We start from the raw sequence: 57671 nt of genomic DNA, 5'->3' as shown, positions 1-57671 counted from the left end.
GGTGCAACGCTGTTGGGCGTTGTGATTATCAAATTGATGCTGGTAGACAGTGCGGGCGGCGGCGGTCTGGCGCGGGCCGTGGCCTTTATCGGTGTTGCGGTGCTGGTGTTGATTGTGGGCTATTTCTCGCCATTACCGCCAAAAGAGACAACAGGGTTCACTGAGGAAGAAAAACCATGAAATGGATGAAATATATTGCCGTTGGCGCACTCCTCAGCGTGGCATCCAGTGGATTCGCCCGCACAGAAGATGCGCCTGAAAGGCCTCAGGATTATGGCTGGGGGAAGGCGCTGGCGACGACCGAATCTTCTCCCTGGTACCGTGTAAACCTGCCTGATGAGGTATATAAACAAAGCGCATGGCCCGATCTTCGCGATGTGCGTGTGTTCAATCATCAGGGTGAGCGCGTTCCTTTCTCACTCGAAAAGCAAAAATCAGCTCCGGTGAGCGCGAAAACCACTGAACTGCGCATCTTCCCACTCACCACGTCCCCTGTTGAGTCTGTAAACAGTGACGAGGCAAGGGGCGAACGGGTCTGGTTACGTTCGCCAAAGGGTTATGAAATCAGCATGGAAGGCGAGGGTGTCGAGGGCATCGGCAAAAGTTATCTTCTGGCTTTACCCGACAATATCGATGAGACCCTCACCGTTTCACAGCTGCGGCTTGGCTGGGATAAACCGACGGTAAACTGGCAGGGAAAAGCCTCAGTTTACAGCAGCAGCAATATGCAAGAGTGGGTGATCATGAGGCGGGACGTCCCGCTGATGGACATCGCCAGCGGGGATGACCGTCTTGCGCTGGATAAAATCGGTCTTGACCTACACATGGGTAGCGACGGCCCGCGCTATTTGCTGGTGGTGTTTGATAAGCCTCAGCTTCCTATCACTCTGACGCGGGCATCGGTGGTTGAAGAACAGGTGCAGGAGACGCCAGCGCAGGTCAGTTTGTCGGGCTGGGCGACAAAGGTTTCGGCTGATGAGGTGCACTATCAATGGACACAGCCGCAGCCGCTGACGGCGCTTTCCGTCAGACTGGATTATGACGGTGTCCTACCCGTGGAGCTTGAATGGCGCGCCACGGCACAGGATAAGTGGCAGCCACTGACGAAAGAGGTGATTTTTCATCTTAACAATCAGGCTTCAGATGACATCGCTCTCTCCGGTCAACTGGTGCAGGGCGTTCGCCTGACGACAGTGAATGCGCATCTCCCGGGGGCACTGCCACGGGTGGGGGGGCTTCGCGAAAGTCAGAGTCTCATCTTCAATGCGCAGGGCAACGGCCCCTTTATTCTGGCATGGGGGAATAAAGCGGCAACGCCCGCCGCCCTCACGCTGGATAACCTGATTCCTACACGTCTGCGTCCCCAACATGACCCCGAAACCTTACCGGAGGCTGTGGCACACGAACCGGTCAAGCTGGGCGGCGAATCCCGACTGAGTGCGGTATCGCCTGCTGACAGAGAAAGTCAGTGGTACACCTTTTTAGTGTGGGGGGCGCTGGTGCTAGGGGTATTAGCGTTGGTCTGGATGGCGCTGAAAATATGGCGCGACATTCAGAAAGATAACGCCGCCTGAGTTATAGCGTCCGGGCTTTTGCTTGCGCCATCATGCGCGGGTAAAACTGCCAGAACTGTTGCTCCAGGGCGGCATAGTGTTGATCGAGATCCTGCCAGGAGTCGCGTAAAGCATCAAGCTTAGGGCGACGACTGGCCATTCCGTTCAGCACGCGCTGAATAAACGCCATCTCCCGGTAGCGTTCGAGCCAGCGCTCTGACCACAAATAGTCGTTGAGGTTAACGAAGGGGAGCGGGGCGTCCGGCAGGATGGCACTAATCTGCGTCTGTGCATATTCCACAAACTCTTCAAGCGGCGTTTGCGGCGCAATTTCAGCCCAGTGCCGGGAAAGAAAATGGTCCCACATCACATCAAGCGTAATGGGGGCTACGCGGCGGGTTTCCGGGCGGAACCACTGACGGGCTTCTTTCACTTCCGGCAGACTGTCGGTCAACACATCAATGCGCCGATGCATGTGAATGCCTGCAACCACATCAGCAGGGTAGAGGTCCGCTGGATTACCACGGACGAAATCGGCCAGTAAATTGCCGGATAGCGAACTATCCGCGAGATGAGCCAGGTGCAGGTGAGCCAGAAAATTCATATACACTTCATCCTTCAAACTGCCTCTTCGTTGGCTGCCTTTATTCACCCCAGTCACTCACTCATGTGAGCTCCCGGGGGCTCATTCAGTTGCCGCCTTGACGTATCTAGAATGATTTCGCGTATAGATTATGTCATTCATCCTGAGGGGTAAAGGTTGCAGGGAGAACGCCCCGGCACTAGACTACTCGCCTCTTAATTATGTCTCGAGTTAGTGTCATGCGCGTTGCCGATTTTTCCTTTGAGTTGCCTGAATCCCTGATTGCCCACTATCCACAACCTGAACGCAGCGGTTGCCGCTTGCTCTCGCTGGAGGGGCCGACGGGCGCGCTGTCGCACGACACTTTCACCGATTTACTCGACAAGCTCAACCCGGGCGATCTGCTGGTGTTCAACAATACCCGCGTGATTCCGGCGCGTCTGTTTGGGCGTAAAGCCAGCGGCGGCAAAGTTGAAGTGCTGGTTGAGCGTATGCTCGACGATAAACGTATTCTGGCACATATTCGCGCATCTAAAGCGCCGAAGCCGGGTGCGGAACTGTTGCTGGGTGATGACGAAAGCATTCAAGCCACCATGGTGGCGCGTCACGATGCGCTGTTTGAGGTGGAATTTAATGATGCCCGTCCGGTGCTTGATATCCTGAATGCCATCGGCCATATGCCGCTTCCGCCGTACATCGACCGCCCGGATGAAGACGCTGACCGTGAGCTTTATCAAACGGTTTACAGCCAGAAGCCGGGCGCAGTTGCAGCGCCGACCGCCGGTCTGCACTTTGATGAGCCGCTGTTAGCTCGCCTGCGTGAAAAAGGCATTGAGATGGCCTTCGTCACGCTGCACGTCGGCGCAGGGACCTTCCAGCCGGTTCGCGTGGATAGCATCGAAGATCACATCATGCACTCCGAATACGCCGAAGTGCCGCAAGAGGTCGTAGACGCCGTCCTGGCAGCGAAAGCGCGCGGTAACCGGGTGATTGCCGTCGGCACCACCTCAGTACGCTCGCTGGAGAGCGCCGCTCAGGCCGCAAAACAGGATCTCATTGAGCCCTTCTTTGGCGACACGCAAATCTTTATCTACCCCGGCTATCAGTACAAAGTGATTGATGCGCTGGTGACCAATTTCCACCTGCCGGAATCGACGCTGATCATGCTGGTTTCGGCCTTTGCGGGCTATAAGCACACCATGCACGCCTATCAGGAAGCGGTTGCGCACAAATATCGCTTTTTTAGTTACGGTGATGCGATGTTTATCACGTACAATCCGCAGGCTATTTTTGAGCGTGTCGGGGAATAAATCCGCGGCACTGATATAAACGTCAGACTGTTTTTCTGACGCGGGAGAAAAAATGAAATTTGAACTGGATACCACCGATGGACGCGCACGTCGCGGCCGCCTGGTGTTTGATCGTGGCGTAGTGGAAACGCCTGCTTTTATGCCTGTCGGCACCTACGGCACGGTAAAAGGGATGACGCCGGAAGAAGTCGAAGAGACGGGCGCGCAAATCATCCTCGGCAACACCTTCCATTTATGGCTGCGTCCTGGCCAGGAAATCATGAAATTGCACGGTGACCTGCATGACTTTATGCAGTGGAAGGGGCCTATCCTTACCGACTCCGGGGGGTTCCAGGTGTTCAGCCTGGGGGATATCCGCAAGATCACCGAAGCCGGCGTGCACTTCCGTAATCCGATCAATGGCGATCCTATTTTCCTTGATCCTGAAAAGTCGATGGAGATTCAGTACGATCTCGGTTCCGATATCGTCATGATCTTTGACGAATGTACGCCGTACCCGGCGGATTGGGATTATGCTAAGCGCTCGATGGAAATGTCACTGCGCTGGGCAAAACGCAGCCGCGACCGCTTTGACTTACTGGAAAACCCAAATGCGCTGTTCGGCATCATTCAGGGCAGTGTTTACGAAGATTTACGTGATATCTCCGTCAAAGGTCTGGTAGAGATTGGCTTTGATGGCTACGCTGTCGGCGGTTTGGCTGTCGGCGAGCCGAAAGCAGATATGCACCGTATTCTGGAACATGTTTGCCCGCAAATTCCGGCAGATAAACCACGTTACCTGATGGGCGTCGGCAAGCCAGAGGATCTGGTGGAAGGCGTGCGTCGCGGCATCGACATGTTCGACTGCGTCATGCCAACCCGTAATGCCCGTAACGGCCATCTGTTTGTGACCAATGGCGTGGTGAAAATCCGTAATGCGAAATATAAGAGCGACACTGGCCCACTTGATGCCGAGTGTGATTGCTATACCTGTCGCCATTATTCTCTCGCTTACCTGCATCACCTCGACCGTTGCAACGAGATATTGGGCGCGCGACTCAATACCATTCATAACCTGCGATATTATCAGCGTTTAATGGCTGGTTTACGCAAGGCTATTGAAGAGGGTAAATTAGAGAGCTTCGTGACCGATTTTTACCAACGTCAGGGACGGGAAGTTCCGGCTTTGAACGTTGATTAATATAAATAATGAGGGAATTTGAATGAGCTTTTTTATTTCTGATGCGGTAGCAGCAGGCGGCGCACCGGCGCAGGGTAGCCCGATGTCTCTGATTCTGATGTTGGCGGTGTTTGGTCTGATTTTCTATTTCATGATCCTGCGCCCTCAGCAGAAACGTACCAAAGAGCACAAGAATCTGATGAGCTCTATTGCTAAAGGCGATGAAGTATTGACCACTGGCGGTCTGGTAGGTCGCGTGACCAAAGTAGCAGACACTGGCTACCTGGCTATCGCCCTGAACGATACCACTGAAGTGGTTATCAAACGTGACTTCGTAGCTGCCGTTCTGCCGAAAGGCACGATGAAGGCGCTGTAATTTCTTGTTTTCCCAAAGGGAACTGCCGTGTTAAACCGTTATCCTTTGTGGAAGTACATCATGCTGGTCGTCGTGATTATCGTCGGCCTGCTGTACGCACTTCCCAACCTGTATGGTGAGGATCCGGCTGTTCAGGTCACTGGCGCGCGCGGTGCCGCCGCCAGTGAACAAACGCTGATCCAGGTCCAGAAAACTCTACAAGAAGAAAAAATCAACGCGAAGTCTGTGGCACTGGAAAACGGCGCTATTCTCGCTCGCTTTGACACCACCGATATTCAGTTGCGCGCCCGTGAAGCGCTGGTCAATGAACTCGGCGATCAGTTTGTCGTGGCGCTCAACCTTGCGCCGGCAACCCCATATTGGTTAACGACCATCCATGCCGAACCCATGAAACTGGGTCTCGACCTGCGTGGTGGTGTGCACTTCCTGATGGAAGTGGATATGGATACCGCCCTTGGCAAGCTTCAGGAACAAAACACTGACAGCCTGCGTAGCGACCTGCGTGAAAAGGGTATTCCTTACACCACCGTGCGTAAGGAAGAGAACTACGGTCTGAGCATTCAGTTCCGTGATTCTGCGGCACGTAATGAAGCGAATAACTATCTTGCTGCTCGCCATCGTGACATGGTGCTGACTAACCAGGGCGACAACGTGTTGCGTGCAGTGATGACCGACGCACGTCTGAGCGAAGCCCGTGAATATGCGGTTCAGCAGAACATCAACATTCTGCGCAACCGTGTAAACCAACTGGGCGTGGCTGAACCACTGGTACAACGTCAGGGTGCCGATCGTATCGTGGTCGAACTGCCGGGTATTCAGGACACCGCACGTGCTAAAGAAATTCTGGGCGCCACGGCGACGCTGGAATTCCGTCTGGTCAACAGCAATGTCGATCAGTCTGCCGCTGCATCAGGGCGCGTTCCGGGTGATTCTGAGGTCAAACAGACGCGTGAAGGTCAGCCGGTTGTGCTGTACAAGCGTGTGATTCTGACCGGTGACCATATTACCGATTCTACCTCCAGCCAGGATGAATACAATCAGCCGCAGGTGAACATCTCACTGGATAGCGCGGGCGGGAATATCATGTCTAACTTCACTAAGGACAATATCGGTAAGCCGATGGCGACCCTGTTTGTGGAGTACAAAGACAGCGGTAAGAAAGATGCTAACGGTCGCTCCATCCTGGTGAAAGAGGAAGAGGTGATTAACATCGCCAACATCCAGTCTCGCCTGGGTAACAGCTTCCGTATTACCGGTATCAATAACCCGAATGAAGCGCGACAGCTCTCTCTGCTGCTGCGTGCCGGTGCGCTGATTGCGCCGATTCAGATTGTTGAAGAGCGCACCATCGGTCCAACCCTTGGGATGCAAAACATCACGCAGGGTCTGGAAGCCTGTCTGGCGGGCCTCGTTGTTTCAATCATCTTTATGATCTTCTTCTATAAGAAGTTCGGCCTGATTGCGACCTCGGCGCTGATTGCGAACCTGATAATGATTGTCGGCATTATGTCACTGCTTCCAGGTGCGACGCTCACCATGCCAGGTATTGCGGGTATCGTGTTAACCCTTGCGGTTGCGGTCGACGCCAACGTACTGATAAACGAACGTATCAAAGAAGAATTGAGCAACGGACGTACAGTGCAGCAGGCGATCGACGAAGGTTACCGTGGCGCGTTCAGTTCCATTTTTGATGCGAACATCACGACGCTTATCAAGGTTCTTATCCTGTATGCGGTCGGTACCGGTGCTATCAAAGGGTTTGCCATTACAACCGGTATCGGTGTGGCGACCTCAATGTTTACCGCTATCGTCGGCACCCGTGCCATCGTGAACCTGCTGTACGGCGGCAAGCGCGTTAAAAAGCTGTCTATCTGAGGAGTGCGTTGTGGCACAGGAATACACTGTTGAACAATTGAACTACGGCCGTAAAGTCTGGGACTTTATGCGCTGGGATTACTGGGCTTTCGGTATCTCAGCTCTGCTGTTAATCGTATCCATCGTCATTATGGGTGTGCGCGGTTTTAACTGGGGCCTGGACTTTACCGGCGGTACGGTTATCGAAATCACGCTGGAAAAACCCGCGGATATGGACATGATGCGTGAAGCGCTGCAGAAGGCGGGTTTTGAAGACCCACTGCTGCAAAACTTCGGCAGCAGCCGCGATATCATGGTGCGTATGCCACCTGCCCAGGGCGCTACCGGTGGTCAGGAGCTCGGAAGTAAAGTTCTGGGCGTGATCAACGAAGCGACCAGCCAGAACGCAGCGGTAAAACGTATTGAGTTCGTGGGGCCGAGCGTGGGTGCCGATCTGGCGCAAACCGGTGCGATGGCGTTGATGGTGGCGCTGATCTCAATCCTGGTTTACGTCGGTTTCCGCTTTGAGTGGCGACTGGCGGCCGGGGTGGTTATCGCCCTTGCGCACGACGTGGTGATAACCATGGGTGTGCTATCGCTCTTCCACATCGAGATTGACCTGACGATTGTGGCGTCGCTGATGTCCGTCATCGGCTACTCGCTGAACGACAGTATTGTGGTATCAGACCGTATTCGTGAGAACTTCCGCAAGATTCGTCGCGGTACGCCTTACGAGATCTTTAACGTGTCTCTGACCCAGACGCTGCACCGAACGCTTATTACGTCCGGTACGACGTTAGTGGTGATCCTGATGCTGTATCTGTTTGGCGGCCCGATTCTGGCTGGCTTCTCGCTGACCATGTTGATCGGTGTTTCCATCGGTACTGCTTCGTCTATTTACGTGGCGTCCGCACTGGCGCTGAAGCTGGGTATGAAGCGCGAACACCTGATTCAGCAGAAAGTAGAGAAAGAAGGGGCGGATCAGCCGTCAATTCTGCCTTAATTTAGCGTCTGCTTGATAAAAACCGTGGCCTTCGTGCTGCGGTTTTTTTTATCATTGATAAAAATACAGGCGCGCATGAAACTGCCCCTCATCCGATATTGACGCAGGAACCAACACTCTTATGGCTATTATCCCTAAAAACTATACCCGGCTCGAAAGCGGTTATCGTGAAAAAGCATTGAAATTGTTTCCGTGGGTATGCGGGCGTTGTTCGCGGGAGTTTGTTTATTCGAACCTGCGTGAATTGACGGTTCACCACATGGACCATGATCATACCAATAATCCCGAAGACGGCAGTAACTGGGAATTGCTCTGCTTGTTCTGCCACGATCACGAGCATTCGAAATATACCGAAGCGGATCAGTACGGCTCTACCGTGGTGGCGGGGGAAGATGCGCAAAAAGATGTTGGCGAGGCGACCTATAATCCATTCGCCGATCTCAAGGCAATGTTAAATAAGAAGTAACCTCTCGCGGCATATGCAGCGTGGGTAGGATAAAAAAGCACCGTGCGAGGATCTCGCCGGTGCTTTTTTTCAGACCATGCTATCGCGATAGCAACTGGCTTGATTTAGAAGTTGTAACCCGCAACCAGGTATCCACCCCAACCGGTAGAACGGACGCTGAAGTCACCGTTGCCGAAGTTCAGGCTGGCATCATCGTTCCACTGGCCACCGTTGTGCCAGTAACGGGCAACAACAGAGTAATGCCAGTGATCGTAGCTCAGAGACAGGATGTGGCTGGACGCGATGGAGTCGTTGGTACGTGCGCGTTTGTTGTTCAGATCGTGGAAATCTTTGTCACCCAGTTCTGAACCCCAGTCGAAGTTGGTGAAGCCGATATAGCTCAGCTGGCCGCCCCACAAAGCGGTGATCGGAACAAAGTATTTCACTTTGAAACGGTAACCGTCCCACTCGTTTTCGTTCGCGGCTTTGTAGTTCTGCCACTGGTATTTCGCGTATACGTTCAGGGACAGGCTCATCGGCAGACCCGTGTCGATGTCGGTACCCAGACCCATGTACCAGGTGCTCTGACGACCGGATTCATTACGGCCCATGTCGTAGATGTAGTTGTTAGCGATGTACCACTCTTTGAACGGGCCGAAGCTCAGATCGGTACCGGTCAGCTTATCAATAGAGAAGCGCGGCTCAATTTCCATGAACAGCGGAGAGCCGTGGTTCCAGATACCTTTCGCATCGGTGTTACCGCCGAAGAATACCGGGGCGTCCAGGTAGCCATAGAAATCAAACCAGTCTTTCTTGGCAAAGGCTTCATATTCCAGGTAGGTATCGTTACGAATCTGAGGTCCGAAGCGGGTGTGGTAGCTACCAACGACGTTAACGCTCTGATGCCACCAGTCGGAAACATATTCCGGTTTATTGGTTTCTGCTGCACTTACGGAGAAGGACGTTGAAATCGCCAGCGCAGCGCCAGCTGCAAGTAATGTATTTTTCATAGTTATGCCACTGATAAGAGATCCCTTTCGGGAATGAAAGAATGCACGCATTGCGTTGCTAAATGTTTCATATTTCTGCGCCGTTATTATAAGTATCCGTGCTCACAAAAATATGTGTTGTTTCACATTACTGACGCATACGTAATCGATTGCGTTCACGTTTGCGTGTAATAAACAGCGGGGATTGTACTGGCGATTATCATTGTTGCCAATAAATGAAAGCCGCCTGATTAAGACCAGACGGCGGAGAAGGCGTTACAAAGTATGAAAAAGGGCGACAAATTTCCTGCGTTATTGCGGAGTAACCGGCTGGATGTCGTGAATACGTACGAATCCTAACTGCTCAGGCGTAATTCCGTTTAGCTGAAGCGCAACATCCACATCGCTCGGGGCAAGCGTGCTTGCCGGTGCGCTCATGAGCTGATTCTGAACATTAACTTCCTGGTAATTTTCGGTGGTTCCCTGAATCTGACCCCATTCCACCGTACCGTTGAATGCCGGTAAAGGATCGTTTGATTCGCCCTGAATACGTAACGTCACGCGCGTGCCACCCGCGTTAGGCGCGACATTCTTCAGTGACATACGTAGCATGCCGACCTGGCTGTTGAGACGGGCTGGCGTGTTCGATCCAGGGAGCAGATACACGCCGCTGGTGGATTTTGCATTCAACGCATTTTGCTGGGTGATCTTGACCGTTTCCTGGTTGAGCTTGGTCATCTCTTTATTTAGTGTGCTGACACTTTGATGCAGTTGTCGTACTTCGCTTTGCTGCGCGCAGGCGCTGAGGGCAAAAACGCTTCCCAGCAACAGGGATCTTAGGTAACGTCTTGTCATTGTGTCTGTTTCCTTGAAATTGAAGATATTCTTAATGGTAGCCAGCAACCGTCGCGTTGCCATCTATCCATTGTCTCAAAATCGGCCCGTCTTTGTTGTCACGCCAGTTCAGGGTAAAATAGATTTTAATCAACTCACACGTCAGGACGTCGTATGCATTGCCCATTCTGTTTCGCCGTGGATACCAAAGTAATCGATTCTCGCCTTGTGGGTGAAGGATCCTCTGTTCGTCGCCGTCGTCAGTGTCTGGTATGCAATGAACGTTTTACCACCTTTGAAGTGGCTGAGCTGGTGATGCCCAGAGTCATTAAAAGCAATGATGTTCGTGAACCGTTCAACGAAGATAAATTACGACGTGGCATACTGAAAGCGCTGGAGAAGCGCCCGGTGAGCGCGGATGACGTTGAAATGGCGCTCAATCATATCAAGTCACAATTGCGCGCAACCGGCGAGCGTGAGATTGCCAGTAAGATGATTGGCAATCTGGTCATGGAGCAATTGAAGAAACTCGACAAAGTGGCCTACATCCGCTTTGCCTCGGTATACCGTAGTTTCGAAGATATTCGTGAATTTGGCGAAGAGATCGCCCGCTTACAGGACTGACCATGCAGGATGAAAAGTACATGGCGCGAGCGCTAAAGCTGGCGCAACGCGGGCGTTTTACGACCCATCCGAACCCAAATGTCGGGTGCGTTATTGTTAACGATGGCGCGATTGTCGGCGAAGGGTTCCATTACCGTGCCGGCGAACCGCATGCTGAAGTGCACGCACTGCGGATGGCGGGTGAGAAAGCGAAAGGGGCAACGGCCTACGTCACGCTTGAGCCCTGTAGCCATCACGGCCGGACGCCGCCGTGCTGTGAAGCCTTGATCAATGCGGGCGTGTCCCGGGTTGTGGCAGCGATGCAGGATCCGAATCCTCAAGTGCAGGGGCGGGGACTTTACCGACTACAGCAGGAGGGCATCGACGTCAGCCATAGTCTGATGATGCCGGAAGCTGAAGCGCTGAATAAAGGCTTTCTCAAGCGCATGCGCACCGGCTTTCCGTATGTACAACTGAAGCTGGGCGCATCACTGGATGGGCGAACGGCGATGGCGAATGGCGAAAGCCAATGGATTACCTCCCCGCAGGCGCGCCGTGATGTTCAGCGGCTGCGTGCGCAAAGTCACGCCATCCTCACCAGTAGCGCGACTGTCCTGGCAGATAACCCTAAACTGACGGTGCGTTGGGATGAGCTAAGTTCTGATGTGCAGGCGCTTTATCCCAAAGAGAATCTGCGCCAGCCGCTGCGTATCGTGGTAGACAGCAAAAATCGCGTGACGCCAGAACATGCGCTGGTGCAACAGCCTGGTGAAACCTGGTTTGCACGCACCGCGCCAGATGCGCGAGTATGGCCCGCGTCGGTACGTGATATTTCCGTACCGGAATATAATGGCCGTGTCGATCTGGTGGCGATGATGATGCTGTTGGGCAAACAACAGATCAATAGCATCTGGGTTGAGGCGGGGGCGAGTCTTGCCGGTGCACTGTTGCAGGCGGGGCTGGTGGATGAACTGATTGTCTATCTTGCGCCAAAACTGCTGGGTACCGATGCCAGAGGGCTATGCATTCTGCCGGGCCTCAACGCGCTTGCGGATGCGCCCGGTTTCAAATTCAACGAGATACGTCAGGTCGGCCCCGATGTCTGCCTGCATCTCACCCACGCGTAGCGACTCCTGTAAAAGGGAAGCAGCGCGTCAAATATTATGATAAAATCCGCCCCCCTGCGGGGTCTGAACTGAACCTGTGAAGGAAAAGTATGAACATTATTGAAGCTAACGTTGCTGCCCCGGACGCTCGCGTCGCCATCACCATTGCGCGTTTCAACAACTTTATCAATGACAGCCTGCTTGAAGGTGCGGTTGACGCCCTGAAACGTATCGGCCAGGTTAACGATGACAATATTACCGTAGTATGGGTTCCAGGTGCATATGAGCTGCCACTGGCGGCGGGTGCACTGGCGAAAACCGGTAAATATGACGCGGTGATTGCGCTGGGCACGGTTATTCGTGGCGGCACGGCTCACTTTGAATATGTGGCCGGTGGTGCAAGCAATGGCCTGTTGCATGTTGCGCAGGACAGCGAAATCCCGGTTGCTTTTGGTGTGTTGACCACCGAAAGCATTGAACAAGCTATCGAACGTGCTGGCACTAAAGCTGGCAACAAAGGTGCGGAAGCTGCATTGACCGCGCTTGAAATGATTAATGTATTGAAAGCCATCAAGGCCTGATTTTTGTAAGGGGAAATCCGTGAAACCTGCTGCTCGTCGCCGCGCCCGTGAGTGTGCTGTCCAGGCACTCTACTCCTGGCAGTTGTCCCAAAACGACGTCGCTGATGTCGAATACCAGTTCCTGGCGGAACAGGACGTTAAAGACGTTGACGTCCCATACTTCCGTGAACTGTTAAGCGGGGTGGCGACTAACAGCGCGTATCTCGACGGCCTGATGAAGCCGTACCTGTCCCGTCTGCTTGAAGAACTGGGTCAGGTTGAGAGAGCGGTACTGCGAATCGCACTGTTCGAACTGTCTAAACGTTCTGACGTGCCGTACAAAGTCGCCATTAACGAAGCTATCGAACTGGCGAAAACTTTCGGTGCTGAAGATAGCCACAAGTTTGTTAACGGTGTGCTCGACAAAGCCGCGCCCGTGATTCGTCCCAACAAAAAATGATCCTCAAGCCGGAGTGGAGTGCGATGTCTGACCGCACTCTGTCCGGCTTTTTTCTTTTCTATGCTGAGGCATAACGTATGGCATGCGGCGAATTTTCCCTGATTGCCCGTTATTTTGACCGTGTAAAAAATGCGCGTCGTGATGTCGAAACCGGCATTGGCGACGACTGTGCACTGCTCAATGTTCCTGAAAAACAGACGCTGGCAATCAGCACTGACACTCTGGTGTCAGGCATTCATTTTCTTCCTGATATCGATCCTGCCGATCTGGCGTATAAAGCGCTGGCAGTAAACGTGAGCGATCTGGCGGCGATGGGCGCCGATCCTGCGTGGCTCACGCTGGCGCTGACCCTCCCGAACGTCGATGAAGTCTGGCTCAAGGCGTTTAGCGACAGCCTGTTCGAACAGCTTAACTACTACGATATGCAGCTTATTGGCGGCGATACCACGCGTGGTCCACTCTCCATGACGCTGGGTATTCACGGTTATGTGCCGGTTGGCCGGGCCATTAAGCGCTCAGGGGCCAGGCCTGGGGACTGGATCTATGTGACCGGCACCCCCGGTGACAGCGCAGCCGGACTGGCGATTTTACAGCACCGGTTGCAGGTCAGTGATGCCAATGATTCGAACTACCTGGTCCAGCGGCATTTACGCCCAACTCCGCGCGTCTTACACGGTCAGGCCATGCGTGGTCTGGCGAATGCCGCCATCGATCTTTCTGACGGGTTGATTTCCGATCTCGGTCATATCCTCAATGCGAGCGAATGCGGTGCGCGTATTGATCTGGACGCGCTGCCTTATTCGGAAGCAATGAAGCGTCATGTGGATGTGGAACAAGCCGTGCGCTGGGCGCTTTCAGGGGGGGAAGACTACGAACTCTGCTTTACCGTCCCTGAACTGAACCGTGGCGCGCTGGAAGTCGCGGTTGCCCATCTGGGCGCACCCATAACCTGTATTGGTCAGATGAGCGCGGATGTGGAAGGCATGCTTTTTACCCGTGATGACAAGGCCGTGACGCTCGACTGGAAAGGATACGACCATTTTGCCACTCTTTAAGAAAGATATTGCCAAAAGCCGTCTGAAAATGAGTAATCCATGGCACCTGCTGGCAACGGGATTTGGCAGCGGATTAAGCCCTGTCATGCCGGGTACCATGGGATCGCTGGCATCCATCCCGTTCTGGTATCTGTTGACGCTGCTCCCCTGGCAACTCTATTCGCTGATGGTGATGCTGGGCATCAGCATTGGCGTCTATCTCTGCCATCGTACGGCAAAAGACATGGGCGTGCATGACCATGGCAGCATTGTCTGGGATGAGTTTATCGGCATGTGGATAACCCTGATGGCGCTGCCGACGCACGACTGGCAGTGGATTGCCGCCGGATTTGTAATTTTCCGCATTTTCGATATGTGGAAACCCTGGCCGATTCGCTGGTTCGATCGCAATGTCCATGGCGGAATGGGCATTATGGTTGATGATATTATCGCGGGGGTTATCTCAGCGGGGATTCTGTACGTTGTTGGTCATCACTGGCCGCTGGGTATTGTATGATTTTCCCTCTCCGGAGGGAGAGGGAAGTGTCTGACCTGCTACTTAAAGCCGACCACCGGGTGCTGTTTATACGGTGTTTCCAGCTCGGCAACTTGCTCTGGTTTCAGCGTCAAATCTACCGCCTGGAGTAACTCCTCAAGCTGCTCTTCGCGCGACGCACCAATGATTGGCGCGGCGACACCCGGTTTGCTTAACAGCCACGCCAGCGCAACCTGGGCACGCGTGGCGCCGGTTTCTTCGGCAATGGCACCCAGGCGCTCGGCGATTTGCGCGTCGTTTTCATCATGTTCGTTATAGAGATTTTTCCCCACCTCATCCGACACCAGTCGGGCAGTGCTCTCTCCCCATGGTCGCGTCAGGCGACCTCGCGCCAGCGGGCTCCAGGGAATCACTGCCACCCCTTCCTGGTAGCAGAGCGGCAGCATGTCGCGCTCTTCTTCGCGGTAAATCAGGTTGTAGTGGTCCTGCATGGTGACAAACGGCGCCCAGCCGTGCTGTTTCTGTAACGCCAGCGCCTGAGCAAACTGGCTGGCGTGCATGGAAGAAGCGCCGATATAGCGCGCCTTCCCGGCTTTCACCACGTCGTTCAGCGCTTCCAGGGTCTCTTCAATGGGCGTGTTGTAATCCCAGCGGTGGATTTGCAGTAAATCGACATAATCCATGCCGAGGCGCGTGAGACTGTCATCAATGGAACGTAGAATCTGTTCGCGCGACAGGCCTTCACTCAGCGTACCGGACGGGTAGTAAACTTTGGTGGCGACCACCACCTCATCGCGACGGGCAAAATCACGCAACGCGCGTCCGACGATCTCTTCACTGCTGCCGTCAGAGTAGCTGTTTGCGGTATCAAAAAAGTTGATGCCGCCGTTTAGTGCGTGCTGGATAAGCAGACGGCTACTCTCTTCCGGCAGCGTCCAGGCGTGATTACCCCGGTCAGGTTCGCCGAACGTCATGCAGCCAAGACAAAGGCGCGAAACCTTGAGATCTGTTTTTCCTAACGTGTTGTATTGCATCGCTCCACTCCTGCTATTACTCGTCTTACTTCGAGTAAGATTAAAAAAACGTTACCGTTAAGCATAGCAGGAGCGGTAGAGGAGGTTATGCGAGCCAGCGCGTGATGTGAGATTCAATACCGGCGGCATCCAGGCCCACGTCGGCACGGGCTTCGTCCTGAGTTCCTTGCGGAATGAAGAAATCGGGCAACCCCAGATTCAGCACCGGCACCGGTTTACGGTGGGCCATCAGCACGTCGTTAACGCCACTGCCCGCGCCACCGATAATCGCGTTCTCTTCCAGCGTAATTAAGGCCTCATGGCGCGCAGCCATCTGCAAAATCAGCGCGGTATCCAGCGGTTTAACGAAACGCATATCGACCAATGTAGCGTTCAGCGCTTCTGCGGCTTTCTCCGCTGCAGGCAGCAACGTACCGAAATTGAGGATCGCAATTTTCTCGCCTTCACGTTTCACCACTCCTTTGCCCAGCGGCAGTTTCTGCAACGGTTCCAGCGTCACGCCCACGGCGTTGCCGCGAGGGTAACGCACGGCGCTCGGGCCTTCGTTGTAGTGATAGCCGGTGAACAGCATCTGGCGACATTCGTTTTCATCGCTCGGGGTCATAATGACCATCTCGGGGATGCAGCGCAGGAAAGAGATATCAAACGCGCCCTGATGCGTCTGGCCGTCAGCGCCTACAATCCCTGCACGATCGATGGCAAAGAGGACCGGTAATTTCTGAATTGCAACGTCGTGGATCACCTGATCGTAGGCACGTTGCAGGAAGGTGGAGTAGATAGCCACGATAGGCTTGTAGCCGCCAATGGCCAGGCCTGCCGCGAAGGTGACGGCGTGCTGTTCAGCGATCGCGACATCAAAGTATTGATCCGGGAATTTACGGGAAAACTCCACCATGCCGGAACCTTCGCGCATCGCAGGCGTCACCGCCATTAATTTGCTGTCTTTGCCCGCCATTTCGCACAGCCAGTCACCAAAGATTTTGGAGTAGCTGGGCATGCCGCCGCTGCTTTTCGGCAGCGTGCCGCTGGTCGGATCGAACTTCGGCACCGCGTGGAAAGTAATAGGATCTTTTTCGGCAGGCTCATAACCTCGGCCTTTCTTGGTCATGATATGCAGGAACTGCGGACCCTTCAGGCCGCGCATGTTTTTCAGGGTTTGCACCAGACCCAGCACATCGTGACCATCAACCGGGCCAATGTAGTTAAAGCCCAGCTCTTCAAACAACGTACCCGGCACGACCATGCCTTTGATATGTTCTTCAGTGCGTTTAATCAGCTCTTTAATCGGCGGAACGCCAGACAGCACTTTTTTGCCGCCTTCGCGCAGTGTGGAATAGAGCTTACCGGAGAGCAGTTGCGCCAGGTGATTGTTCAGCGCACCGACATTCTCAGAAATCGACATTTCGTTGTCGTTGAGAACCACCAGCATGTCCGGACGAATATCGCCCGCGTGGTTCATCGCTTCAAACGCCATGCCCGCGGTGATCGCCCCGTCGCCAATCACGCAGACCGTACGGCGTTGCTTACCCTCTTTTTCTGCGGCAACGGCAATGCCGATACCGGCGCTGATCGAGGTGGAGGAGTGCCCGACGCTTAATACGTCGTACTCGCTTTCACCACGCCAGGGGAAGGGGTGCAAGCCGTTTTTCTGGCGGATAGTGTCGATGCGATCGCGACGTCCGGTCAGAATTTTATGCGGATAAGCCTGATGGCCGACGTCCCAGATGAGCTGGTCGAAGGGGGTGTTATAGACGTAGTGCAATGCCACGGTTAATTCTACCGTGCCAAGCCCGGAGGCGAAGTGCCCGCTGGAGCGGCTCACGCTGTCGAGCAGGTAGCGACGCAACTCATCGCACAGTTTCGGCAGACTCTCTTTAGGCAGTGAACGCAATTCCGCAGTGGAATCGACCAGCGCCAGCGTCGGGTATTTGGCTATATCAAAACTCATCGGAGACTCATTGTGGTGTTGTCATTATTTATCACGCTGGATTATGTAATCAGCCAGTGCTTCCAGTGCCGTTGTATCCAGTGATTGCGCAGCCAGCAGATTTAACGACTGACGTGCCTCCGCAATCAGATCGCGGGCTTTTACCCGGGCTTGCTCAAGGCCCAGTAACGCAGGGTAGGTGCTTTTGCCAAGTTGCTGATCGGCGCCCTGGCGTTTCCCAAGGGTCGCAGTATCGCCGACAACATCGAGTATGTCATCCTGAACCTGGAACGCCAGGCCGATGCATTGCGCATAGTTATCCAGCACCGGCAGCCAAACGCGCCCCTTTTCTCCTGCGCTCAGCGCACCCATTTTCACCGCCGCACGAATCAGTGCGCCTGTTTTGTGACGATGAATCTGTTCAAGCGCCTGTAAATCTACGGATTTGCCTTCTGCGGCTAAATCCAGTGCCTGCCCGGCACACATGCCTGCCGCACCGCTGGCAAAGGCCAGTTCGCGTACCATGGCCAACCGATCCTCGGCGGCCACTTCTGGCATCGGGGCATCGCTAAGAATAGTAAATGCCAGCGTTTGCAGCGCGTCGCCGGCCAGAATCGCGTTGGCTTCGCCAAATTTGATGTGGCAGGTGGGCTGACCGCGGCGGAGATCGTCATCGTCCATCGCCGGGAGATCATCGTGAATCAGCGAATAGGCGTGGATGCATTCCACCGCCGCTGCGGGGGCATCCAGCGTTTCCCGGCTAACGCCGAACATCGTGCCCGTCGCATACACCAGGAAAGGACGCAGGCGTTTGCCACCTAATAGTGCGCCATACCCCATTGCCTCAACCAGAGGAGAGTTCTGAAAGGGCAGAGGCGCGATAAAACGCCGCAGGGCATCGTTGGCGTGCGTAACGCAGGTCTGGAGCTGTTGATTAAAGTCCATTTACTCGTTATCCGGGGTGAACGGCGTTAAGGGCGCTTCCTCATTATCGGAGAGCAGAATCTGCACACGCTGCTCCGCTTGCTGAAGTTTAACCTGCCCCTGACGGGCCAGCTGCACGCCGCGTTCAAATTCATTGAGGGCATCCTCCAGCGGAAGATCGCCACTTTCCAGGCGGGTAACAATCTGTTCGAGTTCGCCGAGCGCGGTTTCAAAGCTGGCGGGTGCGTCTTTTTTCTTTGGCATAATGACTGTCTGACTCTCATTGTTTACCGACTCTACTAGGGTAGCGAAGTCGCGAAGCTAAGCAAATAACGCGCAAGGGTCATGCAAAATACACAGGGACGCTGCGATGGTGGTATACTTCCGCGCCTGGATGCAGCCGCAGGTGTGGGCTGCTGTATTTTTTTCCGAGAAGCCCAACCGGGCTTGCCAACGAACCCTTGCCGCCATGAAGTTTATCATTAAATTGTTCCCGGAAATCACCATCAAAAGCCAATCTGTGCGTTTGCGCTTTATTAAGATCCTGACCGGGAATATTCGTAACGTTCTGAAGCAGTACGATGAGACCCTCGCGGTCGTTCGCCACTGGGATAACATTGAAGTCCGCGCAAAAGATGAAAACCAGCGCCTGGTTATCCGCGATGCGCTGACCCGTATTCCGGGCATTCACCATATTCTGGAAGTGGAAGATGTGCCTTTCACCTCCCTGCACGATATCTTCGAAAAAACGCTGGAAGCCTGGCGTGAGAAGCTGGAAGGAAAAACCTTCTGCGTGCGTGCAAAACGTCGTGGTAAACACGAATTTAGCTCTATCGAAGTGGAGCGCTATGTCGGCGGTGGGCTGAATCAGCATATCGAAACGGCCCGCGTGAAGCTGACGCACCCTGATATCACCGTCAATCTGGAAATCGAAGACGATCGTCTGCTGCTGGTAAAAGGCCGCTACGAAGGGATCGGCGGTTTCCCTATCGGTACGCAGGAAGATGTGTTGTCGCTGATTTCCGGTGGTTTTGACTCCGGCGTCTCCAGCTATATGCTGATGCGTCGCGGCTGCCGCGTGCATTACTGCTTCTTCAACCTTGGCGGCGCCGCCCATGAAATTGGCGTGCGTCAGGTTGCTCATTATTTGTGGAACCGCTTTGGCAGCTCCCACCGCGTCCGTTTTGTCGCCATCAACTTTGAACCGGTCGTGGGTGAAATCCTTGAGAAAGTCGACGATGGCCAGATGGGCGTTGTGCTCAAACGCATGATGGTACGTGCCGCTTCTCAGGTTGCGGAACGCTACGGCGTACAGGCGCTGGTGACTGGCGAAGCGCTGGGCCAGGTCTCCAGCCAGACCCTGACCAACCTGCGCCTGATTGATAACGTCTCCGACACGCTGATCCTGCGCCCGCTTATCTCTTACGATAAAGAGCACATTATCGATCTGGCGCGTGAAATCGGCACTGAAGACTTCGCGCGTACCATGCCCGAATATTGCGGTGTGATCTCGAAAAGCCCGACGGTGAAAGCGGTGAAGGCCAAAATCGAAGCCGAAGAGCAAAACTTCGATTTCGCTATTCTCGATAAAGTAGTGGCTGAAGCCTCTAATATCGATATTCGTGTGATTGCCGAGCAGACCAGTGAGGATGTCGTTGAAGTCGAAACCGTCAGCGGTTTTGGTCCAAATGACATGCTGCTGGATATCCGTTCGATTGATGAACAGGATGCCAAACCCTTAGAGGTCGAAGGCATCGAGGTGGTCTCACTGCCGTTCTACAAACTGAGCACCAAATTCGGCGATCTCGATCAGAGTAAAAACTGGCTGCTGTGGTGTGAGCGCGGTGTGATGAGCCGACTGCAGGCGCTCTATCTGCTGGAGCAGGGCTTTAAGAACGTGAAGGTGTATCGCCCGTAAACGCTGGGCCGGGTGGTGTGCATTTGCCACCCGGCACGATTCTGTTCAGGCTTCGTAGTAGTTATAAATCCCAGCCGGTATCACCAGCTGTTTTGCCACTTCATGGGCTTTCTCCCGCCCGACCAGCACATCAATAATCTTCAACGCAAAATCAATAGCCGTTCCCGGTCCCTGACTGGTAATAAGTTTCACCCTGGGATCCCAGACGACGCGCTTATCCTGCCACTGACCTTCAGGGATCTGCTCTTTCAATGCCGGGAAACCGGTCATATTGCCAATGGGGAACAGATCATGGGGCACCAGCACCGTGGCGGCTGCCGCGCAAATGGTAGCCACTACGCGACCGGAGAGATGAAACTGCCTGACGGTTTCCACCAGCAGCGGACTGTCGCGGAAATTTTCCGCGCCTTTGATGCCGCCGGGTAACACGATCACGTCAAAATCCCCATCCGCAACGGCCACCAGCGGCGCATCGGCAAGCAGTTTTACGCCGCGTGAGCAGGTGACAGCCAGGCTGCCGTCGCTGGCAACGCTGGCGGTCGTCACGCTGATGCCGCCGCGGACCAGCAGGTCGATGGTAGTAACCGCTTCGGTCTCTTCACTACCAGGGGCGAGACAGACCAGAGCTGACGCGCTCATACTCACTCTCCTTACGTTTGACTAAATCATACAGGCGGGCGTTTTCCGGCACGGGGATGCCATGTGCCCGGGCGCGACGCAGCAGATAACCGGTAATGTAATCGCATTCGGTATGCCGCATCGCACGAATATCCTGCAGCATTGAGGAGACATTGTCCGCCGTGTTTTCAATAATCTGATAGACGTAATCCAGCAATTCATCGGCAGAGATATGGTGGCCTTCTCGTTCGATCACGGCGGCAACCTCATGGGTCACTTTTCTGATTTCCTCCGGGAAATCGCGCAGTTCACCGTTTTTGCACTCCTGAAGCGCGGTAATGGGGTTGATGACGCAGTTCACGGCCAGTTTGCGCCACAATGCCGGGCGAATATTGTTATGCCAGGCGACGTCGGGGAGCACCTCTTGCAGCATCTCAGCCAGATAGCTGAAATCACCATCCTGCTGACGAGCAGGGCCAATGTGTGTGGTTCCACTGGCGACATGCACAATGACGTTACCGTCGCGGCGGGCCGCATGGGTGGTGGTGCCAATCAGCAACGGTTGTTCAAGACTTTTGAGTTCATCCACCGTGCCCATACCGTTATGGATAAGCACTATCGGCGTGCGCTTCGGCAAGGTATTAGCGAGGCCCTTAACGGCATCGGAGACTTGCCAGGCTTTAAGCGTCACGAGAAGCAAATCGCTGTGCGCCAAAAATTCCGGATCGTTTGCGGTCAGGGATTCATTAAATATGGAACCGTCTTCATCGACCACATTCACACTGCAAAAGGGCTGAGGTACGCGTAACCAGCCCTGTACTTCATGTCCATGCTTGTGCAGCGCGGTCAGCCATAACTGCCCTAACGCACCGCATCCAAGTACGGTAATTTTCATTTTTCCTCCTCACCTGCAACTGCGCCAGGTGTTACTGCTTTCAGTATAGCGCCGATGGTGCTGCTTCCGGCCATTACAAGTTGAGTTATGCTTTGTTGCGGGTATTATGCATCGCAACAAACACTGAGGGAGAAGAAAAGATGCCATCTTTCGATATTGTTTCTGAGGTTGAACTTCAGGAAGTCCGCAACGCGATCGAGAATGCGACTCGCGAACTTGAAACCCGTTTCGATTTTCGTAACGTTGAGGCCACAATCGAGCTGAACGAGAAGAATAAGACCATCAAAGTACTCAGTGAGTCTGATTTTCAGGTCAATCAGTTGCTGGATATTCTGCGCGCCAAGCTGCTTAAACGCGGCATTGAAGGGGCGTCGCTTGAGGTCCCGGACGAGTTCGTGCACAGCGGTAAAACCTGGTTTGTTGAAGCCAAACTCAAACAGGGTATTGAGAGCGATGTGGCGAAGAAAATCGTTAAGCTTATCAAAGAGAGCAAGCTGAAAGTGCAGACCCAGATTCAGGGTGAAGAACTGCGCGTCACCGGAAAAGCGCGTGATGATTTGCAGGCCGCTATGGCGCTGGTGCGCGGTGGCAACCTGGGGCAGCCGTTCCAGTTTAAAAACTTCCGCGATTAACGGAATAAGCGTCAAAAAAAGCGGGGATATCCCCGCTTTTTTTATGCACCTTTGATAGCTTGTTCGACCTCGAAACGATTGGTCACTTTGCTGTCGATTTTCACATAGGCGCTGCGCTCTTCGGCCACGACCAGCACATCACTGATTCCCGCCGTCTGCAGCAACCGCTGTTGCAGTGCATCGTCCAGCACCACACCTTCAGGAATTTCGATGCGCAAGCTGCTGACATACGGTGGCTCTTGCATCGTGCTGGCTACCAGCAACCAGACCATTGCCAGTAGCGCGCCAGCCAGGAAGACGGTCTGCGAATCAAACCAGCCATCGACCCAACCGCCTAATGCACCGCCAATCGCCACGCCGATAAACTGGCTGGTGGAGTAAATGCCCATTGCGGTGCCTTTATAACCGGCAGGCGCTTCTTTGCTGATAAGCGAGGGCAGTAGTGCTTCCATCAGATTGAAAGCAATAAAGAAAATCTGCACGCCCAGCACCTGCTCCCAGAAGTGTGGCCCCGCGCCCCAGAGCACGATCTCAGCAATCAGCAGTAACGCCACACAGAACAGGAAAACGCGCTTCATACGCCGCTTAACTTCAGCGTAAATGATAAACGGTACGACCGACACAAACGACACCAGCATGGTCACCAGATAAATTTTCCAGTGGTAAGCAGCGGCGAAACCGGCGGCTTCAAGCTGGCCGGGCAGAGCAACAAAGGTGGACATCAGCAGGATGTGCAAACACATGATGCCAAAATTGAGTTTCAGCAGTCTGGAGCTGGCAATAACCTGACTAAAGCAGCCTTTGACCATGCCGGATTCGCGATTAAGCACATGATTTTCGCTGTCGGGCACCACCCAAAGTGTTAACAAAATGCCGGCAGTTGCCAGGGCGGCAATCATCCAGAACAAGGCGTGCAGACCGAGCTGGTGGGTAATAATCGGCCCCAGCACCATGGCAATCGCAAAGGTAACGCCGAAGCTGACGCCAATAAAGGCCATCGCTTTGGTACGATTTTGTTCACGGGTTAAATCCGAGAGCAGCGCCATCACGGCGGCGGCAATCGCACCAGACCCTTGTAACGCACGGCCAAGAATAATGCCCCAGATGGAGTCAGACAGCGCTGCGATCACACTCCCCAGCACAAAGATAGCCAGCCCGCCAATAATCAGCGGCTTACGTCCAATACGATCGGAGAGTAAACCAAACGGAATTTGAAACACCGCCTGCGCCAGGCCATAAATACCGATGGCGAGACCGATTAAGGCTTCGCTGGCGCCTTGTAATGCCATACCGTACGTAGTCAGAACGGGCAGGACCATAAACATGCCAAGCATGCGCAATGAGAAAACAGTCCCTAAACCCCAGGTTGCGCGCAACTCGCCTGGCGTCATTTTATTATCGTTCATTACCACCTCAATTCGAAAGCAGGCCATAGTGTAGGCGGGGTGGTAAGCGGGGTAAACAGATGTTTGTTTAATAGTTATTACGAGGCTGTAAAGCTTATTGGGGGCAGCGCGAGAGGGGAGCCATGCGCGAACCGTCCTTAACAAGCTTGTATAAGGACGGTTCCGCGTTTCTCACGAGCCTGAGTGTCGCCAGACACGGCTCCTGACTTTTTCGACCGCCAGTTTGCCCGCAATAAAAGCATGATCGGAATTGTAATATTCCCACTCGCTGTAGCGCCCTGCGAGCGTAATATCATGCTGTAGCAGCCAGTGACGTACCGTCGCCACATTGTCTTTGCGGTGATGATCGTAGATGACGTAGGCACAAGGTATGTCTACCTGACTGGTGGTCACCACCCGATCGCTGGCGGAAAAAATACCCGCTTCAATACACTCCCTGATACACCTTTCGGTCAATGCGTCTCCCTCTTCAGGAAGGGGTTTATCTGCGGAATAGCTGATTTCGCAGGTCAGGCCGCAGCCGCCGGGAGGGCTACAGAAGGGACTGGCATTGCCCTGGACGAAGATTCGATGAAAGACCGTCTTACCGGCAAAATAGATCCAGTGCTTATTCGTCAGGTTTGCCCGATCGATACCTAAATTCACACAACGAACGGAGACGTGCCGCAACCCGAGCGCCGCCTTTCTGACTTCTGAGGGAACGGGATCATCAATCAAACGGATCAGCTGTGGCAACGGCAGGGTACTGATCATCTGCTCGTAATCAAAACAGCGGCCGTCTGCGAGCATGGCACGGTGCTGGTGAACAGAAATCCGTTTAACTTCGGCCCCGGTCTCTACCGTTCCTTTAATCAACGGCAAGAAACCGGACATTAAGGCCTGAAAGCCGCCTTTGAGCGGATAACCGAAACGGGCGTTGGGCCCCATGGGTTTGCCGGTCTCCTCCAGCGCGCCAGCAATAATTTGTGCCAGATCGGGAAGGGGGACGCGTCCACCAAGCCAGGACGTTTCCATCTCAGAAAGTGGGACGGTCCACAGCTTTTGGTTGTAAGGAATAGCGAAGTGCCGGGCAATCCCTTTACCCCAGGTTTTATAAATAAAGGTTTCAAAGCTCTCCTCTTCCCTGTCATCGTTTGCCGTGCTGGTGGAGGTGAAGTCAGGAACGCTGCCATCGGCGCAACAGTCCGTATGGACTTTTTTGGCGGCGGCGTGGGGCTGGCAGCGTAACGTTGGCGGGGCATCACTGGCTGAGAGGCCATATCGGGCTTCGATAGCACCGAGAATACACTCTTTGATAACCTCAGCCGGCAAACCAAAAAGAGAGCCCTGGAAAGGATAGCGTGTATAAACCCCATCCGTATAAACCCAGGCTTCGCGCGCCTGCCAGTGCACGTTGTCACCCAGTAACAACGTATATAATTCGAGAACGTAGGGGTCATTGGAAAACATAATGTGACCAGCATAATCGAAGGTAAAACCGTCGTTTGTCACTGAACGACACAATCCGCCTACCGAGGAGTTACGCTCCAGAAGCGTGGCGCCTTCACCGTAATGATATGCCGCACTCAGCCCCGTTGGGCCAGCCCCGAGTATCAGACAGGGCGCGGTGACCACCGAAGGCGGCATTAAGCGTAAAGCGGGGCGGGCGATGGCGCGTTGTGCAACGCTTGTTTTCTCTTCGATGAGCTCTTTTTCAGCCGTTTTCTCTGCCGCAATGGCGAGCTGAGCTTCAATCAAGGTATGCATTTGCGCAACGGTCTGTTCCCAGGATGTTGCTGCGACAATCTGTTCCATCGTGCGCCGCTGTGCTTCTCGTTTCTCAGCGGGCTGAGCCAATGCCTCTTCACATGCGGCGATAAACTGCGCGGCATCTCCCGCAATCGCCACAACATGCTCGTAGCTTTTTTTAACGTCGGTAATAGCAGTGCTGACCACGGGCAGTTGTGCGGCCATGTATTCAAGTACTTTGGTTGGGCTAATAAATTGCGTGGCGGCATTGAGAGCAAAAGGCATCAGGCAGACATCCCAGCCGGCAAGAAACTGCGGCAGCGCCTGGTAGGGTTGCATACCCAGATAGTGAATATTGCTTCTTTGGGGCAGGCTTCGCGGATCGATTTTCACGACCGGCCCTACCATGACTAACTGCCAGTCGGTGTGCGCATCGGCAATGGCGGCAATAAGCTCAAGGTCCATACGCTCATCAATCACGCCATAGAAACCGAGACGAGGATGGGGAATCGCATCCTGTAACGGGTGATGATTTTCCCTGTCGAGCGCTTGCTCGAAATGGACTGCGTCAACGCTGCTGGCAAAACAATGGATATTCGGGTGCCGTCCGGCTCGTGCTTCATACAAACCCGGTCCGCCCGTAAACACGATATCTGCCCGTGATAAGAGCGCCGATTCACGTTGTAAAAGCTGCCGTGGAGCCTGCTCGAAGGCTGCGAGTTCATCCATGCAATCATAAATAACCAGACTGGCAGGAAAGACATCTAGCAGCGGCAGCGCCATGGGCGTGTAAAACCAGACAATCGGGGCCTCTTCATCCTGCACTAATTCCGCCAGCAGCGGTTGTAACCAGGCGATTTGACCATCATGAAAGCCGGGTGCCTGTTCAGGGGTTTGTGGCTGAATAACAGTCACATTGGGAGCAGGGGAGTGCCTTAAAAGTGCGGGGGGATCCGCAGCGTAGAGCGGCTCTTCGATAAAAACGATTTTATAATATTCTGCAAGACGGGTCAGAAGATGTTGCGGACGTTGAAAAACAAAATCCCAGCGTAAATGACTAAAAACATACAGTGTTTTCATTGATTGCCTCGCTTCGCTGATAAAGGTAAGGGCGTTAAGCGGATGCTGAAAATTTCTCAGCATCCGCTGCGCGTTCCAAAGAGCACGGGCATAAACGGTATTGAGCTCCCGGGTAAACGTTGCTTCTGAAGAGAGGTTTACCTCCCATAATCCGCTGTGATTCCAGTGGGAAAGATTGTCCCAGTCGGGGCGGTCGATGACGGGGTACAGACAAATTCCTACTATTTCCACCCCTGCCAGTTGCGCCATGGCCACTTCCCGCGTCACGTCAGTAATCCAGGCACCGCGACCGCTTCCCACGTGGCTGGTTTCCGCCAGTAAAATGGGGCGCGAATAACGCAACCACAGTTCATGCAGCATGTGGTGCAGTTTTTGTCGCTGTGGGCAGCCGAGATGCCACGACAACCGCTGGTTGGTACCAAACTCCCACTGGTTGTCGTGGTAGTAATTTGCCCCTATCAGATCGAGATAACGGGGGGCGCCGCCCAGTTCGGGGGCTTTCTTCCCGGCAAGCATGTCCCAGGCTTCAAACTGCGCCTCATGCCAGCCTGATACCTCTTTTTGGCTCTCTTCGCTGGCGTCGGGTGGTGTCAGGAAAATAAGCGGATCGCAGTGCAGAATGCGCGCACGTGGATCCACCGCCCAGATAGCATCGCTGGCGGCGAGAGCAGCTTTCACCAACTGCTTTTTACTCTGGAAACCGCCATCTTCAGTGACCTGTTGCGCGGTGGCGAACAGGCCCACGGAAATCCCCCAACTGGTAAAAGATATTTCGTTGACAGGGGAATAGACGGGAGCCTCTGCGTATAAGGGACGTAAAAAAGTGGCCAGTTCACCGCATAAACGAGCGAAGCGAAAAATAAAATCTTCTGAATAAATATCAATATCGTCCGGCCAGCCGTAATGGCATATTGTCCAGCAAATCTGGCAGTGGGCTTTTTTTGCGGACGCCATTTTTTCTGCAACACTGGAGAAATCAAAACCGCGAGGTTGTTCAACGACACGCCAGCAAACGCTTTCCCTGACGGTTTTAATATCAAACATCCTCAGTGCGTTATAATCCTCTGCATGATATTGATTATGTGCATTAACATCATTCATCGAGAGTTTGATACCGCTTCGATTTATATGATCGGCACCTTCATAACCCGCCTGCCAAAATGATTTAAATAGACCCATCGCATTACCTCTGATAAATAAAATGAGGCGAAAGACATAGGAAATGATGATTTTTTCATTAAAATGATTAAAATCAACATGTTGAAGATTTTAATCTTTTTGTTGTTTCGTTTGTTTAAATTCCTTTCGTTGATGATGGCTGGCGTGATTTTTAATAACAATCGAAACCGTCATTGCGCCGCTTTGTTTTTCAGGCACAACGAGGTTTCGCAATGCTAAATTGATTACGCATGGGTATAAGTAATACTTGATGATGCCAGGGAATAATTATCGGGTGGAGGTGCAGCGAGTGTTATTTTTAATGTTCTTAGGCTTTATCCACATTTAGAGTATAGCCTGAAGATTTAAGCGTGGGTGAAATAGCAGACTGAGAGAAAGGTTTTCAGGCGTAAAACCTTTTACAACGAGGGAGTATTTTATAGCCAATATTCGCAAGAGCAATGATATTAATAAGATTTAAACTATCAGCACCGTATCGCTTGAAACGGAATTGGGCGATGAAAAAATTAACCGCGAAGATAATAAAAAAGCCTGAACCCGGTTGTGCCGGTGTCAGGCTTTGTTCTTCACTGTCATGAACAGAGGATGTGCTATCCGCTAGTCAGTTGCCCGTCTACCAGACGTAGGCCAGCAGGCTGTGTGAGTCAGGAACCATGAAATCCACGGACATCATCACGCTCAGTGCCGTAATGGCGATGATGGAGAAGCCGAACAGCTTACGCGCCCAGACTTTATCATCTTCCACTTTATAACCACGTAGCGCCATACCCAGCCACCACACGCTCACTGCCGCCGCCACTATCAGATACTTGTAACCGGCGTAGCCGCCGAGAGAGAGCATCAGTGTCGCTACCGCAAAGGCAATGATGTACAGGGTGATATGGTTTTTGGCCACCGAGATGCCTTTTACCACCGGCAGTACCGGAATATTTGCCGCCTGGTAATCTTTAAAGCGGAAAATGGCAATGGCATAAGAGTGCGGCATCTGCCACAGACTAAAGATGGCCAGCAGAATGGCTGCACCGCTGTCGAAGTTACCGGTTACGGCACAATAGCCGATGACCGGAGGCGCTGCGCCAGAAAGTGAGCCAATCAGGGTACCGTAGACCGAGTGGCGCTTCATATACAGGCTATAGACGCCCACATAGACCACGAAGCCCATCACCCCCAGCCAGCAGGCCAGGGGATTTGCACCAAACCACAGCAGCATAAAGCCAGCAATACCCAACAAGGCTGCGTACACCAGCGAGACGTTTGGCGAAATCAGCCCCCGAACCAGTACGCGGTTTTTCGTCCGTTCCATCTTTTTATCGATGTCACGGTCAATGTAGTTGTTAAATACACAACCCGAGGCGACAACCAGTGAAACACCCAGCAGGGTGCAGGCGAAGAGGGGATAATCAATATGGCCCTTAGAGGCCAACAGGAACCCCCCGATCACCGAGATCAGGTTGCCAAAAATGATGCCAGGCTTCGTTACTTGCAGGTATTGCTTAAACATACTCGCCGCTCTTAGTGAACCATCATGTTGTAGTTCAGGTTCCACATAATCCAGATGGAGCCGACTACCAGGATAGCGATGATAATCACGGTAAAGACAAAGGCCGTCATGTTCCAACCTTCGTCAGACTTGGTGTTCATGTGCAGGAAGCAAGACAGATGCACCAGAATCTGAATCACCGCAGTCACCAGGATCGTGCCCAGAATGACACCGTGAGATGCCGTTCCGTTCATCACCATCCAGAACGGAATGACCGTCAGGATGATCGACAGGATGAAACCTGTCATGTAGGTTTTTACGCTGCCATGGGAAGCGCCATGATCGTTAGAATGACTCATTACATCGCCCCCATCAGATAGACAACAGAGAACACGCAGATCCACACTACGTCCAGGAAGTGCCAGAACAGGCTCAGGCACATGATACGGGTACGGTTAGTGCTGGTCAGACCGCGACGGGATACCTGGAACATCAGTACCGCCATCCAGATAAGGCCAGAGGTGACGTGCAGACCGTGGGTACCTACCAGCGCGAAGAATGCTGACAGGAAGCCGCTACGATCCGGACCGAAACCTTCCGCAATCAGGTGATGGAATTCATAGATTTCCATCCCGATAAAGCCCGCACCAAACAACCAGGTCAACGCCAGCCAGGAGACAACCTGGCTTTTGTTGTTTTTGTACATGGCGATAGCCGCCATGCCGTAGGTGATGGAGCTGAATAACAGCAGCGCGGTTTCTACCAGCACGAACGGCAGTTCGAAAATATCTTTGCCGGTCGGGCCGCCTGCTGTGCCGTTCACCAGAACGGCATAGGTTGCGAACAAGCAACAGAACAGAATGCAGTCGCTCATCAGGTAGATCCAGAAACCGAAGACTTTCATCGGCCCTGTATCATGGTGCCCATGCTCGTGCGCGTGGGCAGTGTCATGCGTCAGAGTATCAGTTGCCATTTTTCAGCCCTGCTTTAGTGATTTCATCGAAATGCTGTTTTTCCAGTTTTTCGACGTCGCGAACCGGTACGTAGTAATCCACGTCCTCGTCAAAGCTCTTCACAATCCAGCTGATGACGATGCCCGCGAAGCTTGCGATGGCAAGCCACCAGATATGCCAGATCATGGCGAAACCAAACACCGTTGCGAAGGCGGCAATCACGATACCGGCACCGCTGTTTTTCGGCATATGAATTTCTTCATAGTGAGCAGGTTGCTTGTACGCTTCGCCTTTTTCTTTCATTTCCCAGAATGCGTCGCGCTCATGGATTTGCGGCACAATGGCAAAGTTATAGAACGGAGGCGGAGAAGAGGTTGCCCACTCCAGCGTACGGCCACCCCATGGGTCACCGGTCAGGTCGCGGTTCTGCTCGCGGTCGCGAATAGAGACGTAGAACTGAATCAGCTGAGACGCGATACCACAGGCGATCAGCGCCGCACCCACTGCTGCAACCACCAGCATTGGATGGAACTGCGGATCAATCTGCTGGCTCAGGCGACGGGTCATACCCATGAAGCCCAGCACGTACAGCGGCATAAATGCTACGAAGAAGCCAATGATCCAGAACCAGAAGGCGCGTTTGCCCCACTTCTCATTCAGCGTGAAGCCAAAGGCTTTTGGCCACCAGTAGGTCACACCTGCGAAGCAGCCGAAGACCACGCCGCCGATGATAACGTTATGGAAGTGCGCAATCAGGAACAGGCTGTTGTGCAGAACGAAGTCAGCACCCGGCACCGCCAGCAGTACGCCGGTCATGCCGCCGACCGAGAAGGTCACGATAAAGCCAATCGTCCACAGCATCGCTGAGTGGAATACGATGCGGCCCTGATACATGGTGAACAGCCAGTTGAAGATTTTCACGCCGGTCGGGATAGCGATGATCATCGTCGTAATACCGAAGAAGGCGTTAACGTTCGCGCCGGCACCCATGGTGAAGAAGTGGTGCAGCCAAACGATGAACGACAGAACGGTAATACAGACGGTTGCCCACACCAGTGAGGTGTAACCAAACAGACGCTTGCGTGAGAAGGTCGCGGCAATTTCGGAGAACACACCGAAGACCGGCAGAACCAGAATGTACACTTCCGGGTGACCCCAGGCCCAAATCAGGTTGATGTACATCATCATGTTGCCGCCCATATCATTGGTGAAGAAATGGGTGCCCAGATAACGATCCAGGGTCAGCAGCGCGACGGTGACGGTCAGAATTGGGAATGATGCGATAATCAGGATGTTGGCGCACAGAGATGCCCAGGTAAATACCGGCATCTTGAACATCGTCATGCCAGGGGCACGCATCTTGATAATGGTCACAAAGAAGTTAATACCGGTCAGGGTGGTACCGACACCGGAGAGCTGAATAGCCCAAATCCAGTAATCGACCCCTACGCCAGGACTGTACTCGATTCCTGATAGCGGCGGGTAAGCCAGCCAACCTGTCTGCGCGAACTCACCGACGCCCAGAGAAAGGTTAACCAGAATCACACCAACAACCGTGAACCAGAAGCTCAGGTTGTTCAGGAACGGGTAAGCAACGTCACGTGCACCGATTTGCAGCGGTACGACAACGTTCATCAGACCAATGACCAGCGGCATCGCCACGAAGAAGATCATGATAACGCCGTGGGCGGTAAAGATCTGATCGTAGTGGTGCGGTGGCAGGAAGCCGGCTTCACCCGCAGAGGCGAGAGCCTGCTGGCTACGCATCATGATCGCATCCGCAAAGCCACGAATTAACATGACGATACCGACGATGCAGTACATGATACCGAGTTTTTTATGGTCAACCGAAGTCAGCCATTCTTTCCACAGGTAGCTCCACTTACCGAAGTAAGTGATCAGGCCAACTAAGGCCGCACCACCAATGATAATTGCAGCGAGCGTTACCACGATAATAGGTTCGTGGTACGGCACCGCATCCAGTGTCAATTTTCCGAACATTTTCTTCCTCGGCCCCTTAGTGAGAGGTTTCCGCGTGATTCATGTCCATGCCTTCCATCCCTTCATGCGAGCTATGCTCACCTTCTGGTTGGGTCACGTTCATGCTCTTGCCGTGGTCCATAAATTTGTTGATCACATCTTTGAACAAATCAGGTTTCACGTCGGAGAAGTACTCCACCTTGTTATATTCGCTAGGTGTTGCCACTTTTTCGAATGCAGCCATGTCAGACATGGTTGTCGTTGACTGTTTTGCTTTAGCAACCCACTGGTCGAAAGCGGCACGGTCAGGTGTGGCAATGGCTTTGAACTTCATACCTGAGAAGCCCGGGCCACTGTAGCTGGCGGAGATACCATCATAGGTGCCTGCTTCGTTTGCGATCAGGTGCAGGTTAGTCTGCATACCGGCCATCGCATAGATTTGGCTACCCAGACGCGGGATAAAGAAGGAGTTCATCACAGAGTTTGAGGTCACTTTGAACTCTACCGGTGTGTTCGCCGGGAAGGCGATCTCATTGACGGTAGCAATGCCCTGCTCCGGATAGATGAAGAACCATTTCCAGTCCATGGAGACGACTTCGATCGTAATCGGTTTCTCATCGTGAACCAGCGGTTTGCTAGGCTCAAGCGCGTGAGTGGTCTTCCAGGTCAGCACGGCAAGGAACACGATGATCAGAATCGGCACGGTCCAGACGACAGCTTCAACTTTGTTGGAGTGTGACCAGTTAGGGCTATACTTCGCATCTTTATTGCTTGCACGATACTTCCAGGCAAAACCAACTGCCATCAAGATGGCGGGAATCACGACAATCAACATCAGGCCAAATGCCGTCAGTATCAGCGAACGTTGCTCCAGTCCAATCTGTCCTTTTGGGTCGAGGAGCGCAGAATCACAACCACTGAGTAAAACAGTACCTGCGATTAATGACATCCATCCCAAACTTTTATTGTATTTCCTGAGTCTCATTTAACGACCTCAATTCCACGGGGGTCTGGTGGCGTTTAAAGTGTGCGGGCATTTTACGGGAAGGTTACATTACTGTAAACATGAATGGCGTAGTGTCAGTAAGGTGTTACTGAGTTCTGCCGATTGTGTCACGCGGAATGCAACAATCTGTAAAATCGGGCGTTCGCACAACCTCTCATCAAGGTTATAACGAAACCACTACCTTACAATAATGGGTGTGGGTTAATTGGTATAACCAATCAAAATAATACACATTTGGTTAACAACAATTCAGCATTTATTGAACATTACTGGAAAGCGTAATTTAATAACGGTGCTGAATCGTTATAGAGTAGCCCTTAATTTATACCGCACAAATTAATTAAAGAAAAAATATTACGACACACATTAATAATCGCAAATGTTGTTTATAAAATGCGATTAAATATTGAACGATATGATACCGAGAAGTAATTATTTAGTTGCGTTTATTTCTTAAGCGACTGATTTTGAAAAAATGAATGTCGTGAAATATTCTGTGGCAGAACCTCCGTCCTGCCGCGTTGGTGAGGCAGACGGGAGGCCGAGCCCCCACCGTCAACCAGGCTGCGTTTTGCGCAAGGCAAGCAGATCCAGCAAGCCGCCGAATACAATTCCCCCGAATGCCAGAAGAACGCCCGATTCAAGCAGCACATTGCCGAACGTGATGGCGGCCAGCCCAGCGGCATTAACGATCACAATCACCAGCCACGCCGCCAGCAAGACACATCCTGCACCCAACACGCGCAGCGCCAGCCGGTAGCTTTGAGCAAACTCCGTTCTTGGCATAAAGCGTTCGCTCGATTGGGTAAATTCCAGCGTTTTTTTACACAACAACAGGAGAATCAGGCCCGGCACGGCGGCGGCGATAGAGAAAAGATAGAACGTAGACCAGCCATGCGCTTCAACAAACCAGCCTGCCAGCGGGCCGACATAGACGCGCCCCACCGCAGAGAGCGCGGAGAGAAGGGCGAACTGGGTGGCGGAGAAGGATTTATTGCAGAGCGTCATGAGCAAGGCGACAAAAGCCGATGTTCCCATTCCACCACAAAGATTCTCAAAGAACACGGCTGATGCCATGCTCAGCATATTCTTGTCGGTCACTGCCAGCAGCCAGTAGCCAGCATTAGACGCTCCCTGCAAAATGCCAAAAATCAGCAAGGCGCGGAACAGTGACAGACGCTGCATTAATACCCCGCCCCAGAGAGCGCCAATGATGGTGGCAATCAGCCCGAGCGTTTTGTTAACCACACCCACTTCGCCAGCGTCGAATCCAACGCCACGAATCAAAAATGTGGTGGTGAGGCTCATTGCAAACGCGTCCCCCAGTTTGTAGAGAACGATCAGCAGCAGAATGAGCCAGGCATTATTACGCCCAAAAAAGTCGCGCAACGGCGCGGCGACAGCCTGCTCAAGACTTCGGGGAGCAGGGATGGCGTCATCCGGTTCGGGAGCGAACCAGGTGGCAACAATACAGGGGATCAATAACGCGGCCATCAGCCAGTACATGCCCTGCCAGCCGAGCCAGCGATCGGCGAGCCACAGTGCCAGCCCCCCGGAAACCAGCATCCCTAAGCGGTAGCCGAGAACGCTGATTGCGGCGCCGGTACCTCGCTCTTCTGCCGCCAGCACGTCCGTTTTCCAGGCATCAAACACAATGTCCTGCGAGGCAGAACAAAAGGCGATGACGACCGCCAGTGCAGCCATCCAGCGTAACTGGCTTAGCGGTTCCAGGAATCCCATTGCCGCAATGGCAATAAGCAGACAGAGCTGAGTGAGAAGCAGCCAACCACGTCGACGCCCAAGAAATGGCGGCGTGTAACGGTCCATAACCGGCGACCAAAGAAACTTAAAGACATAGGCCTGGCCCACCAGGGAAAAGAAACCGATGGTTTTAAGGTCGACGTTAGCCACCGTCATCCACGCCTGTAGCGTGCCAGACGTCAGTGCCAGAGGAAGGCCGGAAGCAAAGCCGAGAATCAGCAAAATCGCTGACTTAGGCTGCTGAAAAATGCGTAAGTATTGATTAGGCATGGTTTAAGACTGGCCCGGCGTACCGGGCCAGAGAGCAGAGATTAGTGCGCGTTCTGCTTGATGAACTGATGAATAGCGGTGTCCTGAGACATATCGGCAATGGTATCGGTCAGCACGTTGTTAACCGCATTGGCGATTTTGTCATTGGAGGCCTGAAGTGCGCCTTCAACGTTATAGCTGGCACGATAATTTTTGGTCATCTTGTTACCGTTAGCAGCGGTTGCAATGATGGCGATATCGGCTTTGGTAGAAATTTTGTAACGCAGGTTGCCTTCAGAAACATCAGCAAAAAGCTGGTTAACAATGATCTGCAGGTTTGCCGCACCGTTTGGCCCAATCATGTAACCGCGCGCAGCCATCTGTTTCTCCAGCACTTCCTGCAGCAGGAAGCGCAGGTCACGGGATGCGGTAAGGGTAACCAGTTGGTTATCACGGTTTACTTTCGCCAAAGCCTGGTCCTGACGCTGGTCTGCACCGTTAATGCTCACGGTGACGCCCATCAGGCTTGGATCCTGCTGTGGCAGGGTGATTTTAGGCGCTACATCCAGTGTGGTAGGCGGTGTTGCACATCCGGCCAGCATAAACATAGCGACCAGCGGAAGAAGAAGTTTTTTTAACATGTTCAGACTCTCTGCAGACTGTATACGTAAACGGGAAAAATTTGCGCCATCATAACATCGCCATCCGCAAGGGGAAGGGTTCAACGCATGTAAATTCATCGCCTTGTGCGTAAATTGCACAGTGGCATAGTTTTACCTCGTTATTGGCGATACTCAATGCGACCTTTAAATCAGAGTTCATACCTTTGGCTGAGAAATGACGACGAAGGCTAAATTTTTGTTGTTTTCTTGTTATGGGCAGGATAAAAGCGGCTAACATTTAAAGGGATGGGTAGCATCTCAGCGTTGCGGAGGAGTCATTTCATGATGATACGTGAACAGATAGAAGAAAAGTTAAGGGCAGCGTTTGAACCCGTGTTCCTCGAAGTTGTTGATGAAAGCTATCGTCACAATGTACCGGCCGGTTCTGAAAGCCATTTTAAAGTGGTGTTGGTAAGCGATCGCTTTAGCGGCGAGCGTTTTCTGAATCGCCATCGCATGATTTACGGTACGTTGACGGCAGAGTTATCCAGCACCGTCCATGCTCTGGCACTGCACACCTATACCATTAAGGAGTGGGCGGGTCTGCAGGACACCATTTTCGCCTCGCCACCTTGCCGTGGAGCAGGCACCATCGCGTAAAACGCATTTGCAACTGCGTGAACTTTTCCAGTATGTTGCGTACAGATTATGTGAAAACGGCCTGCGGGCCGTTTTGTTTTGTCTGAGATTTGAGCGAGATGCGCAGTTTTTAGGTCAAAATTACCTCGGAATTGTGAAAAATGGCGCAACAATGCGGCATTACCGTTCTCGACTCACTAAAGTGATGCCGCTATAATGCCGCGTCTTATATATGAACGTCTTCGGGATGATTCTGGCGACAGGGAATGTTTATCTAATTAAAGAAAGCACCCCGGTTTTGTGAAGCCAACGACAGCTTCCAGTGAAGAGTTGACCGAGCACCGTGATTTTTTGAGGTAACAAGATGCAAGTTTCAGTTGAAACCACTCAGGGCCTTGGGCGCCGTGTAACGATTACTATCGCTGCTGACAGCATCGAGACCGCTGTTAAGAGCGAACTGGTCAACGTAGCGAAAAAAGTACGTATCGACGGGTTCCGTAAAGGCAAAGTACCGATGACCGTTGTTGCTCAACGTTATGGCGCTTCTGTTCGCCAGGACGTATTGGGCGAGCTGATGAGCCGCAACTTTATTGACGCGATCATCCAGGAAAAAATCAACCCAGCTGGCGCACCGAACTACGTTCCGGGCGAATACAAACTGGGCGAAGACTTTACCTATTCCGTCGAGTTCGAAGTGTATCCAGAAGTTGAGCTGAAAGGCCTGGAAACTATCGAAGTCGAAAAACCGGTTGTAGAAGTGAATGACGAAGACGTCGACACTATGCTGGACACCCTGCGTAAACAGCAGGCGACCTGGAAAGATAAAGACGGCGCAGTTGATGCTGAAGACCGTGTTACCGTTGACTTCTCCGGTTCTGTAGACGGCGAAGAATTCGAAGGCGGCAAAGCGACCGATTTCGTACTGGCAATGGGCCAGGGTCGCATGATCCCGGGCTTTGAAGACGGTATCAAAGGCCACAAAGCGGGCGAAGAATTCACTATCGACGTGACCTTCCCGGAAGACTACCACGCTGAAAACCTGAAAGGTAAAGCGGCTCAGTTCGTTATCAACCTGAAAAAAGTTGAAGAGCGCGAACTGCCGGAATTCACCGAAGAGTTCATCAAGCGTTTCGGCGTGGAAGATGGTTCTCTGGCTGGCCTGCGTGGCGAAGTGCGTAAAAACATGGAGCGTGAACTGAAAGGCGCCGTGCGTAACCGCATCAAAACTCAGGCTATCGACGGCCTGGTGAAAGCCAACGATATCGAAATCCCGGCTGCACTGATCGACAGCGAAATCGACGTTCTGCGTCGTCAGGCTGCTCAGCGTTTCGGTGGTAACGAGAAGCAAGCGCTGGAACTGCCGCGCGAATTGTTCGAAGAACAAGCTAAACGCCGCGTAGTTGTTGGCCTGCTGCTGGGCGAAGTGATTCGTACCCATGAGCTGAAAGCTGACGAAGAGCGCGTAAAAGGTCTGATCGAAGAGATGGCGTCCGCCTACGAAGATCCGACTGAAGTTATCGAGTTCTACAGCAAAAACAAAGAACTGACGGACAACATGCGTAACGTTGCTCTGGAAGAACAAGCGGTTGAAGCTGTTCTGGCAAAAGCTAAAGTGACTGAGAAAGCGACCAGCTTCCAGGAACTGATGAACCAGCAGGCTTAATTTACTTCCGTACAAAGAGTAAACAATAAGCCCGTCACCGTCAGGTGGCGGGCTTTTTTTATCGCATTGACGTTATCAGAAGTGTGCTAAAAGGATGTTTCAGTGTTAGCGTAACAGCAAAAGGTTGTTATGCTTGAAATAAGGTGGCGGCATCCCCATAAAGGATGGGTGGCTGTAACACCGTGGTTGATACTCCGTCCGTGTGCCGATCGTAGTCAGACCTGGCTCACTCAAGTACAATCAGTACAGCAGGTTTTATTTTTATATCCAGGAGACGGAAATGTCATACAGCGGCGAACGAGATTCCTTTGCACCCCATATGGCTTTGGTGCCAATGGTTATTGAGCAGACCTCACGCGGTGAGCGCTCCTTTGATATCTACTCCCGTCTTCTCAAGGAACGTGTCATTTTCATGACGGGTCAGGTTGAAGACCACATGGCTAACCTGATCGTCGCGCAGATGCTGTTTCTGGAAGCAGAGAACCCGGAAAAAGATATCTACCTGTACATTAACTCTCCTGGTGGCGTCATCACTGCCGGGATGTCAATTTATGACACCATGCAATTTATTAAGCCTGACGTTAGCACCATTTGTATGGGCCAGGCCGCGTCAATGGGCGCATTCCTGCTAACGGCGGGGGCAAAAGGCAAGCGTTTCTGCCTGCCAAATTCACGTGTAATGATTCACCAGCCGCTGGGCGGTTATCAGGGCCAGGCAACGGACATTGAAATCCATGCGCGTGAGATCCTGAAAGTAAAAGGGCGCATGAATGAACTCATGGCGCATCATACGGGTCAATCTTTAGAACAAATTGAACGTGACACCGAGCGTGACCGCTTCCTGAATGCAAGCGAAGCCGTCGAATACGGGCTGGTCGATTCAATTCTGACCCATCGTAATTAATGCCCAGGCTGCAGGTGTGCCGCTATACTCAATAAAAGCGGCAATGCGCTTGTGTAGCGTTTTGCGCCTGGAATGGCATCTGCGTCGTCATGTGCGGCACAAAGAACAGAAAAGAGGTTTTGACTCATGACAGATAAACGCAAAGACAGTTCAGGCAAACTGTTGTACTGCTCTTTCTGCGGCAAAAGCCAGCATGAAGTGCGCAAACTCATTGCCGGGCCGTCCGTGTATATCTGCGACGAATGTGTCGATCTGTGTAACGACATTATTCGCGAAGAGATTAAAGAGGTTGCGCCGCATCGCGAGCGCAGTGCACTGCCTACACCGCATGAAATTCGCCATCACCTCGATGATTATGTCATCGGCCAGGAGCAGGCGAAGAAAGTGCTGGCCGTAGCGGTGTATAACCACTACAAACGTCTGCGCAATGGCGACACCAGCAACGGTGTTGAATTGGGCAAAAGTAACATTCTGCTGATTGGACCGACCGGTTCCGGTAAAACGTTGCTTGCTGAAACGCTGGCGCGTCTGTTGGATGTCCCCTTCACTATGGCCGACGCTACTACGCTTACCGAAGCGGGTTACGTAGGTGAAGATGTCGAGAACATCATTCAGAAGCTGCTGCAGAAGTGCGACTATGACGTACAAAAAGCGCAGCGCGGCATTGTCTACATCGATGAGATCGATAAGATCTCGCGTAAGTCCGACAACCCGTCCATTACCCGTGACGTCTCGGGTGAAGGCGTCCAGCAGGCGTTGCTTAAACTGATCGAAGGCACGGTTGCAGCCGTTCCGCCGCAGGGTGGTCGTAAACATCCGCAGCAGGAATTCCTCCAGGTCGATACCTCGAAGATCCTGTTCATTTGCGGTGGTGCCTTTGCCGGTCTGGATAAAGTGATTTCTCATCGCGTTGAAACGGGCTCGGGCATTGGCTTCGGTGCGACGGTTAAATCCACCGCTGAGAAACCGAATGAAGGCCAGCTGCTGGCCCAGGTTGAGCCAGAAGATCTGATCAAGTTTGGTCTGATCCCTGAGTTCATCGGTCGTCTTCCGGTGGTTGCGACGCTCAACGAGCTGAGCGAAGAAGCGTTGATTCAGATCCTGAAAGAGCCGAAAAATGCCCTGACGAAGCAGTACCAGGCGCTGTTTAATCTTGAAGGCGTGGATCTGGAATTCCGTGACGAAGCACTGACGGCTATCGCTAAAAAGGCGATGGTGCGCAAAACCGGTGCGCGTGGGCTGCGTTCTATCGTTGAAGCCGCGTTACTGGATACCATGTATGACCTGCCATCAATGGAAGAAGTCGAAAAAGTGGTTATCGACGAATCCGTCATCGGTGGGCAAAGCAAGCCACTGTTGATCTACGGCAAGCCGGAAGCACAGCAGGCATCTGGTGAATAATTAACCAATTCATACAATCATTTATCAAAAAAGGGGGGATTTTATCTCCCCTTTTATTTTTCCTGATTCCCGCCGTTGAATGTGTGGGAAACATCCCCATATACTGGTTTACATGTTAACGGTGCGTGTTGCACAGTCACGTCACCGGATTACCTGGCGGACATTAAACTAAGAGAGAGCTCTATGAATCCTGAGCGTTCTGAACGCATTGAAATCCCCGTATTGCCGTTGCGCGATGTGGTGGTTTATCCGCACATGGTCATACCCTTGTTTGTCGGGCGGGAGAAATCTATCCGTTGTCTGGAAGCAGCCATGGACCATGATAAAAAAATCATGCTGGTCGCCCAGAAAGAAGCCTCAACAGATGAGCCGGGTGTAAATGATCTTTTCACCGTCGGGACCGTGGCATCCATTCTGCAGATGCTGAAACTGCCTGACGGTACCGTCAAAGTGCTGGTTGAAGGCCTGCAACGCGCGCGTATTACTGCTTTGTCTGACAATGGTGAGCATTTCTCGGCGAAAGCAGAGTATCTGGATTCGCCCGCCATCGACGAGCGTGAACAAGAGGTGCTGGTCCGCACCGCGATTAGCCAGTTTGAAGGCTATATCAAGCTGAATAAAAAAATCCCACCGGAAGTGCTGACGTCACTGAACAGCATTGACGACCCTGCGCGTCTGGCGGACACCATTGCCGCGCACATGCCGCTGAAACTGGCCGACAAGCAGTCCGTTCTGGAGATGTCCGACGTCAACGAACGTCTGGAATATCTGATGGCGATGATGGAATCGGAAATTGACCTCTTGCAGGTTGAGAAACGCATTCGTAATCGCGTCAAAAAACAGATGGAGAAATCTCAGCGTGAGTACTATCTGAATGAGCAGATGAAGGCCATTCAGAAAGAACTGGGCGAGATGGATGATGCGCCGGATGAAAATGAAGCGCTGAAACGCAAAATCGACGCGGCGAAAATGCCAAAAGAGGCAAAAGAGAAAGCCGAAGCCGAGCTGCAGAAACTCAAAATGATGTCCCCGATGTCTGCGGAAGCGACCGTGGTGCGTGGCTACATTGAGTGGATGGTGCAGGTTCCATGGAACGCGCGTAGCAAGGTCAAAAAAGACCTGCGTCAGGCGCAGGAAATTCTCGATACCGACCACTATGGTCTGGAGCGCGTCAAAGACCGTATTCTTGAATACCTTGCGGTGCAGAGCCGTGTTAACAAGCTCAAAGGGCCGATTCTGTGTCTGGTTGGACCGCCGGGGGTGGGTAAAACTTCCCTGGGGCAGTCCATCGCCAAAGCCACCGGACGTAAATATATCCGTATGGCGCTGGGCGGCGTACGTGATGAAGCGGAAATCCGCGGTCACCGTCGTACCTATATCGGCTCCATGCCGGGCAAACTGATTCAGAAAATGGCGAAAGTGGGCGTTAAAAACCCGCTGTTCCTGCTGGATGAGATCGACAAAATGTCTTCAGACATGCGTGGCGATCCGGCATCTGCTCTGCTGGAAGTCCTGGATCCAGAACAGAACGTTGCATTCAGCGATCACTACCTGGAAGTGGATTACGATCTCAGTGACGTGATGTTTGTTGCGACCTCGAACTCCATGAATATCCCGGCGCCGTTGCTGGATCGTATGGAAGTGATTCGTTTGTCCGGGTATACCGAAGACGAAAAACTGAACATCGCCAAACAGCATCTGCTGCCGAAGCAGATTGAACGTAACGCACTGAAAAAAGGTGAGTTAACGGTTGATGATAGCGCCATTATCGGCATCATCCGTTACTACACGCGTGAAGCGGGCGTGCGTAGCCTTGAGCGTGAAATGTCTAAGCTGTGCCGTAAAGCAGTGAAACAGTTGCTGCTGGATCCGTCTCTCAAACACATCGAGATTAACGGTGAAAATCTGCATGACTACTTAGGTGTTCAGCGCTTTGACTATGGCCGTGCCGACGACGAAAACCGGGTTGGTCAGGTTACGGGTCTTGCATGGACTGAAGTCGGTGGCGATCTGCTGACCATCGAAACCGCCTGCGTGCCGGGTAAAGGGAAGTTAACCTATACCGGTTCGCTGGGTGAAGTGATGCAGGAGTCTATCCAGGCGGCGTTGACCGTGGTGCGTGCTCGTGCTGAGAAGTTAGGCATCAACGGCGACTTCTACGAAAAACGTGACATTCACGTTCACGTGCCGGAAGGCGCGACGCCGAAAGATGGCCCAAGCGCCGGTATCGCGATGTGTACGGCACTGGTCTCATGCCTGACCGGTAACCCGGTTCGCGCAGATGTCGCCATGACCGGTGAAATCACGCTGCGTGGCCAGGTTCTGCCGATTGGTGGTCTGAAAGAGAAATTGCTGGCAGCACACCGTGGCGGCATTAAAACCGTCCTGATTCCTTTCGAGAACAAACGCGATCTTGAGGAAATTCCGGAAAACGTGATTGCCGACCTGGATATCCATCCGGTGAAACGCATTGACGAGGTTCTGGCACTTGCACTGCAGAACGCCCCGTTCGGAATGCAGGTTGTCACTGCAAAATAGTGACCCCGCGCAAAGAGCGTTGATAAAAACAAGGCTGGTAAGGCATTTCGCACTTGCCAGTCTTTTTTTGTATAGCTAATTTAGATTGCTGGCTGGGTATGTCATCATCAACTGATGTTGTAAGGGCATGACAGGCCTGATATAACTGCTGCGCGTTCGCACTGGGAAGGATAGAGGTGCGATATAAATTATAAAGAGAGGAAGAGAAGAGTGAATAAATCTCAGCTGATAGACAAGATTGCCGCAGGGGCCGATATCTCTAAAGCGGCAGCTGGACGTGCGTTAGATGCTTTAATTGCTTCTGTTACTGAATCTCTGAAAGCTGGGGACGACGTAGCGCTGGTAGGTTTCGGTACCTTCGCTGTTAAAGAGCGTGCTGCCCGTACAGGCCGCAACCCACAGACGGGTAAAGAAATCACCATCGCCGCAGCTAAAGTTCCGGGCTTCCGCGCAGGCAAGGCACTGAAAGACGCGGTAAACTGATCGCTTTCCCTTGTGGAAGGTGAAAAAGAACAAGGGCGCATCGAGAGATGTGCCTTTTTTATTTGTTCAGCCATCTTTATCCGAGTTTCTGCGAGTTCCGGGCTGACAATTGACCCCTTTTCTTGTCAAAATACATCTTTGTACGCAGCGTCGGGAAACTGAGTGACTGCGCGAGGTCTACAGTCACCTACAGCGGAGTGTTGTTACACCATGATGGACAATTTACGCACGGCAGCAAACAGCATCGTGCTCAAGATCATTTTCGGCATCATTATTGTGTCGTTCATTTTGACCGGCGTCAGTAGCTATCTCATCGGCGGTAACGATTCCTATGCCGCAAAAGTAAACGACCAGGAAATCGGTCGTGGTCAATTTGAAAACGCCGTTGCCAGCGAACGTAACCGCATGCAGCAGCAGCTGGGCGAGCAGTTCTCTGAACTGGCTGCCAACGAAAACTACATCAAGTCTATGCGTCAGCAGGTGCTGAATCGCCTTATTGATGAAGCGCTGCTCAATCAATACGCGAAGCAACTGCATCTTGGCGTGAGCGATGATCAGGTTAAAAATGCGATTTTTGCCACCCAGGCTTTCCAGACCAATGGCAAGTTTGATAATGCGCGCTTTAACGGCATCGTAAACCAGATGGGCATGAGTGCCGATCAGTATGCCCAGGCTCTGCGTAATCAACTTATCTCCCAGCAGCTGATCAATGCGGTGGCGGGAACCGACTTTATGCTGAAAGGCGAAACGGACGAACTGGCTGAGCTGGTTGCGCAGCAGCGTGTTGTGCGTGAAGCCATCATTGATGTGAATAAACTGGCCGCAACCCAGTCCGTCAGCGATGCAGAAATTTCCAGCTTCTACGAGCAAAACAAAGGCCGCTTTATGACGCCGGAGCAGTTCCGCGTCAGCTACATCAAACTGGACGCCGCCAGCATGCAGTCGGCGGTCAACGATGCGGATATTCAGTCTTATTACGATCAGCATACGGATCAGTTCACTCAGCCGCAGCGTAACCGCTACAGCGTGATTCAGACCAAAACCGAAAATGAAGCAAAAGCGGTTCTGGATGAACTGAATAAAGGGGGCGATTTTGCTGCGCTGGCGAAAGCCAAATCAGCCGATATTATCTCTGCCCGTAACGGCGGCGATATGGGCTGGCTGGAAGCGTCCACCACCCCGGATGAACTGAAAAACGCAGGACTGAAAGAGAAAGGTCAGCTGTCTGGTGTGATCAAATCTTCTGTCGGATTCCTCGTTGTTCGTCTTGACGACACACTCCCTGCAAAAGCAAAACCGCTGAGCGAAGTGCATGATGAAATTGCGGCGAAAGTGAAGCAGGAAAAAGCGCTGGATGCCTGGTATGCGTTGCAGCAGAAAGTCAGTGAAGCAGCCAGCAACGACAACGAAACCCTGGCCGGTGCAGAACAAGCGGCGGGTGTGAAAGCTGTTGAAACGGGCTGGTTCGGTCGTGACAACCTGCCGGAAGAGCTCAACTTTAAACCGGTAACCGATGCTATCTTTGACGGCGGTTTGGTTGGGCAGAACGGTGCGCCGGGCAGCAACTCTGACATCATTACTGTTGATGGTGACCGTGCGTTCGTCCTGCGTGTCAGCGAGCATAAACCGGAAGCCGTTAAGCCTCTTGAAGAGGTAAAAGCGCAGGTTAGCGATATTGTGAAACACAATAAAGCCCAGCAGCAGGCGAAGCTGGATGCAGACAAGCTCATTGCCGCTCTGAAAGAAGGGAAAGGCGATGACGCGCTTAAAGCGGCAGGCCTGAGCTTTGGTGAAGCCAAAACGCTGGCTCGCACCGGGCAGGACCCTGTTAGTCAGGCGGCGTTCGCTTTACCGCTGCCAGCAAAAGATAAGCCGGGTTATGGCGTTGCCAACGATATGCAGGGCAACGTGGTGGTGCTGGCGCTGGATGAAGTGAAAGCGGGAACCATGCCGGATGCACAGAAAAAAGCCATGGTTCAGGGCATCACGCAGAATAATGCCCAGATCGCTTTTGAAGCGCTGATGAGCAACCTGCGCAAAGAAGCCAAAATCAAAATCGGTAGCCAGCTCGATCAGCAGCAATAACGAGATGTCTTCCACAATTTTTGCAATCTAATGCAAACTCAAAGGCCGCTTTCGCGGCCTTTTCCATTTCTGCACGTTGCCATTTGTTCTGCTTTCTTACGCTGTTTATCGTGTGCTCACTGTTAACAAACAAGGAGAAACAGTATGAAACGTGGAATCAAAGCCCTCTTAATCACCCTTTCTTTTGCCTGTGCGGGCATCGGGCAAAATGCCTTTGCCGCCCCGTCAGAGGCGGGCGCTAAAGCCCCCGTGGTGCAGTCTAAAGCGGACAACGCCTCCAGTTCACAAGGCAAAAAACTGGAGGCGGCGAAAAGCGCGGATGATGAAGGTGGCGCTCAGGTCAGTATTAACACCGCCAGCGCGGAGGATCTGGCTCGGGTCATGAACGGCGTAGGCATGAAAAAAGCGCAGGCCATTGTCAGCTACCGGGAAGAGTACGGCCCTTTTAAAACAGTAGAAGATCTGAAGCAGGTACCGGGAATGGGCCATTCGCTGGTTGAACGTAACCTCAGCCATCTCACTCTCTGAATTTATCCCTTGCGCAGTCGCTAATATTTGCCATGCTAAAGAGGTCATACCAGTTATGACCTCTGTTCCTATAACAAAAGTAAAGGCTAAAGCGCTATGCAGACTCAAATCAAAGTTCGTGGTTTCCATCTTGATGTCTATCAACACGTCAACAACGCCCGATATCTGGAATTTCTGGAAGAAGCGAGATGGGATGGACTCGAAAACAACGAAAACTTTCAGTGGATGACGGCGAATAACATCGCGTTTGTGGTCGTCAATATCAACATCAACTACCGTCGCCCGGCCGTACTTGGCGATCGTCTGACGGTAACCAGCCATGTAAAACAGATCAATGGCAAGAGTGGTGTGTTAAGCCAGGTGGTCACGCTGGATCCTGAAGGGGAAGTGGTGGCAGATGCGCTCGTGACCTTTGTGTGCATCGATCTTAAAACGCAAAAGGCGCTGCCTCTGGACGGTGAATTACGTTCGAAACTGGAGGAGATGATCCGCGAAGAGATGTAGCGATCGAGAACCTCTTTCATTCAGTGCATCCCCGGCGGGCAAAGGCTACCGGGGACATTGGCTTACTGCAGGGCGGTTTTCTGTTTCATTTTCGCCATCACGCCGGGTTTGTCTGCCAGGTAGTGGTTCAGCCCGTTAGCACGCAGGTTACAGGCCGCGCACTGCCCACAGCCGTCACCCTTGATGCCGTTGTAGCAGGTCAGCGTTTCGGTACGCACCAGGTCAAGTTTGCCCCAGTAATCGGCCAGTGCCCAGGTTTCTGCTTTGTCGAGCCACATGAGCGGCGTCTCAAAGCGAATGTCCTTCGCCATACCGAGGCTGACCGCGTGGTTCAGTGCTTTGACGAATTCATCACGACAGTCCGGGTAACCAGAGAAGTCCGTCTCGCAGACACCGGTGATGATCGCTTCTGCTTGTACCTGATAAGCATAAATTGCCGTCAGGGTTAAGAACAGAATATTTCGGCCAGGGACAAAGGTGTTCGGGATACCGCTGGCGTCAGGCTCATAATCCGGAACCGGGATGCTATCGCGTGTCAGGCTGCTCACCGCCAGTTCGTTCAATAAGGTGACATCCAGCACTTTGTGTGCGCGTGCACCGAGGGACAGGGCCAGTTCCCGAGCGACGTCAATTTCGGCGCGGTGGCGCTGACCATAATCGAAGGTGACGCAATGCACTTCATCGTATTGTTGTAACGCCTGTACCAGACAGGTCGTGGAGTCTTGCCCGCCACTAAACACGACAACGGCACGTTTCATAATTCTTCCCGGATTCATTCATAAAGCCGTATGGTAACGCGAGGAGCGGGCATCGACCAGCTTCTTCACCGCATCGGCGGTGGCAGCCAGGCCTCGGTGAAATCAAACCAGCCGCGGGTATTTAACTGAATCCCCTCAACGCCAGGCGGTGCGCTAATCCGGTACTGATAATTGAACAGCGGTGTCAGGATGGCCTCATCCATCAGTTGGTTAAATACCTCCTGTAACGCAGTCATTCTTGTCTGCTCAGCTGGCAGGCTTTGTACCGCATCCAGTGTGGTCTGCAGATGGGCGAATTGCGAAGCGTTCAGCACATTCGGCCATAGCGAATCGCAGCGTAGCCATTGTTCAAGTGAGTATTCCGGCGCTTCGCCAATCAGCCTGTCTCCCATCATCAGGTCCGCCCAGCCGAGCGCCTCACACCCCTCCCATGTCTTGGCATCATGGAAAATAACGGTTAATTCGCAGCCCAGCGTGGCGAGATAGCTCTGCAACTGCTGGGCCATGGTGTGGAGTTCCACGGGCAGGTGATAGACCAGCGTCAGGGCGGGCGGGAGGGGTACGGTCTCCTGGTGCGCCCATTGCGGCATATCCCAGCCGGGGATTAACGCTTTACTTGGGGCAATGAGATCTTCATCCAGCGGTAGCGTTTGCAGCAACGTTGTCTGATGAATAATCTGCACCAGCCGACGTGATTGTGCCGGGCTCAGCGTTGAGCCTGCACGCTGCGCCAGATAGCAAAAGCCCAGACTGGTACTGTTACTGACCGTTTTCAGTCGAGCCAGGTCATCCGCTTCGCCAATGGCAATTTGCACCGGGTGGCGGCAACTGGTGCCAAGATCCTGTTCGAACAACAGGGGGGTTATCCAGTACTCCACGGCGTATAAAAATGGATGATTCAGATGGTACTGCCCGTGGCTTTCAAGACGCACCAGTTCTTTGCTAAAGGAGACCAGTTTAAATGGCCCGGTACCCACCATGGGCAACTGCGGATGCGCCAGCACGCAGGCATAGCTGGCGAGACGGTGCGCCAGCCAGAAGTCCGGGTAATACAACCTGAACGTCAGGCAATGGGAGTGCGTGGCGTCAACGCTCTTCACGCTGGCAAACAATGTGCGCAGGGCGGGGAGGTCGAGCAGCAGCATAAAACGTTGCGCCAGTTGACGGGTGTCCACGACATCGCCGTTATGCCAGTGCAGCGTCGGGCGGATGTGAAAACGCCAGCAGAGCTTGTCTTCGCTGACGTCCCAGTGATGCGCTAAATCGCCTTTAGGCAAAGCGCTGTCATTCATGAAGCGAGTCAGGCCGGAAAAGATTTGCCCGGCCAGATGCTGCTCCGCACGCCCCGGTAAGAATCCGGGGTACAGGGGTTCCAGCGGACGGTAATAAGGAATACGCAGCGTCGGGGTGTCATTCTGCCAGGAACCGCCAAGAAAGGGATTAAGCAATGCTCGCAGTTCGTCAGGCGCAAGCTGGGCCAGTGCCAGGGCGCTATGCTGCTGCCCGGTACGCAGCGCCGCTTCCATCATCTCCTGGCGCAAAGATTCCGGGGTGCGTAAAAATTGCAGCGTTCCCCGTTTTCCGCGTCCTGATTGTGACTGCCAGTGCAGCCAGCCGGCTGCCTGCATCTGGCTCAGCAGCGTACGCATGTGACGTTCGCTACAACAACAGTCGCTGGCGAGGCTGGCAACGCTGACGTGCTGGTCTTCCCCTGACGAAACCTGCCACAGGCGCTGATACTGATTGAGTCGGTTAAGCTGTCGCATAAACCCGGAACAATTATCTCTATCTCCTCACTATTACTTCCGTATATACCAGGCAATACTTTTGCGCAATACGAAGCGTGAAAATCTGGAGACGACATATGGCCCGGCTGGCAGCTTTTGATATGGATGGCACTTTGCTCATGCCCGATCACCGTTTAGGCGATCTGACGCTGGCGACGCTACGTCGTCTGCGTGAACGCGACATCACCTTGGCGTTTGCCACCGGTCGGCATGCCCTGGAGATGCGTAAGATCGTCAAGACCATTGCGCTGGATGCTTTTCTGATTACCGGTAATGGCACGCGTGTCCATTCGATGGAGGGAGAGCTACTGCATCGTCAGGATCTGGACCCGGAGATTGCTGAGCGTGTGCTGCACGGCACATGGGATACGCAGGCCAGCATTCACGCTTTTAATGATTCTGGCTGGCTGACAAATAAACCGATTCCGGACGCGCTGAACGAACACCTCTACAGCGGGTTCACCTATCAGCTTGTCGATTTAAAACGCCTGCCGGCGCATGACGTAACGAAAATTTGTTTTGTCGGTGAGCATGACGATCTCTGCCGGCTGCGTATTCAGCTTAATGAGATCCTGGATGGGCGGGCAACCCTCTGCTTCTCTGCCTTGTACTGCCTTGAGATATTGCCGCTTGGGTGCAATAAAGGCGCTGCGCTGACCATGCTGAGCGGCCTGTTGAATTTACCGATGCAGGACTGCATGGCTTTCGGCGACGCCATGAACGACGCTGAAATGCTGGCGAGCGTCGGGCGAGGCCTGATCATGGGCAATGCGATGCCGCAGCTGCGCGCTGCACTACCCAACTTACCGGTTATAGGACACTGTCGTAATCAGGCAGTGTCCCACTATTTAACGCATTGGCTGGATACACCACATCTTCCTTATTCCCCCGAATGACGAGATTTTCCAGCAAGCCAGACATGTTGTCTGGCTTTTTTTATTTCACTAACCGTTCAATCTCTGCCTGCCAGGGGCGGATATCGCCGATGTTGGACGCTACCCACTGCGGGTTGTAATAGGTTTCCAGATAGCGCTCACCGCTGTCGCACAGCAGGGTTACAATCGAGCCGGTGCGGCCCTCTTCGCGCATGCGCGCCGCTATGTTCAGTGCGCCCCACATGTTGGTGCCGGTTGACGCGCCGACTTTACGGCCCAACTGCGTATCCAGCCACAGCGCGGTGGCGACACTCGCTGCATCAGGTACGCGCAGCATCTCATCGACCACATCAGGAATGAATGAAGGCTCAACGCGCGGTCGCCCAATTCCTTCGATTTTGCTGCCAATGGACGCGCGCAGAGCGGTATCACGGGTCTGCCAGAAATCCATAAACACGGAGTTTTCCGGGTCCACGACCATGAGTTTGGTGTTATACCCCTGACAGCGGATATAACGGCCAATCGTCGCTGAGGTTCCGCCTGTTCCGGCGCTCATGACAATGCACTCGGGCACCGGATGGGGTTCATTTTTCATCTGCCGGAAAATGCTGTCGGCAATATTGTTGTTACCGCGCCAGTCGGTGGCGCGTTCGGCGAAGGTGAACTGATCCATATAATGGCCGTTCAGCTCGCGCGCCAGCCTCTCTGAGGCGGCGTAAATTTCGCAAGCGCTCTCGACGAAATGGCAGCGACCGCCGTAAAACGCAATCTGTTCAACTTTGCGTTTTGCGGTACAGCTCGGCATCACGGCGATAAACGGCAAACCCAGTAAGCGGGCGAAATAGGCTTCCGACACGGCGGTTGAACCGGAAGAGGCTTCAATAATGGTGGTGCCTTCTTTAATCCAGCCGTTGCACAGGCCATACAGGAACAATGAGCGCGCCAGTCGGTGTTTCAGACTGCCGGTCGGGTGCGTGCTTTCGTCTTTGAGATAGAGTGAGATCCCGGCAAAAGCGGGCAGCGTCAGGCGTATCAGGTGCGTGTCCGCGGAGCGTTGATAATCTGCATTGATTTCACTTATCGCGTGTTTAACCCAGTCACTGTTCATTCATCTGTTCCGTTTATCATTTTGTGCCCAGAATAGAGCAAAGCGCAGAAAAAATTGTTGCCATTTCGCCTTTAGAATAGAATGTGAAGAGAAAATTTTTCTCTATGAGTTCGCTATGATAGATAAAATTGACCGTAAGTTGCTCTCGCTACTACAGAAGGATTGCTCCCTCTCTTTGCAGGCACTCGCGGATGCCGTTAATCTGACCACCACACCCTGCTGGAAACGATTAAAACGGCTGGAAGATGACGGTATCCTTCTGGCGCGGGTGGCGATGCTGGATGCGGAAAAGCTGGGGCTTAGCCTGACCGCTTTTGTGTTGATCAAAACGCAGCATCACAGCAGTGACTGGTACTCACGGTTCACCGCCGTGGTGACGGAGATGCCTGAAGTGCTCGGATTCTGGCGTATGGCAGGGGAATACGATTACCTGCTGCGCGTACAGGTGGCAGACATGAAACGTTACGATGACTTCTATAAAAAACTGGTCAACAGTGTGCCAGGCTTATCAGATGTTACCTCGAGTTTCGCCATGGAGCAGATTAAATACACCACGGCTTTGCCCATAGAATAACCCTCCCGGCATGTGTCGGAAAATCACGTTCAGGATGTAAACGCGTGCGATTATTTGCTCAGTTAAGCTGGTATTTTCGCCGGGAATGGCGACGCTATCTCGGTGCCGTTGGCTTACTTATCATCATTGCCATTTTGCAGCTCGTTCCGCCTAAAGTGGTGGGCATTCTGGTTGATGGCGTAACCCGACAGCATTACACCCCTTCACAGGTGATGATGTGGATTGGCTCGCTGGTGCTGATCGCTATCGTCACCTACCTGTTGCGCTATGTCTGGCGCGTCTGGTTGTTTGGTGCCTCCTATCAGTTGGCGGTCGAACTGCGCGAAGATTTCTATCGCCAGCTCAGTCGCCAGCACCCGGAGTTTTATCTGCGTCACCGCACCGGGGATTTGATGGCCCGTGCGACTAACGACGTTGACCGTGTGGTCTTCGCCGCCGGAGAGGGGGTGCTGACACTGGTGGATTCCCTGGTGATGGGCTGCGTAGTGCTGATCGTGATGTCGACGCAAATCAGCTGGCAGCTCACCTTACTTTCCCTGCTACCCATGCCGATTATGGCCCTGGTGATCAAGCGTTACGGCGATCAACTGCATCAACGTTTCAAGCTGGCGCAGGCGGCGTTCTCTGCCCTCAACGATCGTACCCAGGAGAGCATGACCAGCATTCGGATGATCAAAGCCTTTGGTCTGGAAGATCGTCAGTCGGCGCTGTTTTCCGGTGAGGCGGCGGACACTGGCGAGAAAAACATGCGGGTTGCGCGCGTCGATGCCCGCTTCGATCCGACGATCTATATCGCTATTGGTATGGCGAATCTGCTGGCGATCGGCGGCGGGAGCTGGATGGTGGTCCAAGGTTCGCTGACGCTGGGGCAACTCACCAGCTTTATGATGTATCTGGGACTGATGATTTGGCCGATGTTAGCCCTGGCCTGGATGTTCAATATCGTTGAGCGCGGCAGTGCCGCTTATACCCGTATCCGCGATATGCTGTCGGAAGCCCCGGTGGTGAATGACGGTAATGAACCAGTACCAGCGGGGCGGGGCACGCTGGAGATAGCTATCCGCCAGTTTATCTATCCGCAAACCACGCAGCCGATTTTGAGTGACGTTAACGTCACTCTCCAGCCGGGTCAGATGCTGGGGATTTGCGGGCCGACCGGCTCAGGGAAAAGCACATTGCTCTCCCTGATTCAGCGCCATTTCGACGTTGAGCAGGGCGACATTCGCTTCCACGCGATACCGCTAACCGAACTCAAGCTGGATGCGTGGCGCAGTCGCCTTGCGGTCGTCAATCAAACTCCCTTCCTCTTCTCCGATACGGTTGCCAGTAATATTGCGCTGGGTAAACCGGGCGCCACCCGCGAAGAGATTGAACATGTCGCCCGACTTGCCAGCGTGCATGACGATATTTTGCGACTGCCGCAGGGCTATGAAACCGAAGTGGGGGAGCGCGGCGTCATGCTCTCCGGTGGACAAAAACAGCGTATCTCTATTGCGCGTGCGCTTTTGCTGGATGCGGAAATTCTGCTGCTGGATGATGCGCTTTCTGCCGTTGACGGGCGTACCGAGCATCAGATTCTGCATAATCTCCGTCAATGGGGAGAAGGGCGCACGGTCATCATCAGTGCGCATCGCCTGTCGGCGCTGACGGAGGCGAGTGAAATCCTGGTGATGCAGCACGGGCACATTGCACAGCGCGGGGAACATGAACAACTGGCGAGTACGCCTGGGTGGTATCGCGATATGTATCGCTATCAGCAACTGGAAGCGGCGCTGGATGAAGCGCCACAGGAGGCCAGTCATGCGTAACTTCGGGCAGCTATGGCCGACCTTAAAGCGTCTGCTGGTCTATGGAAAACCCTGGCGCAAACAGCTGATAAAAGCCGTGGTGATGCTCTGGGTTGCGGCAGCGGCGGAAGTGACGGGGCCGGCGCTTATCAGCTATTTTATCGACAACATGGTGGCGAAAAGCTATCTGCCACTGGGGCTGGTTGCCGGGCTGGTCGTCGCCTACATTGGCCTGCAATTCCTGGCGGCGGGGCTTCATTACGCCCAGGCGTTGTTGTTCAACCAGGCCGCGGTCGGTGTGGTGCAACAGCTCCGTACTGATGTGATGGATGCTGCGCTTCGTCAGCCGCTTAATGCCTTTGATACCCAACCGGTAGGGCAAATTATCTCCCGCGTGACCAACGATACCGAAGTGATTCGTGATCTGTACGTCACCGTGGTGGCTACGGTACTGCGCAGCGCAGCATTGATTGGCGCCATGCTGGTGGCCATGTTCAGCCTTGACTGGCGAATGGCGCTGGTGGCTATCGCCATTTTCCCGGCGGTACTGATTGTGATGTTGATTTATCAGCGTTACAGCACGCCCATCGTCCGACGCATGCGTGCCTATCTTGCGGACATTAACGACGGTTTTAACGAAGTCATTAACGGAATGAGTGTTATCCAGCAGTTCCGCCAGCAGGGGCGTTTTGGTGAACGAATGGGTGAGGCGAGCCGCTCGCACTATCTGGCGCGGATGCAAACCCTGCGTCTTGATGGCTTCCTGTTGCGTCCTTTGCTGAGCTTGTTTACCACACTTATTCTTTGCGGCCTGTTGATGCTGTTCGGTTTTAGCCCCACCGGAACAGTGGAAGTCGGGGTGCTGTACGCCTTTATCAGTTATCTGGGGCGACTCAATGAGCCTTTAATTGAACTCACGACTCAGCAATCGATGCTCCAACAGGCGGTAGTGGCCGGAGAGCGCGTGTTTGAACTGATGGATTGCCCGCGTCAGACCTACGGCTATGACGATGAACCGCTGAAAAGCGGCGCGATAGATATTGAGAATGTCTCCTTTGCGTATCGTGATGATCAACTGGTGTTACAGGACATCAGCCTGAGCGTGCCGCCGCGCAGTTTCGTCGCACTGGTCGGGCACACCGGCAGCGGTAAAAGTACCCTCGCCAATCTGCTCATGGGGTACTACCCGCTCACCAAAGGGGAGATCCGCCTGGACGGTCGCCCGCTCTCCGCGCTGAGTCACGCGTCATTGCGCAAAGGGGTGGCGATGGTGCAGCAGGACCCGGTAGTAATGGCCGACAGCTTCTTTGCCAACGTCACGCTGGGGCGCGACATTTCTGAGGCGCAGGTCTGGCATGCGCTGGAAACGGTGCAGCTTGCGGAGCTGGCGCGCGGCATGAGTGACGGCATCTATACGCGACTAGGGGAGCAGGGTAACAACCTCTCAGTGGGGCAAAAGCAACTGCTCGCTCTGGCGCGCGTGCTGGTGGATACCCCGCAAATCCTGATCCTTGATGAAGCGACGGCTAACATTGACTCCGGCACCGAGCAGGCCATTCAGCAGGCGCTGGTTGCCGTACGGGAGAAGACGACCCTGGTGGTGATTGCCCATCGATTGTCGACCATTGTGGATGCCGGAACCATACTTGTGCTTCATCGTGGGCAAGCCGTTGAACGCGGAACTCACCAACAACTGCTTGAAAAGAAAGGACGCTACTGGCAGATGTACCAGTTGCAGCTGGCGGGGGAAGAACTGGCTGCCGGTTTACAAGAAGAAACCCTTATCGCCTGATGCACCATAATCAGGCACGCTACTGACGGGAACCTCTGTTGGTGCAAAAAAATAACGCACTGCGCACTGTCGTGGTGCGTTTTTCTTTTCCAGGAACAATCTGAACGCGTCTCGCTTTTCACTTCGGGTTAGCCAACCCCTCCTGTAGGCCATAAAAGCCTGAATAACGCCTGTTTTTCATTTCTGGCACAGCCCTTGCAATATCTCCTGTGTGTTAGCTGCGGCCATTATCGATTTTGACTGGAGGGGGATCTATGAAGCTGGTTACCGTGGTGATTAAGCCATTCAAACTGGAAGACGTTCGTGAAGCGCTGTCTTCAATTGGTATTCAAGGATTGACCGTGACTGAAGTAAAAGGTTTCGGGCGTCAGAAGGGGCATGCCGAGCTTTACCGTGGTGCCGAGTACAGCGTTAACTTCCTGCCAAAAGTGAAGATTGACGTGGCTATTGCAGACGATCAACTTGATGAAGTGATTGATGTGATTAGCAAAGCGGCCTACACCGGAAAAATTGGCGACGGCAAAATTTTCGTTGCTGAGCTGCAACGTGTCATTCGTATTCGTACCGGCGAAGCCGACGAAGCGGCACTGTAATACCTGCACACAGTGAGAAGGATGGGGAAGAAAATGAAGAAAACAATGTTAAAAGCAGGTCTTGCTTCGCTGGCATTACTGCCTGGTCTGGCGATGGCTGCCCCGGCGGTTGCGGATAAAGCTGACAACGCCTTTATGATGATCTGCACCGCGCTGGTGCTGTTTATGACTATCCCGGGTATTGCCCTGTTCTACGGCGGCTTGATCCGTGGCAAAAACGTTCTCTCTATGCTGACTCAGGTGGCCGTGACCTTCGCCCTGGTCTGCGTATTGTGGGTGGTGTATGGCTACTCCCTCGCATTCAGTGAAGGTAATAGCTTCTTTGGTAGCTTTAACTGGGCGATGTTGAAAAACATCGAGCTGACCGCCGTAATGGGCAGCTTCTATCAGTACATTCATGTTGCCTTCCAGGGATCGTTCGCCTGTATTACCGTGGGTCTTATCGTCGGTGCCCTGGCTGAACGTATCCGCTTCTCTGCCGTGCTGATCTTCGTGGTGGTCTGGCTGACGCTCTCCTACGTGCCGATTGCGCATATGGTCTGGGGCGGTGGTCTGCTCGCCTCCCACGGCGCAATGGACTTTGCTGGCGGTACCGTTGTTCACATCAACGCTGCGGTAGCAGGCCTGGTAGGCGCCTACCTGATTGGCAAACGTGTGGGCTTTGGTAAAGAGGCTTTCAAACCGCATAATCTGCCGATGGTGTTCATTGGCACCGCGATCCTCTACTTTGGCTGGTTCGGTTTCAACGCCGGTTCTGCAAGTGCGGCTAACGAAATCGCTGCGCTGGCGTTTGTTAACACCGTTGTCGCCACGGCGGGTGCCATCCTCTCCTGGGTATTTGGTGAGTGGGCGCTGCGCGGCAAACCTTCACTGCTGGGTGCCTGTTCGGGTGCGATTGCCGGTCTGGTCGGCATCACCCCGGCATGCGGATACGTTGGTGTTGGCGGCGCGCTGCTGGTGGGTATCGTTGCGGGTCTGGCAGGTATCTGGGGTGTGACAACGCTTAAGCGCTGGCTGCGAGTGGACGATCCTTGCGATGTGTTTGGTGTGCACGGCGTCTGCGGTATCGTGGGTTGCATCATGACCGGTATCTTCGCGGCGACCTCACTGGGCGGCGTGGGTTACGCTGAAGGCGTGACCATGGGTCACCAGGTGCTGGTACAGCTTGAAAGTGTCGCGATCACCATCGTCTGGTCAGGTGTGGTTGCCTTTATCGGCTACAAGCTGGCTGACATGACCGTAGGTCTGCGCGTACCTGAAGATCAAGAGCGTGAAGGGCTGGATGTTAACAGCCATGGCGAAAACGCCTATAACGCCTGATTCTTATCAGACTGCGTAATCTCCTGAGCAAAAAAGCCTCCCACCGGGAGGCTTTTGTCATTCTGATAAGCGGATTATGCGCCGCGGTTACGCATCACCCCTTCCTGTACGGTGGACGCAACCAGCACCCCGTCGCGGTTGTAAAATTCACCGCGTACAAAGCCGCGCGCGCTGGAGGCCGAAGTACTCTCTACGCTGTAGAGCAGCCAGTCATTCAGGTCGAAAGGACGATGGAACCACATCGAGTGATCGATGGTCGCCACCTGCATGCCTTTTTCCAGGAAGCCCACGCCGTGTGGCTGGAGGGCGACCAGCAGGAAGTGAAAGTCTGAGGCATACCCCAGCAGATACTGCTGAACGCGTAAATCCTGCGGCAACTGACCATTCGCCCGCATCCACACCTGGCGGGTGGGCTCAGCCTTATGCCCTTTCAGGGGGTTATGAAATTCAACGGGGCGGATTTCAATGGGCTTATCGCCGAGAAACTTCTCTTTTACCAGTGGCGGCAAAAAGGCCGACAGCTCGCGGGCAATGTCGGTTTCCGATTTCAGTGATTCCGGGTCAGGGGCAGGGGGCATGGTTTTTTGATGTTCAT

Annotated in this window: 54 protein-coding genes (2 of these 54 only partly in view); 31 read left to right on the top strand and 23 right to left on the bottom strand. The window is 53.3% G+C overall.

All coding sequences use genetic code 11. From position 1 onward, the window contains the following. Together ACUY4Q_RS18945 and ACUY4Q_RS18940 are read left to right on the top strand one after the other, a co-directional pair. A protein-coding gene (locus ACUY4Q_RS18945; protein ID WP_458044249.1) for a DUF2339 domain-containing protein crosses the window boundary here: on the top strand, nucleotides 1–180 show its final stretch. The gene continues 2502 nt to the left of window position 1, outside the view; the window shows 180 of its 2682 coding nt (coding positions 2503–2682); its start codon lies beyond the left edge, outside the window; it ends in the stop codon at nucleotides 178–180. Beyond that, a complete protein-coding gene (locus ACUY4Q_RS18940; protein ID WP_458044248.1) occupies nucleotides 177–1574 on the top strand; it encodes a DUF3999 domain-containing protein in 1398 nt (465 codons plus the stop codon). The genes ACUY4Q_RS18945 and ACUY4Q_RS18940 overlap by 4 nt, the downstream gene beginning before the upstream one ends. A 1-nt stretch (nucleotide 1575) precedes the next feature. On the opposite strand, the gene acpH is transcribed toward ACUY4Q_RS18940, so the two are convergent. After that, nucleotides 1576–2157: an ACP phosphodiesterase gene (acpH, locus tag ACUY4Q_RS18935; protein WP_458044247.1), complete on the bottom strand. Its 582-nt coding sequence runs from the start codon at nucleotides 2155–2157 to the stop codon at nucleotides 1576–1578. 218 nt (nucleotides 2158–2375) lie between these two features. Here acpH and queA point away from each other — a divergent pair, with 218 nt between their 5' ends. The 6 genes from queA to yajD all read left to right on the top strand — a co-directional run bounded on the left by queA (nucleotide 2376) and on the right by yajD (nucleotide 8304). Next, nucleotides 2376–3446, top strand: coding sequence for a tRNA preQ1(34) S-adenosylmethionine ribosyltransferase-isomerase QueA (gene queA / locus ACUY4Q_RS18930; RefSeq protein WP_458044246.1), 1071 nt, complete (start codon nucleotides 2376–2378; stop codon nucleotides 3444–3446). Between the two features lie 52 nt (nucleotides 3447–3498). Further along, the gene (gene tgt, locus ACUY4Q_RS18925; protein ID WP_458044245.1) at nucleotides 3499–4626 is read left to right on the top strand and encodes a tRNA guanosine(34) transglycosylase Tgt; all 1128 of its coding nucleotides are present in this window, start codon (nucleotides 3499–3501) and stop codon (nucleotides 4624–4626) included. A 22-nt stretch (nucleotides 4627–4648) separates the two neighbouring features. Beyond that, entirely contained in the window at nucleotides 4649–4981 is a 333-nt protein-coding gene (yajC, locus tag ACUY4Q_RS18920) for a preprotein translocase subunit YajC (RefSeq protein ID WP_437887293.1), read from the top strand. A 27-nt stretch (nucleotides 4982–5008) separates the two neighbouring features. Beyond that, nucleotides 5009–6856 (top strand): protein translocase subunit SecD, encoded by a 1848-nt coding sequence (secD, locus tag ACUY4Q_RS18915; protein ID WP_458044244.1) that lies wholly within the window; start codon nucleotides 5009–5011, stop codon nucleotides 6854–6856. Nucleotides 6857–6866: 10 nt separating this feature from the next. Further along, nucleotides 6867–7838 carry a protein translocase subunit SecF gene (gene secF / locus ACUY4Q_RS18910; RefSeq protein ID WP_458044243.1) on the top strand — a complete coding sequence of 324 codons (972 nt, stop codon included), beginning with the start codon at nucleotides 6867–6869 and terminating at the stop codon, nucleotides 7836–7838. A 121-nt stretch (nucleotides 7839–7959) separates the two neighbouring features. Next, nucleotides 7960–8304, top strand: coding sequence for an HNH nuclease YajD (yajD, locus tag ACUY4Q_RS18905; RefSeq protein ID WP_458044242.1), 345 nt, complete (start codon nucleotides 7960–7962; stop codon nucleotides 8302–8304). A gap of 104 nt (nucleotides 8305–8408) precedes the next feature. On the opposite strand, the gene ACUY4Q_RS18900 is transcribed toward yajD, so the two are convergent. The 3 genes from ACUY4Q_RS18900 to ACUY4Q_RS18890 all read right to left on the bottom strand — a co-directional run bounded on the left by ACUY4Q_RS18900 (nucleotide 8409) and on the right by ACUY4Q_RS18890 (nucleotide 10293). Then, nucleotides 8409–9293: a nucleoside-specific channel-forming protein Tsx gene (locus ACUY4Q_RS18900; RefSeq protein WP_458044241.1), complete on the bottom strand. Its 885-nt coding sequence runs from the start codon at nucleotides 9291–9293 to the stop codon at nucleotides 8409–8411. Between the two features lie 291 nt (nucleotides 9294–9584). Then, on the bottom strand, nucleotides 9585–10127 hold the full coding sequence (locus ACUY4Q_RS18895) for a SadB/YajI family lipoprotein (protein WP_458044240.1): 543 nt from the start codon (nucleotides 10125–10127) through the stop codon (nucleotides 9585–9587). A gap of 31 nt (nucleotides 10128–10158) precedes the next feature. After that, nucleotides 10159–10293 carry a hypothetical protein gene (locus ACUY4Q_RS18890; protein ID WP_458044239.1) on the bottom strand — a complete coding sequence of 45 codons (135 nt, stop codon included), beginning with the start codon at nucleotides 10291–10293 and terminating at the stop codon, nucleotides 10159–10161. Between ACUY4Q_RS18890 and nrdR the strand changes: the two genes are divergently transcribed. The 6 genes from nrdR (at nucleotide 10281) to pgpA (ending at nucleotide 14386) form a co-directional block, all read left to right on the top strand. Continuing rightward, on the top strand, nucleotides 10281–10730 hold the full coding sequence (gene nrdR / locus ACUY4Q_RS18885) for a transcriptional regulator NrdR (RefSeq protein ID WP_458044238.1): 450 nt from the start codon (nucleotides 10281–10283) through the stop codon (nucleotides 10728–10730). The two genes, ACUY4Q_RS18890 and nrdR, sit on opposite strands and share 13 nt — an antisense overlap. A 2-nt stretch (nucleotides 10731–10732) precedes the next feature. Further along, nucleotides 10733–11836 (top strand): bifunctional diaminohydroxyphosphoribosylaminopyrimidine deaminase/5-amino-6-(5-phosphoribosylamino)uracil reductase RibD, encoded by a 1104-nt coding sequence (gene ribD / locus ACUY4Q_RS18880; protein ID WP_458044237.1) that lies wholly within the window; start codon nucleotides 10733–10735, stop codon nucleotides 11834–11836. An 89-nt stretch (nucleotides 11837–11925) separates the two neighbouring features. After that, nucleotides 11926–12396, top strand: coding sequence for a 6,7-dimethyl-8-ribityllumazine synthase (ribH, locus tag ACUY4Q_RS18875; RefSeq protein WP_458044236.1), 471 nt, complete (start codon nucleotides 11926–11928; stop codon nucleotides 12394–12396). A 19-nt stretch (nucleotides 12397–12415) separates the two neighbouring features. Next, nucleotides 12416–12835, top strand: coding sequence for a transcription antitermination factor NusB (nusB, locus tag ACUY4Q_RS18870; RefSeq protein WP_458044235.1), 420 nt, complete (start codon nucleotides 12416–12418; stop codon nucleotides 12833–12835). Nucleotides 12836–12912: 77 nt separating this feature from the next. Next, entirely contained in the window at nucleotides 12913–13890 is a 978-nt protein-coding gene (gene thiL, locus ACUY4Q_RS18865; protein ID WP_458044234.1) for a thiamine-phosphate kinase, read from the top strand. A gap of 28 nt (nucleotides 13891–13918) precedes the next feature. Next, nucleotides 13919–14386 carry a phosphatidylglycerophosphatase A gene (gene pgpA, locus ACUY4Q_RS18860; RefSeq protein WP_458047389.1) on the top strand — a complete coding sequence of 156 codons (468 nt, stop codon included), beginning with the start codon at nucleotides 13919–13921 and terminating at the stop codon, nucleotides 14384–14386. Nucleotides 14387–14424: 38 nt separating this feature from the next. On the opposite strand, the gene ACUY4Q_RS18855 is transcribed toward pgpA, so the two are convergent. The 4 genes from ACUY4Q_RS18855 to xseB all read right to left on the bottom strand — a co-directional run bounded on the left by ACUY4Q_RS18855 (nucleotide 14425) and on the right by xseB (nucleotide 18514). After that, nucleotides 14425–15399, bottom strand: a complete 975-nt coding sequence (locus ACUY4Q_RS18855; protein WP_458044233.1) for an aldo/keto reductase — start codon at nucleotides 15397–15399, stop codon at nucleotides 14425–14427. 85 nt (nucleotides 15400–15484) lie between these two features. Further along, complete coding sequence (gene dxs, locus ACUY4Q_RS18850) at nucleotides 15485–17347, bottom strand: 1-deoxy-D-xylulose-5-phosphate synthase (protein WP_458044232.1); 1863 nt, start codon at nucleotides 17345–17347, stop codon at nucleotides 15485–15487. A gap of 24 nt (nucleotides 17348–17371) precedes the next feature. Beyond that, nucleotides 17372–18271, bottom strand: coding sequence for a (2E,6E)-farnesyl diphosphate synthase (ispA, locus tag ACUY4Q_RS18845; protein ID WP_458044231.1), 900 nt, complete (start codon nucleotides 18269–18271; stop codon nucleotides 17372–17374). After that, a complete protein-coding gene (xseB, locus tag ACUY4Q_RS18840) occupies nucleotides 18272–18514 on the bottom strand; it encodes an exodeoxyribonuclease VII small subunit (RefSeq protein ID WP_458044230.1) in 243 nt (80 codons plus the stop codon). A 205-nt stretch (nucleotides 18515–18719) separates the two neighbouring features. Between xseB and thiI the strand changes: the two genes are divergently transcribed. Continuing rightward, a complete protein-coding gene (gene thiI / locus ACUY4Q_RS18835) occupies nucleotides 18720–20168 on the top strand; it encodes a tRNA uracil 4-sulfurtransferase ThiI (protein WP_458047388.1) in 1449 nt (482 codons plus the stop codon). Nucleotides 20169–20213: 45 nt separating this feature from the next. On the opposite strand, the gene yajL is transcribed toward thiI, so the two are convergent. Together yajL and panE are read right to left on the bottom strand one after the other, a co-directional pair. Then, nucleotides 20214–20807: a protein deglycase YajL gene (yajL, locus tag ACUY4Q_RS18830; RefSeq protein ID WP_458044229.1), complete on the bottom strand. Its 594-nt coding sequence runs from the start codon at nucleotides 20805–20807 to the stop codon at nucleotides 20214–20216. After that, a complete protein-coding gene (gene panE / locus ACUY4Q_RS18825) occupies nucleotides 20770–21681 on the bottom strand; it encodes a 2-dehydropantoate 2-reductase (protein ID WP_458044228.1) in 912 nt (303 codons plus the stop codon). Before panE ends, yajL begins: the two co-directional genes overlap by 38 nt. Before the next feature lie 140 nt (nucleotides 21682–21821). Between panE and ACUY4Q_RS18820 the strand changes: the two genes are divergently transcribed. After that, nucleotides 21822–22313, top strand: coding sequence for a YajQ family cyclic di-GMP-binding protein (locus ACUY4Q_RS18820; RefSeq protein ID WP_458044227.1), 492 nt, complete (start codon nucleotides 21822–21824; stop codon nucleotides 22311–22313). Nucleotides 22314–22354: 41 nt separating this feature from the next. Here ACUY4Q_RS18820 and ACUY4Q_RS18815 read toward each other — a convergent pair whose 3' ends face one another. The 9 genes from ACUY4Q_RS18815 to ACUY4Q_RS18775 form a co-directional block, all read right to left on the bottom strand. Continuing rightward, nucleotides 22355–23719 carry an MFS transporter gene (locus ACUY4Q_RS18815; RefSeq protein WP_458044226.1) on the bottom strand — a complete coding sequence of 455 codons (1365 nt, stop codon included), beginning with the start codon at nucleotides 23717–23719 and terminating at the stop codon, nucleotides 22355–22357. 171 nt (nucleotides 23720–23890) lie between these two features. Continuing rightward, nucleotides 23891–27706, bottom strand: coding sequence for a glycosyltransferase (locus ACUY4Q_RS18810; RefSeq protein WP_458044225.1), 3816 nt, complete (start codon nucleotides 27704–27706; stop codon nucleotides 23891–23893). A 613-nt stretch (nucleotides 27707–28319) separates the two neighbouring features. After that, nucleotides 28320–29207, bottom strand: a complete 888-nt coding sequence (gene cyoE / locus ACUY4Q_RS18805; RefSeq protein WP_458044224.1) for a heme o synthase — start codon at nucleotides 29205–29207, stop codon at nucleotides 28320–28322. Between the two features lie 11 nt (nucleotides 29208–29218). After that, nucleotides 29219–29545 (bottom strand): cytochrome o ubiquinol oxidase subunit IV, encoded by a 327-nt coding sequence (locus tag ACUY4Q_RS18800; RefSeq protein WP_437887265.1) that lies wholly within the window; start codon nucleotides 29543–29545, stop codon nucleotides 29219–29221. Next, the gene (locus tag ACUY4Q_RS18795) at nucleotides 29545–30159 is read right to left on the bottom strand and encodes a cytochrome o ubiquinol oxidase subunit III (protein WP_458044223.1); all 615 of its coding nucleotides are present in this window, start codon (nucleotides 30157–30159) and stop codon (nucleotides 29545–29547) included. Before ACUY4Q_RS18795 ends, ACUY4Q_RS18800 begins: the two co-directional genes overlap by 1 nt. Next, nucleotides 30149–32140 (bottom strand): cytochrome o ubiquinol oxidase subunit I, encoded by a 1992-nt coding sequence (gene cyoB / locus ACUY4Q_RS18790; RefSeq protein WP_458044222.1) that lies wholly within the window; start codon nucleotides 32138–32140, stop codon nucleotides 30149–30151. Before cyoB ends, ACUY4Q_RS18795 begins: the two co-directional genes overlap by 11 nt. A 16-nt stretch (nucleotides 32141–32156) precedes the next feature. Continuing rightward, nucleotides 32157–33104, bottom strand: coding sequence for a cytochrome o ubiquinol oxidase subunit II (gene cyoA / locus ACUY4Q_RS18785; protein WP_458044221.1), 948 nt, complete (start codon nucleotides 33102–33104; stop codon nucleotides 32157–32159). Nucleotides 33105–33680: 576 nt separating this feature from the next. Beyond that, nucleotides 33681–35156, bottom strand: a complete 1476-nt coding sequence (gene ampG, locus ACUY4Q_RS18780) for a muropeptide MFS transporter AmpG (RefSeq protein WP_458044220.1) — start codon at nucleotides 35154–35156, stop codon at nucleotides 33681–33683. Between the two features lie 41 nt (nucleotides 35157–35197). Continuing rightward, the gene (locus ACUY4Q_RS18775; protein ID WP_458044219.1) at nucleotides 35198–35776 is read right to left on the bottom strand and encodes a lipoprotein; all 579 of its coding nucleotides are present in this window, start codon (nucleotides 35774–35776) and stop codon (nucleotides 35198–35200) included. A 303-nt stretch (nucleotides 35777–36079) separates the two neighbouring features. Here ACUY4Q_RS18775 and bolA point away from each other — a divergent pair, with 303 nt between their 5' ends. The 9 genes from bolA (at nucleotide 36080) to ACUY4Q_RS18730 (ending at nucleotide 46482) form a co-directional block, all read left to right on the top strand. After that, nucleotides 36080–36397 (top strand): transcriptional regulator BolA, encoded by a 318-nt coding sequence (gene bolA, locus ACUY4Q_RS18770; RefSeq protein ID WP_458044218.1) that lies wholly within the window; start codon nucleotides 36080–36082, stop codon nucleotides 36395–36397. Nucleotides 36398–36740: 343 nt separating this feature from the next. Then, complete coding sequence (gene tig / locus ACUY4Q_RS18765; protein WP_458044217.1) at nucleotides 36741–38039, top strand: trigger factor; 1299 nt, start codon at nucleotides 36741–36743, stop codon at nucleotides 38037–38039. Nucleotides 38040–38319: 280 nt separating this feature from the next. After that, complete coding sequence (gene clpP / locus ACUY4Q_RS18760) at nucleotides 38320–38943, top strand: ATP-dependent Clp endopeptidase proteolytic subunit ClpP (protein ID WP_458044216.1); 624 nt, start codon at nucleotides 38320–38322, stop codon at nucleotides 38941–38943. A gap of 126 nt (nucleotides 38944–39069) precedes the next feature. Next, the gene (gene clpX / locus ACUY4Q_RS18755) at nucleotides 39070–40344 is read left to right on the top strand and encodes an ATP-dependent protease ATP-binding subunit ClpX (RefSeq protein ID WP_458044215.1); all 1275 of its coding nucleotides are present in this window, start codon (nucleotides 39070–39072) and stop codon (nucleotides 40342–40344) included. 183 nt (nucleotides 40345–40527) lie between these two features. Further along, nucleotides 40528–42882: an endopeptidase La gene (lon, locus tag ACUY4Q_RS18750; protein ID WP_458044214.1), complete on the top strand. Its 2355-nt coding sequence runs from the start codon at nucleotides 40528–40530 to the stop codon at nucleotides 42880–42882. Nucleotides 42883–43092: 210 nt separating this feature from the next. Then, on the top strand, nucleotides 43093–43365 hold the full coding sequence (gene hupB / locus ACUY4Q_RS18745; RefSeq protein ID WP_437432482.1) for a nucleoid-associated protein HU-beta: 273 nt from the start codon (nucleotides 43093–43095) through the stop codon (nucleotides 43363–43365). Between the two features lie 210 nt (nucleotides 43366–43575). After that, complete coding sequence (ppiD, locus tag ACUY4Q_RS18740; protein ID WP_458044213.1) at nucleotides 43576–45450, top strand: peptidylprolyl isomerase; 1875 nt, start codon at nucleotides 43576–43578, stop codon at nucleotides 45448–45450. 144 nt (nucleotides 45451–45594) lie between these two features. Continuing rightward, nucleotides 45595–45978 (top strand): helix-hairpin-helix domain-containing protein, encoded by a 384-nt coding sequence (locus ACUY4Q_RS18735; protein ID WP_458044212.1) that lies wholly within the window; start codon nucleotides 45595–45597, stop codon nucleotides 45976–45978. 96 nt (nucleotides 45979–46074) lie between these two features. Next, entirely contained in the window at nucleotides 46075–46482 is a 408-nt protein-coding gene (locus ACUY4Q_RS18730) for a YbgC/FadM family acyl-CoA thioesterase (RefSeq protein WP_458044211.1), read from the top strand. Nucleotides 46483–46544: 62 nt separating this feature from the next. Here ACUY4Q_RS18730 and queC read toward each other — a convergent pair whose 3' ends face one another. Continuing rightward, nucleotides 46545–47240, bottom strand: a complete 696-nt coding sequence (queC, locus tag ACUY4Q_RS18725) for a 7-cyano-7-deazaguanine synthase QueC (RefSeq protein WP_458044210.1) — start codon at nucleotides 47238–47240, stop codon at nucleotides 46545–46547. A 65-nt stretch (nucleotides 47241–47305) separates the two neighbouring features. Then, nucleotides 47306–49006, bottom strand: a complete 1701-nt coding sequence (locus ACUY4Q_RS18720) for an SgrR family transcriptional regulator (protein WP_458044209.1) — start codon at nucleotides 49004–49006, stop codon at nucleotides 47306–47308. Between the two features lie 98 nt (nucleotides 49007–49104). On the opposite strand from ACUY4Q_RS18720, the gene cof reads away from it, so the two are divergent. Further along, complete coding sequence (cof, locus tag ACUY4Q_RS18715) at nucleotides 49105–49923, top strand: HMP-PP phosphatase (protein ID WP_458044208.1); 819 nt, start codon at nucleotides 49105–49107, stop codon at nucleotides 49921–49923. 40 nt (nucleotides 49924–49963) lie between these two features. On the opposite strand, the gene ACUY4Q_RS18710 is transcribed toward cof, so the two are convergent. After that, a complete protein-coding gene (locus tag ACUY4Q_RS18710; protein ID WP_458044207.1) occupies nucleotides 49964–51010 on the bottom strand; it encodes a PLP-dependent cysteine synthase family protein in 1047 nt (348 codons plus the stop codon). Nucleotides 51011–51125: 115 nt separating this feature from the next. Here ACUY4Q_RS18710 and ACUY4Q_RS18705 point away from each other — a divergent pair, with 115 nt between their 5' ends. From ACUY4Q_RS18705 to amtB, 5 genes are all read left to right on the top strand, one after another. Continuing rightward, the gene (locus ACUY4Q_RS18705; RefSeq protein WP_458044206.1) at nucleotides 51126–51584 is read left to right on the top strand and encodes an Lrp/AsnC family transcriptional regulator; all 459 of its coding nucleotides are present in this window, start codon (nucleotides 51126–51128) and stop codon (nucleotides 51582–51584) included. Nucleotides 51585–51628: 44 nt separating this feature from the next. Beyond that, complete coding sequence (locus tag ACUY4Q_RS18700) at nucleotides 51629–53392, top strand: SmdA family multidrug ABC transporter permease/ATP-binding protein (RefSeq protein WP_458044205.1); 1764 nt, start codon at nucleotides 51629–51631, stop codon at nucleotides 53390–53392. Then, complete coding sequence (locus ACUY4Q_RS18695; RefSeq protein ID WP_458044204.1) at nucleotides 53385–55163, top strand: SmdB family multidrug efflux ABC transporter permease/ATP-binding protein; 1779 nt, start codon at nucleotides 53385–53387, stop codon at nucleotides 55161–55163. Before ACUY4Q_RS18700 ends, ACUY4Q_RS18695 begins: the two co-directional genes overlap by 8 nt. Nucleotides 55164–55417: 254 nt before the next feature. After that, nucleotides 55418–55756: a P-II family nitrogen regulator gene (gene glnK, locus ACUY4Q_RS18690; protein ID WP_002891893.1), complete on the top strand. Its 339-nt coding sequence runs from the start codon at nucleotides 55418–55420 to the stop codon at nucleotides 55754–55756. A 33-nt stretch (nucleotides 55757–55789) separates the two neighbouring features. Then, nucleotides 55790–57076, top strand: coding sequence for an ammonium transporter AmtB (gene amtB, locus ACUY4Q_RS18685; RefSeq protein WP_458044203.1), 1287 nt, complete (start codon nucleotides 55790–55792; stop codon nucleotides 57074–57076). Nucleotides 57077–57150: 74 nt separating this feature from the next. On the opposite strand, the gene tesB is transcribed toward amtB, so the two are convergent. Then, nucleotides 57151–57671, bottom strand: the 3' portion of a protein-coding gene (gene tesB, locus ACUY4Q_RS18680) for an acyl-CoA thioesterase II (protein ID WP_458044202.1). 343 nt of this gene lie beyond the right edge of the window; 521 of the gene's 864 nt are visible here — the last part of the coding sequence; the start codon falls outside the window, past its right edge; its stop codon occupies nucleotides 57151–57153.

The sequence above is a fragment of the Phytobacter cepae genome, from assembly GCF_054165735.1.
Note: the sequence above shows the minus strand (reverse complement) of the source record. Positions and strands in the feature narration are given on the sequence as shown.

Coding starts and splice junctions, on each gene's coding strand:
- ACUY4Q_RS18940 (WP_458044248.1), top strand. CDS start 177: ATGAAATGGATGAAATATATTGCCGTTGGCGCACTCCTCAGCGTGGCA.
- acpH (WP_458044247.1), bottom strand. CDS start 2,157: ATGAATTTTCTGGCTCACCTGCACCTGGCTCATCTCGCGGATAGTTCG.
- queA (WP_458044246.1), top strand. CDS start 2,376: ATGCGCGTTGCCGATTTTTCCTTTGAGTTGCCTGAATCCCTGATTGCC.
- tgt (WP_458044245.1), top strand. CDS start 3,499: ATGAAATTTGAACTGGATACCACCGATGGACGCGCACGTCGCGGCCGC.
- yajC (WP_437887293.1), top strand. CDS start 4,649: ATGAGCTTTTTTATTTCTGATGCGGTAGCAGCAGGCGGCGCACCGGCG.
- yajD (WP_458044242.1), top strand. CDS start 7,960: ATGGCTATTATCCCTAAAAACTATACCCGGCTCGAAAGCGGTTATCGT.
- ACUY4Q_RS18900 (WP_458044241.1), bottom strand. CDS start 9,293: ATGAAAAATACATTACTTGCAGCTGGCGCTGCGCTGGCGATTTCAACG.
- ACUY4Q_RS18895 (WP_458044240.1), bottom strand. CDS start 10,127: ATGACAAGACGTTACCTAAGATCCCTGTTGCTGGGAAGCGTTTTTGCC.
- nrdR (WP_458044238.1), top strand. CDS start 10,281: ATGCATTGCCCATTCTGTTTCGCCGTGGATACCAAAGTAATCGATTCT.
- ACUY4Q_RS18890 (WP_458044239.1), bottom strand. CDS start 10,293: ATGGGCAATGCATACGACGTCCTGACGTGTGAGTTGATTAAAATCTAT.
- ribD (WP_458044237.1), top strand. CDS start 10,733: ATGCAGGATGAAAAGTACATGGCGCGAGCGCTAAAGCTGGCGCAACGC.
- ribH (WP_458044236.1), top strand. CDS start 11,926: ATGAACATTATTGAAGCTAACGTTGCTGCCCCGGACGCTCGCGTCGCC.
- thiL (WP_458044234.1), top strand. CDS start 12,913: ATGGCATGCGGCGAATTTTCCCTGATTGCCCGTTATTTTGACCGTGTA.
- pgpA (WP_458047389.1), top strand. CDS start 13,919: ATGAGTAATCCATGGCACCTGCTGGCAACGGGATTTGGCAGCGGATTA.
- ACUY4Q_RS18855 (WP_458044233.1), bottom strand. CDS start 15,399: ATGCAATACAACACGTTAGGAAAAACAGATCTCAAGGTTTCGCGCCTT.
- dxs (WP_458044232.1), bottom strand. CDS start 17,347: ATGAGTTTTGATATAGCCAAATACCCGACGCTGGCGCTGGTCGATTCC.
- ispA (WP_458044231.1), bottom strand. CDS start 18,271: ATGGACTTTAATCAACAGCTCCAGACCTGCGTTACGCACGCCAACGAT.
- xseB (WP_458044230.1), bottom strand. CDS start 18,514: ATGCCAAAGAAAAAAGACGCACCCGCCAGCTTTGAAACCGCGCTCGGC.
- thiI (WP_458047388.1), top strand. CDS start 18,720: ATGAAGTTTATCATTAAATTGTTCCCGGAAATCACCATCAAAAGCCAA.
- yajL (WP_458044229.1), bottom strand. CDS start 20,807: ATGAGCGCGTCAGCTCTGGTCTGTCTCGCCCCTGGTAGTGAAGAGACC.
- panE (WP_458044228.1), bottom strand. CDS start 21,681: ATGAAAATTACCGTACTTGGATGCGGTGCGTTAGGGCAGTTATGGCTG.
- ACUY4Q_RS18820 (WP_458044227.1), top strand. CDS start 21,822: ATGCCATCTTTCGATATTGTTTCTGAGGTTGAACTTCAGGAAGTCCGC.
- ACUY4Q_RS18815 (WP_458044226.1), bottom strand. CDS start 23,719: ATGAACGATAATAAAATGACGCCAGGCGAGTTGCGCGCAACCTGGGGT.
- ACUY4Q_RS18810 (WP_458044225.1), bottom strand. CDS start 27,706: ATGGGTCTATTTAAATCATTTTGGCAGGCGGGTTATGAAGGTGCCGAT.
- cyoE (WP_458044224.1), bottom strand. CDS start 29,207: ATGTTTAAGCAATACCTGCAAGTAACGAAGCCTGGCATCATTTTTGGC.
- ACUY4Q_RS18800 (WP_437887265.1), bottom strand. CDS start 29,545: ATGAGTCATTCTAACGATCATGGCGCTTCCCATGGCAGCGTAAAAACC.
- ACUY4Q_RS18795 (WP_458044223.1), bottom strand. CDS start 30,159: ATGGCAACTGATACTCTGACGCATGACACTGCCCACGCGCACGAGCAT.
- cyoB (WP_458044222.1), bottom strand. CDS start 32,140: ATGTTCGGAAAATTGACACTGGATGCGGTGCCGTACCACGAACCTATT.
- cyoA (WP_458044221.1), bottom strand. CDS start 33,104: ATGAGACTCAGGAAATACAATAAAAGTTTGGGATGGATGTCATTAATC.
- ampG (WP_458044220.1), bottom strand. CDS start 35,156: ATGCCTAATCAATACTTACGCATTTTTCAGCAGCCTAAGTCAGCGATT.
- ACUY4Q_RS18775 (WP_458044219.1), bottom strand. CDS start 35,776: ATGTTAAAAAAACTTCTTCTTCCGCTGGTCGCTATGTTTATGCTGGCC.
- bolA (WP_458044218.1), top strand. CDS start 36,080: ATGATGATACGTGAACAGATAGAAGAAAAGTTAAGGGCAGCGTTTGAA.
- tig (WP_458044217.1), top strand. CDS start 36,741: ATGCAAGTTTCAGTTGAAACCACTCAGGGCCTTGGGCGCCGTGTAACG.
- clpP (WP_458044216.1), top strand. CDS start 38,320: ATGTCATACAGCGGCGAACGAGATTCCTTTGCACCCCATATGGCTTTG.
- clpX (WP_458044215.1), top strand. CDS start 39,070: ATGACAGATAAACGCAAAGACAGTTCAGGCAAACTGTTGTACTGCTCT.
- lon (WP_458044214.1), top strand. CDS start 40,528: ATGAATCCTGAGCGTTCTGAACGCATTGAAATCCCCGTATTGCCGTTG.
- ppiD (WP_458044213.1), top strand. CDS start 43,576: ATGATGGACAATTTACGCACGGCAGCAAACAGCATCGTGCTCAAGATC.
- ACUY4Q_RS18735 (WP_458044212.1), top strand. CDS start 45,595: ATGAAACGTGGAATCAAAGCCCTCTTAATCACCCTTTCTTTTGCCTGT.
- ACUY4Q_RS18730 (WP_458044211.1), top strand. CDS start 46,075: ATGCAGACTCAAATCAAAGTTCGTGGTTTCCATCTTGATGTCTATCAA.
- queC (WP_458044210.1), bottom strand. CDS start 47,240: ATGAAACGTGCCGTTGTCGTGTTTAGTGGCGGGCAAGACTCCACGACC.
- ACUY4Q_RS18720 (WP_458044209.1), bottom strand. CDS start 49,006: ATGCGACAGCTTAACCGACTCAATCAGTATCAGCGCCTGTGGCAGGTT.
- cof (WP_458044208.1), top strand. CDS start 49,105: ATGGCCCGGCTGGCAGCTTTTGATATGGATGGCACTTTGCTCATGCCC.
- ACUY4Q_RS18710 (WP_458044207.1), bottom strand. CDS start 51,010: ATGAACAGTGACTGGGTTAAACACGCGATAAGTGAAATCAATGCAGAT.
- ACUY4Q_RS18705 (WP_458044206.1), top strand. CDS start 51,126: ATGATAGATAAAATTGACCGTAAGTTGCTCTCGCTACTACAGAAGGAT.
- ACUY4Q_RS18695 (WP_458044204.1), top strand. CDS start 53,385: ATGCGTAACTTCGGGCAGCTATGGCCGACCTTAAAGCGTCTGCTGGTC.
- glnK (WP_002891893.1), top strand. CDS start 55,418: ATGAAGCTGGTTACCGTGGTGATTAAGCCATTCAAACTGGAAGACGTT.
- amtB (WP_458044203.1), top strand. CDS start 55,790: ATGAAGAAAACAATGTTAAAAGCAGGTCTTGCTTCGCTGGCATTACTG.